The sequence below is a fragment of the Actinocatenispora rupis genome, from assembly GCF_016861975.1.
In the GTDB taxonomy this organism is placed as follows: Bacteria; Actinomycetota; Actinomycetes; order Mycobacteriales; family Micromonosporaceae; genus Actinocatenispora; species Actinocatenispora rupis.
Genome location: NZ_BOMB01000017.1, coordinates 110,997 through 167,771, shown reverse-complemented (window position 1 = coordinate 167,771; position 56,775 = coordinate 110,997). Strand labels below are relative to the sequence as shown.

Genomic DNA, 56,775 nt, shown 5'->3' with positions numbered 1-56,775 from the left:
CACATCGGACACGTCGCCGGACGGCGGGGTCTGGCCGCGGGCCCACTGGCAGATGCCGTGCGGCTCGGTGAGCGACGCGACCAGCAGGTACGGCCGGTCCCGCGGCTCGGCGAGAAACGCCGCACAGTCCGCGACGAGCCCGTCCTCGCTCTCCCCGTGCACCCGCCGGAACCCCACACCCGCCGGTACGGCCAGCTCCGGCACGTGCCACTTCCCCGCGTACCCGCAGTCGTAGCCGGCCGCGGTGAAGACGCGGCCGAGCTGCTGTTCGGCAGGTACGCCGGTGAGGCGGCCGGCGTTCACGGTGACGCCGAGTTCGGTGGGCATCCGGCCGGTCAGCATCGACGCCCGCGACGGCGTACACAGCGGTTGGGTGCAGTGCGCGCGGGTGAAGCGGGTGCCGCGCGCGGCGAGCGCGTCCAGCGCCGGCGTCGCCAGGTACGGGTTGCCGGCGCAGCTCATCGCGGTCGCGGCCTGCTGGTCGGTGAGGACGACCAGCACGTTCGGCGTCACGGTCGGGGCACGCGGGCCAGGCGCAGCTCGTGCGCACCGTCCGCGCGGGTCGCCTCGAAGTACACGAACCACTCGTCGCCGACGACCGCGACGTCCACGTACCGGAGGGAGCCGGTGCCGTGCGGCGAGGTGTACCGCGGGCCGGTCGGGGTGGTCTTGAGCCACCGCGTCAGGTCGGTGGAGACGGCGACGCCGCAGCGCTCCTCGTAGTTCTCGTGGTACGAGGCGGATCCGTCGTACAGGCCGAGGTACCCGTCGCCGGTGGGCACCACGCAGGTGAGCCGCGATTCGTAGGCGTCCCAACCGTTTCCGGTCGGCAGTACCTCGCCGAGCAGGTCGAAGCGGGTACCGTCCTGGCTGATCGCGGCGACGGTCGGCTGCGTGGTGAGCCCGGTGTTGTGGATGTCCGCGGTGGCGTGCGCGAGGTCGCGCTCGGCGGCGGTGAACTCCCGCGACCGCGACACCACCGCGTACATCAGCACCGAGCCGCCCACCACCAGCGTGTACGGATCCTTGATGCCCTCGGTACCGGTCGACGCGGCCGTGAACACCTCGGTACGCCGCGCGATGTCGAACCCGGCGGGGTCGCCAGCGCGCAGCACGTCGATGCGCCACCGGTTGTCCGCCGGATCGACGTAGCTGAGGTAGGCGAGCCAGTCGCCGTCCGGTTCCTGCCGGACGAGGCTCATCCGCTCCATCGACGGCGATGCGAGTTCGTCCTTGTGGACCTCCCACAGATCACGGAACTCCACCCCGTCGGTACTCTCGGCGACCGCGCACCGCCACCCGCGTTCGGGTTCGACGCCACGCGGATGCCGCTCGCGGTACGTCAGCAGGAAGCGGTTCCCGTCGTGACGCACGCTGGGGCAGCCCGCCCAGTAGCCGGGCTCGTCCTTCTCCGGCGCGCGGACCAGGACGCTGTCCGCCATCCGGATCCGCGGCGGGTCGATCAGGCTCTGCACGACTCGTGTCCCCTCCCGCGGGTACGCGTGGCAGGAGCCACGGCACCCTTCATCGTTCATATGACTAAGAAGTCGCCCCAGCCTGTCCTTCCCGGTACTCCCGTGTCAAGAGCGCCGTTTCGTCCCTCAGCCCTGCCCGCATCGACACTGGCGGGCATTGACGCCAGGCGCCGCTCCGGGCGATTATTGTTCTTACTGATAAAGAAGTGGCTGCCCGGCTGGAGGACCGTTGCTGGACACACAACCGCCGACCGACACCGTGCTGGGCGTCGACATCGGCGGCACCAAGGTGCGCGCCGCGCTCGCCACCCCCGACGGCCGCGTACTCGCCGAGGACACCGTCGCCAGCGACCGGGCCGGCGTCGGGCTCATCGACCAGGTGGGCCGGATCGCCGACACGCTCGTCGGCCGGGCCGGCGCGACGCCACGGCACGCCGTCCTCGGCGTACCCGGAACGCCCGATGCGGCGAGCGGTCGGGTGCTGCGCTGCCCCGCGTTCCCCGGACTCGCCGAACTCGACGCGCGCGGCGCCTTCACGTCCCGGCTCGGCTGCCCGGTGACGCTCGACAACGACGTCAACCTCGCCGCGTACGCCGAGGCCACGCGCGGTGGCCACGCCGCCCGCACGCTCGCCGTACTGGCGCTGGGGACCGGGGTCGGGCTCGGCATCACGAGCGGCGGGGCCGTCCTCGCCGGTGACCACCTCGCCGCCGGTGAGGTCGCCGAACTGCCGCTGCCGGACGCCGGCGCCCTGGAGTCCGTCGTCAGCGTCGCCGGCCTGCGCGCCGGGTACGACGCGGCCGGCGGGCGACGCGACGCGGACGTACCGGAGATCGTCGCGGCGGCCCGGCGCGCCGAGCCCGCCGCACTCCGCGCACTCGACCGCTACTGCCGGGCCGTCGCGTACTGCCTCGGCGCGGTGATCACCATCGTCGACCCGGGCGCGATCGTTCTCACCGGCGGAATCGGCGCAGCGGAGCCGATCGCCGCGACCGTCGTCGACCGGCTCCGCGAGCTGGGCGGCTGGACGGTGCCGGTCGTGGTGTCCGCGTTCGGCGAGCGAGCCCCGCTCGTCGGCGCGCTGCACGCCGCCGCGTCGACCGCGGACGGCGTCAGGACTGGGAGGTGAGGTAGACGGGGTGCTCGGACGACTCGACCGCGAGCTGGGCGGCGCCGCGCAGCTCACCGTCCGGCACCTCGGCCGCCACCAGCTTCGGTACCAACGGGATCCGGCCGGCCAGGCGCGCCCGTACGGCCGGGAGAAGCAGGTCGGCCGCGGCGTCACCGACACCGCCCGCGAGGATGATCGCCTCCGGGTTGAGAACCACTGCCAGGTTCGCCACCGCCATCGCCACCTCGTCCACGACCGCCCGGAACACCTCGTTCGCGGTACGGTCGCCGGCGCGTACCCGGGCAAGCACACGCTCGGCGTCCAGGCCGCCCTTCGGCTCGGCGAGGCCGGCGTCCGCGGCGCGGCGGGCGAGCGCCGGGCCACCGATCCGCGACTCCAGATCCCCGAAACCGGGCCAGGGCCGGGCCACCGACGACCGGTCGAGCAGCATGTACCCGATCTCGCCGGCACCGCCCTGCGCCCCGCGGAACAGCTCGCCGCCGATCACCAGCCCGGCGCCGACCCCGGTACCGACGGCGACGACCGCCATGCTCGCCATGCCGCGACCCGCGCCCAGCCGGTGCTCGGCCACCGCCCGCAGGTTGACGTCGTTCTCGACCACGACGGGGACGCCGAGCCGTTCGGTGAGCAGCTCCGCCAGCGGCATGTCCCACCAGCGCAGCGACGGCGCGAACTCGACCATGCCGGTGTCGGTACGCACGGTGCCGGGCACGCCGACCGCCACCGCGCGGGCCGGGCTGCCCTGCTCGACGCCGGTGGCGACCAGCCGCTCGGCCAGTTCCGCCACCCGGTCGAACACGCCCGGACCGCTGGCCGCGTCGCTGTCGGCCCCGGTGTCGACGGTACGGACGGCCAGCGCCGCACCGGACAGGTCGTACAGCACGCCCTTGATGGTGCGGGCGCCGAGATCGACGGCGATCACCGACGAGGCGCGCGCGTTGTACCCGATCAGGCGGGGTGGGCGGCCGCCGGTGGAGACGCCGACACCGACGTCGACGATCAGCCCGTCCCGCCGCATCGCGTCGACGAGCCGGTTGACCGTCGCCGGGCTCAGGCCGGTGGACGACTGGAGGTCCTGCAACGTCATCGGACCGCCCGAGCGCAGCGCCTCCAGCAACGCAGTCCGGTTGACCTGCGACACCGCCCTCGTGGTCGCCGTGCTGGTGCGCCCGGCCATCCCCGCTCCCTTCCCCGTCGGTCTTTCAGCTTACGCCGCAACGAAGTCGACCCGGCGGCGCCGGTCCCGGCCGCCCGGAGGATCACACCAGTCGGTGAATCACACCCAGTCGGTCGATCACATCCAGTCGGTGAATCACACCAGTCAGCCAATCGCACCAGGAGGAGGTAGAGCATGACCGTCGTCGATCTCGGCCCGGCCAACGTCGGGTACCCGCTGATGAGCGGGCTCGTCGTCGGTGACGTCTGCCGCGTCGGCTCGCGCAACCTGTCCCCGGCCCGGATCGCCGGGTACGACCTGCGCACCGGCACCGTGACGTCCACCGTACTGTTGCCGACCGGCAACTTCGTGCAGGCGCTCGCACCGGCACCCGACGGCGGCGTGTACGCCGGGGTCACCAAGGCCGCCGACGCGGTCAACATCTACCACTGCACCGAACGGACCGCCACACCGGTCGCGGCCGTACCGGGGATGTTCGTGCGGACGATCGCGGTGGCGCCCGACGGCACGGTGTACGTCGCCGGCCGGGAACCCCGTCGCGGCCGCGGGACCGCCGTCTACTCCTGCTGTCCCGCAACGGAAACCGTCACCGAGCTGGCCGTACCGGATGCGGCGGCGACGCAGACGCTCGCGCTGCTGGCCACCGACGACGTCGTGTACGCCGGCACCGGCAGCAGCCTGGCCGGCGGCAACGGGGCGGCCCATGCCGGGGTCGCCGCGATCGACCGCCGTACCGGAGCGGTCACCCCGCTCGGCGGTGACGTGCTCGGCGCCGACCCGACCGTACGGGCGTTGGCGCGGCAGGGCGACACGCTGATCGTCGGTACCGAGGGGGATCCGGCGCGGCTGGTGCTGATCGACCTCGCCGATCCGGGGCGTACCACCGTGATCCCCGTGCCGGACACGAAGGCGGTGACGAACCTGCTCGTCGTCGGCGACGACCTGTACCTGGCCTGCGCGCAGCGCAGCGCCCTGCTGCGGTACCGGAACGGCAGCCTGACCGAGCTGGCGGTGCCGGTGCCGGACGGCGAGACGTGGGGGCTGTCGGCGTACCGCGGTGCGCTGGTGGGCGTGTCGTCCGGCGGATACCTGTGGACGTACGCGGACGGGACGGTCGAGGTGCGGCAGCTCGCCGAGCACGGTGCCCCGGCCGGGCCGCAGCTCGGCATGTCGGTCGGCGCGGTCGGCGACGAGGTGCTCGTCGGCGGGAACTTCTCGATGACCCGGCACCGGCCCGCGTCCGGCACGCGCGAGCTGGTGCCGATGCCCGGCGAGGTCAAGGACACCGTCACCGTGGACGACACGCTCTACCTCGCCGCGTACAACTCGCAGGGGCTGTTCCGCTACCGGCCGGGCCGCGACGACGCGCCGCACCGGGTCGCGCGCCTGCCGGTCGAACAGAACCGTCCACACTGCATCCGGTACTCCCCCGACCACGACCTCGTACTCGTCGGCGTGCAGGCCGACACCACCGGCGGTGGCTGCCTCGCCACGTACCGGCCGGCGGACGGATCGCTTGCGGTACATGCCGATCCGCTCGGCACGCAGATGCTCAGGGCGGTGGCGGTCGGCGGCGCCGTCGCGTACCTCGGTGGCGACAGCCCGGACGGCCCCGCCGGCGACCTCGCCGCGATCGACCCGGCCACCGGCGTCGTCTCCTGGCGCCGATCCACCGGTACGGTCGGCATCAGCGGGCTGGCCGTCCTCGGCGACCGGCTGTACGCGCTCACGCTGCGCGGCCGGCTCCTCGTACTGCCCGCGACGCCGGGGCCGGACGCGCCCGACATCCTCGCCGAGGCGGACCTGTCCGCGGTCGCGCCGGACCGGGGCCGGCTGTACCCGGTCGACGGCACCCTTTACTGCGTTGCGGCGCGCGCACTGTCCACCATCGACCCCCGCACCCTCACCGCCACGGTACGCAGCGAGCTGGCCGGCGAATGGTACAGCGGGGCACGGCTCGCGGCCGGACCGAGCGGTCGGCTCTACACGCTGCGCGGTCGCAACCTCGTGCAGATCGGTTGACCCGCAACGGATCCGCGCGGTTCCCGGAGCTGATCCGGTCGGCCGGAATTCGTTGCACCGCGACAACCGCCCCGGATCGGTTCTGCCGGCGGCGCCCTCCGTTCCGGGACGGAGGGCGCATCGCCCGTGCCGCAACGGATCGACGCCGCGGCGGGCGGGTCAGCCGGCGGCGACCCAGGTCGGCGAGCTCCACGCCCACTCGTCGTTCACCTGCCGCACGCGCACGTGGTACCAGTCGCGCCGGTCACCGGGGCGTTCCTCGACCAGCTCGGCCTCCACAGTGGACAGCGAGTCCGGTACGGCCCGGTGGAACTGGTACGCGCCGGAGACGAAGCCGCCGGTGTAGCCGGTACGCGGGCCGGCGAGCAGTTCGGCGAGGGTGTGTTCGGCGGTCACGCCGTTGGCCTCGGCGACGACCCGGGTCGAGCGGTCGCCGCGGATACGCAGCGCGATGCCCTGCGTCGCATCGGTACGCACGGTCGGGTTGCCCCTCGTCAGCGTACGCAGCCGGACCGCGTGGGTGCCCTCGCGGCCCCAGTCGGAGAAGCTGAACCGGTCGGGCTCGGACTCGGCCGGGGCCACGATGTCCTCGCCGCGCAGCCGGGGTTCCACGCCGAGCAACTGTCCACCGTGGACGGTCAGCCGGACGTCCCACTCCACCGGTACGCCGAGCTGCCCCCACCCGACGCTGAACGCGACGGTACCGAGGAAGTCGGCCTCCTCGACCGGACGCGGGCGTACCCGGTGGACGACCTCGCCGTTGCGGACGATCTCCAGGTAGTCGATCTCGTCGCCGCCCGCGGCGCGCGCCCACACCCGGCGTTCGCGTGCGGCGGGCGCGACCTCGCCCATCAGCGCGTCGTTGACCCCGGTCGCCAGCGTGATCCGGTCACCGGTCAGCGCGTACGTCCGGCGGGCGGTGATCGCGTCCCAGATCCCTTGTCGCGTCAGCGAATCCGCCCACACCGCCAGCCGGCCGTACCCGTGGCTGCCGGGGTGCGCGCTGTGGTGGTCGGTCGAGCCGATGAAGCCGAACAGGTGCCCGCGCTCCAACCCGTGGTACGCGGTCGATCCCTCGTCCCGCGGCCCCATCGTGTGCAGGTACGGCCGGGGCGCGCGGTCGGACTCGCCGCAACCGTGCATCGACATCATCTCGACCACCGGCGCGAACTCCGGCGTGTACGTGTCCCAGTTGACGCCGCGCCAACCCTTCTGGTACCCGATGTGGTGCGGCAGCGCGAGCGCGGGCAGCCCGCCGGCGGTCAACCGGCGCAGTTCGTCGCGCAGTTCCGGCAGGCTGCCCGAACGCAGGATCGGCCCGTGGTCGCCGCGGTAGTAGACGCAGTGGTCGCCGTAGGTCATGGAGTGCCACTCGAACGACAGCAGCGACACGAACCGGCCGTCCTCGTGCACGTCCGCGGTCACCTGCTGCACGTGGTCCCAGCAGTCGGCGAGCCGCCGGAACCCCGTCTCGTGGTACTCCCGGACGCGCGCGATGCGGTCGTCGCCCTCGGGCATGTCGTGCCAGTGCGCGTGACCGGTCACGCTGGCGAAGTCGAGTTGCAGCCGCGCGTTGCGGTACGCGTCGGAGATGCTGCCGTGGCCGTAGCTGATGCCGCAGTGGTTGTGGATGTCGCCCACGTACACGGACCGGCCCTGGTACCGCTCGTCGGTGGCGTCGCGCATCGCCCCTCCGGTTCGCTTTTCTATCTCATCGGAATAAAGTCGGAGCCTATCCCCTGACCGCCCTCGCGCCAAGAGGAGTGGAGATGTTGACCCGACGTACCGTGCTGCGCGGAGCCCTCGCCGCCACAGCCGCCGCGGCCGGCGCCACCGCCGGTGCCGCCCACCCCGGACCGTCCGCCACCGCCGCGCCCGTACCGACCAGTGACGTCGGTGACGCCGCGTTCTTCGGCGCCTGGGACGCCGGCGCCTGGACCACCGCACCCGCCCTCGACTACGCCGGTACGCCCGCGCTGGCCGACGTCGAGAGTGCCGCGAAGGCCGGCGACTACCCGGCCGCCGGCGACGCGCTCCTCGCGTACTGCCGGAGCCGGCCGGCGCGCACCACGCCGGACTGGAGCTACAACGGCGTGTACGTACCCGGTCTGGTGCCGCTGTTCCTCGACACGATCTGGACGCTCGGCAAGGGCGAGATCTACCGGTCGACGCTGCACGTGACCGGCACCGACACCGCGGTGACCACCGACGTGACCGACCTCGTCGGCCCGGCGCGTACGGCCGGCGGGCTGGGCTTCATGCTCATGGCGCGAACAAAGTCCGCCCGGACGATCGAGTTCCACAGCGCGCAGGCAGCGCAGGACGGCCCGACGCTCACGCTGCGGATGCCGGACGGTACGACGCGCACGCTGACCCCGAGCCAGGACACGTACATCGCGAACGGGGCGGACGCGACGACGTCCTTCGGCGACAGCGCCGTCCTCCAGGTCCGCGACGAGGGCACCGGACCGTACTCGGCGACCACGCGCAAGGCGTACCTGTGGTTCGACCTGACCGGGCTGGGCGCCGATCCGGCGGCGGCGAGCCTGCGGCTGGTCGGCCGCGACACGTCCGGCGACGGCGCGGACGTCCTGCTGTACCAGGAGAAGGAGGGGTTCGACGCGGCCACGCGGACCTGGTCGAACACCGTGCAGAACACGTTCTCCTGGCAGGGCGACCCGGGCGGGTTCGACTGGAAGAAGCCGGCCGGCGCCGACAACGAGTACGGCTACCAGCTGCCGCGCTTCTACTTCGCCGGCCCGGTCGCCGACGCGTACGCGGACTCGCGCGACGAAAGTGACGCGGCCGGGCTCATCGGGCTGATGCTCGACTTCGTCGCCGACGCCGACTCCTACGGTGGGGCCGCGGGCGCGGGCAGCTTCCCCCGCAACCTCGACGCCGCCGCGCGCTTCCAGAACTGGACCTACGCGTACGAGATCCTGCGCACGAGCCCGTCGCTGACCGCCGCGGCCAACACGGCGATCCTCAAGACCGTCACCAAGGCCGGCCGGTTCTTCACCACGACCACCTCGACCACCCCGAACTGGATGGTCACCATCAAGTCCACGCTGCTGTACCTCGGGGTCTGCTTCGCCGAGTTCAGCGCCGCGGCGGGCTGGCGCGACAACGCGCAGGACTACCTGACCCGCGTCCTCACCGACGCGCTGTACCCGGACGGCGGGTACGTGGAGGCCAGCTCGTCGTACGCGATGGGGGTGGCGCAGGACTTCGTCGGCGACGCCACGGTGTGCCAGGCGAACGGGTTCGCGTTCGAGGCCGCGGGGGCGCTGCGGTCGCTGGCGTGGTTCCTCGCCGACCAGACGTACCCGAACGGGTTCGACCCCGCGTACGGCGACTCCAGCTACGGCGACCAGCGCGGGAAGCTCGGCACGCTCGCCGAACTGCTCGACGACGACGCCCTGCGGTACGTGGCGACCGGCGGGGCGCACGGCACCGCGCCGGACCACACCTCGGTCGGCTACCCGGACACCCGGGTCGCCGTGCAGCGCACCGGATGGCGCGGCGACGACTGGTACCTGCGGCTCAACGCCGACCGCGGCGCGCACTCGCACCCCGACGAGCTGGCCGTCCAGGTGTACGTCGCGGACCGGCCGCTGCTGCCCGCGATGGGCGCCTTCACGTACTCCGACGACCCGAAGTCGGCGTGGCTGCGCGGGCGTACGCAGGCGAACAACACGGTCGAGATCGACGGCAGGGCACAGGATTCCACCGCGCCCGGCGCCCTGACGACCGCGTTCGCGAGCCCGTGGGTCGACCTCGCCGCCGGCTGGACCGACGGTACGCCGGGCGTGCGGCACACCCGCACGGTACTGTTCGTCCACAAGGGACTGTGGCTGGTCACCGACGATCTCGTGCCCACCGACGGCGGCGAGCACGGCTACGAGCAGACGTGGCACCTGCTCCCGGACGCGGATCCGGTGCTGGACAACGGAACCGCGACGACCCGGTTCGCCTCCGGTACCAACCTGCGGATCGTGCCGGCGCGCCCGGACCGGCTCACCGCCACCCTCCCCACCGGCCTGTACTCCCGCGTCACGTACGAGGTCACCGACGCCCGGTACGTCTCGTACGCCACGCGGGCGACCGGTCCGCTCACCCTCGACACCGTGCTCCTCCCGGTACTCCCGGGCCAGCCGCGGAACGCCCGCGTGACCCCGACCGGCGCCGGGCTGCGCGTCGACGTCACCGGCACCGCGCCCGCCACCGGCTACCTGCTGCGACCGGGCACGACGGGCGGGTACCGGCTCACCGGCACCCTCGGGTACGCGGAGGCGAACGGCCCGCGGCACCGCCTGCTCCTCGCCGGAACCGCCCTGTACCAGGACGACACGGCGCTGCTCGCCACCGACCGGCCGCAGACCGTCGCGGTACGACTCGACCCGGCCGCCGGTACGGTCGCTGTCGACGGCGCCAGCGCCGAGCTGCGGATCGCCGCGCCGTGGGCGAGTCGGGTGACGGTCGACGGCGTGGCGACCGCGTTCACCCGGTCCGGCACCACCATCACCGTGCACCCCTGACCGCTACCGGCCGGTCGGGACGCGTCAGGTGCGTCCGCGACCGGCCCGGCCCCACGAGACGAGACGGCCGGTCCCGCTGTGGCATCGGGCCGCGCGCCGGGCTCAGCTCGCCGAGGCCATCCCGGTACGGTCGGCCGCCAGCTCGGTACGGGCGAGGGACGCGGCGCCGAGCGCGACCGCGTCGCTGCCGAGCCGGGCGTGCAGCAGCCGGACGGGACGGCCGCTGACGGGCGGTTCGGCGGTGAGGGCGCGCCGGATCGCGGGTTCCAGCAGCGACCAGGCGCGGCTCACCCCGCCGCCCACGACGACCGTGGTGACGTCGAGGACGCCGGCGGTGACCAGCGCGGCGCGGGCGATGCCGGCGGCGGCCGCGTCGTACACGGCGATCGCGTCCGGGTCGCCGCGTCCCGCCGCGTCGGCCACGTCGCGGGCGGTGGCGTCGCGTCCGGTGCGCTCGGCGTACCGGGTGGCGATGGACCGGCCGGAAGCGAGCGTCTCCAGGTGCCCGCGCCCGCCGCAGGTGCACGGCAGCTCGCCGAACCCGGGTACGTGGCCGATCTCGCCGGCGGCGCCGTTCGGGCCCTCGTAGAGCGCGCCGTCGAGCCAGAGCGCGCCGCCGACGCCGGTACCGAGGGCGATGCCGAGCAGGTCCGGTTCGCCGGCACCCGCCCCGCACGCGACCTCGCCGCGCAGGAACGCGTTGACGTCGTTGTCCAGGTACGCCGGGACGTCCAGCGCGGCCCCGATCGTCGCCGTCACCGGGTATCCGGACCAGTCGTGGAACGAGTCGCTCGCCACGACGATCCGTCCGGTGCCGGTGTCGACCACGCCGGCCGCGCCGACACCCACCCCGAGCAGCCGGCCGTACCCGCGGGTGAGCAGCAGCCGCAACGCGTCCAGCGCGGCGCCCATCATGGCGTGCCCACCGGCGGCGGCCGGCGTCGGCACCTCCGCCCGGTCGAGTACGGACAGGTCCGGTGTGCAGAGCAGGACCTGGGTGGTGGTGCCGCCGATGTCGATCCCGGCGTACACCTCGGCTGCGCTCATGCCGACGGTCCGGCGGACGCGGCGAGGCGGTCGGCGCGGCGCTGCCGCTGGAGTACCGGATCGGGCACGGGGACGGCGGCGAGCAGGCGGCGCGTGTAGTCGGTTTCGGGGCGCCGCAACGTGGACCCGGTACTGCCCTGCTCCTCGATGCGCCCGTTCCGCAGGACCACGACGCGCTGCGCGAACTGCTGCACCACGGCGAGGTCGTGCGAGACGAACAGGCAGGCGAAGCCGAGTTCCCCTTGCAGGTCGGTGATCACGTCGAGGACGGTCTTCTGCACGCTCACGTCCAGCGCGCTGGTCGGCTCGTCGGCGACCAGCAGCCGCGGTTCGAGTACCAGGGCGCGGGCGAGGCTGACGCGCTGCCGTTGCCCGCCGGACAGTTCGCGCGGGGCCCGGTCGGCGAGCGCGCGCGGCAGCCGTACCCGTTCGAGGGCGTCGGCGACGCGGTCGCGGCGTTCGCGGGCGGACAGGCCGCGGCGGTGGATGAGCAGCGGCTCGGCCACGCACTGCGCGACGCTCATCCGGGCGTCCAGCGACGCGACCGGATCCTGGAGTACGACGCCGATTCCGGCGCGGAGGGCGCGGCGCGCGCGGGACCGGGCACGCCGCAGGTCCGTACCGAACAGCGACACGGTGCCGGCGCTCGGCGCCACGAGCCCGAGCGCGACCCGGGCCGCGGTCGACTTGCCGGAGCCGGACTCGCCGACCAGCCCGACCGTCTCCCCCGGGTGTACGGCGATGGACACGTCGTCGAGTGCGCGGACGGCGCGCCGGCCACGGCCGAACACCACGGACACGCCGCGCAGGTCGACCACCGGTTCGGTGCCAACAGCGGCGGATCCGTTGGGGTGAGCCGGATCCGGCTCGTCCACGACCAGTCGCGGGACCGCGCCGAGCAGCCGCCGGGTGTACTCGTGCCCGGGCCGCAGCAGGACCTTCTCCACGTCGCCGGTCTCGACGATCTCGCCGCGCAGCATGACCGCCACCCGGTCGGCGAAGTCGGCCACCACGCCCATGTTGTGCGTGACGAGCAGGACCCCGGTACCGGACTCGGCGGCGAGCCGGCGCAGCAGGTCCAGGATCTCCGCCTGTACGGTCACGTCCAGCGCGGTGGTCGGCTCGTCGGCGATGAGCAGCGCCGGCTCGTTCGCGATCGCCATCGCGATGACGACGCGCTGCCGCTGCCCGCCCGACAGCTGGAACGGGTACGCCGACGCGCGCCGTTCCGGGTCGGGGATGCCGACCCGGCGCAGCAGCTCGACGGCCTCCCGGCGGGCGTCGGCGGCCGACACCCGGCGGTGGTTCCGGATCACCTCGGCGACCTGGGAACCGATGCGGGTCAACGGATCCAGCGCCGTCGCCGGCTCCTGGAACACCATCGACACGGTACGCCCGCGCAGCCCGGCGAGCGTGCCGTCGGACGCGCCGACCACCTCGGTACCGGCGATCGTGGCGCTGCCGCTCGCGCGGGCGTTGCCCGGCAGCAGGCCCATCGCGGCGAGCGCCACGGTCGACTTGCCCGACCCGGACTCGCCGACCAGCGCCAGCGTCTCCCCCGGCCGTACGGCGAGCGACACTCCCCGTACGGCGGCGACGTCACCGGTGTCGGTGCCGAACGTGACGCCGAGATCGGTCACGTCCAGGATCGGTGCGCCCACCTCCGGGCCTCCCTTGGCACTCATGCCCGCCCCCGTACGTCGAACGCGTCGCGCAGCCCGTCACCGATCGCGTTGAACGCGCAGACCACGAGGATGACCGCGACGCCCGGCGGGACGATCAGCCACCAGCGCCCCGAGTACGCGGCGGTCAGGCCGGCGGACAGCATCCCGCCCCAGTCGGTGGCCGGCGGCCTGATCCCCAGCCCCAGGTACGACACGTACGCGACGAGCATGATCGCGTCGGCGATCTGGAACGTCGTCGCCACGACGATCGTGGACACCGAGTTCGGCAGTACGTGCCGGGTGATGGCGCGGGCGTGCGTACCGCCGATCGCGCGCAACGTCAGCACGTAGTCCCGGTTCTTCAGGGTCAGCGTCTCGGCCCGGATGAGCCGGGACGGCACCAGCCACGACACGCAGCCCAGGATCGCGATCATCCCCCAGATGCCGGGGCTGAGGATCGCGGAGACGACCAGCAGGACGAACAGCGCCGGGATCGCGATGCCCGCGTCGACCACGCGCATCATCACCGAGTCGGTCCAGCCGCCCGCGTACCCGGCGACGGCGCCCCACGCCATCCCGATCACCGTGGCCAGCGCGCCCGCGGCGAGACCGACCAGCAGCGACACCTTCCCGCCGTACATCAGGCGACCCAGCTCGTCGTGCCCGACCGCGTCCGTACCGAGCAGGTGCGCGGCGCTCGGCGGCAGGTTCACCGCGTGCAGCGCCGTGTGCGTCTGGTCCGTCGGGTACAGGACCGGGCCGACGAAGCAGAACAGCACGAACAGTACGACCACGCCGAGGCCCACCACGGCCAACCGGTTGCGCCGGAACCGCCGTACCGCCAGGCGAAGCCCGGTGACGCCGGCGGGCTCCCCCACCTCGATCTGGCCCGGTGACAACACCGCGCTCATCGTTGCTCCTTCCGGGGCGTCACGACCGGCCACCCGCCACCCGCGGGTCGATGACCCGCTGCAGGATGTCGGCGAGCAGGGTGCCGACGACGGTCGCCACCGAGATCACCAGGACGCAGCCCAGGAGTACCGGGTAGTCGGAGGACTGCGCGGCACTCCAGAACAGCAGGCCCATGCCGGGGTAGTTGAACAGCTGCTCGACCACCAGCGCGCCGCCGAACAGCACCGGCACGTAGTAGCCGAGCATGGCGGTGACCGGGGTCAGCGAGTTGCGGAACACGTGCCGCCAGAGGATCGCGCGACGCCGGGTACCCCCGGCCCGCGCGGTCCGTACGTAGTCCTCGGACAGGTTCTCCAGCGTCGCCGCCCGCATGTACCGGCTGAACACGGCCACCATCGACGCGGCCCCGGCGATCACCGGCAGGACCAGCCCGGCCGGGTCGGACAGCACCTGGCCGAGCGTGTCGCCCTGCGGCGCCTGCGCCGGGAACCACGGCAGCACCTGGCTGAACAGCAGCACCAGCAACAGACCCAGGAAGTACACCGGGGTCGCGTACGCGACGAAGCTCAGCGTCGTGATCGCGTAGTCGAACGGCTTGTTGCGGCGGACCGCCTGCCACATGCCGAGCGGGATCGCCAGCAGCAGCCCGACGATCGCCGACAGCACGGTCAGCACCAGCGTCTTCGGCAGCCGCTGCACGATCAGCGTCGACACCGGCTCGTTCAGCGTGTACGACGTGCCGAGGTCACCGGAGGCCAGCGTGCGCAGGTAGTACAGGTACTGCGCGGGCAGCGGCTTGTCGAGCCCCTGCTCGTGGTTGAACTGCGCGATCTGCTGTGCCGTGGCCTGCGCGCCGAGGATCCCGCGCGCAGGCCCGCCGGGCAGCGCGTGCAGCAGGCAGAAGACCACCACCGTGACGATGAGGATCACGAGTACCGCCTGCAGCACGCGCCGGGCCAGATACATGAGCGTGCTCATGGACCGTCCGTTCCGTTCCGACTCACTTGCCGGTCCACGCCCACTGGGCGGGGTGGAAGTTCGCCAGCGAGTCCTGCGAGAACCCGCCGAGGCCGTTCTTCACGACCGAGATCTGGTAGTCGGGCTCCGGCAGCCAGATCACCGGCAGGTCCTTGGCCAGCGCGGCGCTGTAGTCCTGCATGGCGGTCTGCGAGTTGGCCGTGGTCGTCGCCGTGATGAGCTTGTCCACGTCCGGGTTGGAGTAGTTGCCGAAGTTCGAGCCGCCCTTGCTCTGGAACAGCGAGTCGCCGGTCGGGAACGCCGGGAAGTACCAGCTGCCCGCGGTGCCGAAGAACGACAGCTGCCACTTGCAGATCGGCTGGTCTGACGTGCACTGCGGGGTCTGCGACAGGACCGAGTTGACCGGCGCGGTCTTGATGGAGAAGCCGATGCCGGACTTCGCCAGCGACGACTGGATCGCGCTCATCATGTTGTCGGTCACCGCCGAGCCGGACTGCGACAGCACCTCCAGCTGGAACTTGGTACCCGCCTTGACACCGGCGCCGCACTGGCTGGCCGACGTACCGGGCCTGGTGCAGACCATGACGCCGTGCTGCTTGGTCCAGCCGTGGCTCTGCAGCAGCGCGGACGCCTTCGCCGTCGAGAACGGGTACGGGTTGTTCTGCTGCGCGTCGGACACGAAGTTCGACTGCTGCGCCTGCGGGACCGGGCCGTACCCGGGGACCGCGGTGCCGTTGAAGATGGCCTTGACGAGGCCGTCCTGGTCGACGGACATCTGCACGGCCTGCCGGGCGTACAGCTGCTTGAAGACCGGGCCCATCGTCGGGTTGTTGAAGTTGTACGGCATGTACGTGATGGCCCAGCCCGTCCACGGCTTCACCGCGTACCCGCGGTTGGTGAACGAGTCCTTCTGGTCCAGGTCCGTCGCGTCGATGTAGCCGTAGTCGACCGAACCGGCACGCAGCGCGTTCTCCTCCGCCGCGGTCGTCGTGAACGGCATCAGGTTGACGGTCTTGATGTGCGCCTTCTCGCCACCGTCGTACGTGCCGTTCGCGCGCAGCACGACCTTGCCGGCCGTCGAGAACGACTTCACCGTGTACGGCCCGCTCACGGTCTTCCACAGCGGGTTCGACGCGTACGAGCCGATGTCCTTGGCGGCGGTGTTGAGGTAGGTCCACACCTTCTGCGCGCCCGCGGTCGTACGGTCCGCGTCCGACACGGCGGCCGACGCGCCCGTCTTGTCCCACACGTGCTGCGGCAGCGGCGTGATCAGGCTCAGCTCGTTCGCGAGCATCCACTGGCTGTTGTACGCCTTGTCGAACGTGATCGTGAGGTGCCGGGCGTCCGTGGCCTTCAGCGAGGTCCAGTTGTCCGGCGCCTTGCCCGGGCTGTAGCCCGCCCACGCCTTCTTGTTGCCGCGGATCAGGTTGTACCAGAACTCGACGTCGCGGGAGGTCAGCGCCTTGCCGTCGCTCCAGTGCCGGTCGCCGAGCGTGATCGTGACGCTCTTGCCGTCACCGGCGAAGTCGGCGGCGGAGGCGATCGACGCCTTCTTGTTCCAGCCGATCGAACCGGTCGACCCGTCGTACGCGACGAGCGGCTCCCACAGCGTCGCGGCGATCGACACGTTGTTGGTGTTCAGGTGCGCGGCCGTACCGATCGGGAGGATCCAGTTCGGCGTGAAGTTCGCCGGCAGCGCGTAGTTGATCGAGTCGGACGAGGCGGACGACGAGCCGCTCGTTCCGGTACATCCGGCGAGCAGCGCGCCCGCCGACACGGCGGCGCCCGCGACGAGCGCCCAGCGGCGCCGCGCGGCCGTACGGACAGGGGACATGACTCTCCTCGGGGGGGCCTGAGCGATCGCGAGCCAGTCAACGACGCCGTCCTCCGAAAAAACAGAGGGGCCACCGTAACAACTCGGTTTCTGCCGATCGGAAAAAAGCCGGAGCCCCCTTCAGCACCCGACCGATGGGCTCTGATGTGCTGTTTTGCACGCGCAAGGAAGTTCGGCGAGGGCGCCGACCGCCTTGTCCCGGCACCGCCGCCCGGCGTACTCTCGCCGTCGCCACCGCGTCTCTGGAGAAGTTAGCGACACGATGCCTGAAAAAAGCACCCGGCCCCGCGCGGGCGCCCCCGCCGCCCCGACGCTCGCCGCCCGCGTGCTCGAACTGGTCGCCTCCGGGCAGGCCACCTCGCGCACCGAACTGGCCGACCTGCTCGGTGCCGCGCCGTCCACCATCTCCACCGCCGTCGGGCAGCTCGTCGAGCGCGGCCTGGTCGCGGAGTACGGGACGCAGTCGTCCACCGGCGGCCGGCCGCGCAAGGTACTCCGGCTCGGCGGTACCGACGAGTTCGCCGTGGCGGCCGACGTCGGTGGCCGGCACGCGCGCATCGGCGTCGTACTCTCCGGCGGCGCGATCGCCGACGTGTCAACGGTTCCGTTCGCCGTCGGCGACGGCCCCGAGGTGGCGCTCCCCCGGCTCGCCGACACGCTGGAGGCGCTCGCCGAACAGCGCGGCCGGGCCCACCTGCGCGGCGTCGGCCTCTCGCTGCCCGGCCCCGTCGACGTCGCCGCCGGTACGGTCACGCTGCCGTCGCGGATGCCCGGCTGGAACGAGTTCCCCGTCGCCGCCTGGCTGGAGGAGCGGTTCGGCCTGCCCGCCGCGGTCGACAACGACGCGAACTGCATGGCCGTCGGCGAGCACGCCGCCCGGCCGGCCGAGCACCGGCAGTCGATCACCGTCAAGATCGGCTCGGCGATCGGCGCCGGCGTCATCGCCGACGGCCGGCTCTACCGCGGCGCGACCGGCGCGGCCGGCGACATCACCCACGTCCGCATCGACGCCGCCGTCGACATCCCCTGCTCCTGCGGCAACACCGGCTGCCTGGAGACCGTCGCGTCCGGTGCCTCGCTCGTCCGCGAACTTGCCGCCACCAACCCCACCGTACGGTCCACCGAGGACGTGGTCCGGCTCGCCACCGAGGCCGACCCGGACGCCACCGGCGCGGTCCGCCGGGCCGGGAAGTACCTGGGGATGGTGTTGTCGGCGAACGTCAACTTCTTCAACCCCGACGCCGTGTACCTCGGCGGCATCCTGTCCACGCTCGAACCGTTCGTCGCCGCCGTCCGCAGCCAGCTGTACGAGGGCTGCCACCCGCTCGTCACCAAGCACCTGGTGATCGAACGTGTCCGGCTCGGCGCCGACGCCGGTCTGGTCGGCGCCGGCCAGTTCGCGCTGCAACGCGCACTGGACCGCGCCCTGGAGGCCGTCACCGGCGGCGGCCGGACCCTGTCGCGCTGACCGCATCCCTTGTCCCGCAACCCGTACGAGGAGCCATGCCGCAAGACCGCACCCCCCTCTCCCGCCCCGTCATCGCGATCGCCGGGCTCGGGATCGAGTCGTCGACGTTCTCCCCGGCCCGTACCGAGGCGCCGGCGTTCCACCCGCAGCGCGGCGAGGAGGTCCTGACCCGGTACCCGTTCCTCGCCGCCGGCGAGCCGTTGCGCGCCGCCGCGGACTGGCGTGGCGCGCTGGTCGGCAAGTCGCTGCCGGGCGGGATGGCCACCGCCGCCGCGTTCGCCGAACTGGCCGACGACCTGGTCGCCCGGCTCGCCGCGATGCCGCACCTCGACGGCCTCTGGTACGACATCCACGGCGCGATGAGCGTCGAGGGCATCGACGACGCCGAGGCGCTGCTGCTGGACCGGATCCGTACCGTGATCGGGCCGGACGTGCTCGTGTCCACCTCGATGGACCTGCACGGCAACGTCTCCCGCCGGCTCGCCCACCAGAGCGACCTGATCACCTGCTACCGGATGGCGCCGCACGAGGACTACCTGGAGACCAAGGAGCGCGCCGCCCGCAACCTGGTGCAGCTACTGGAAAGTGGCGCGCCGCGGCCGGTGAAGGCGTGGGTGCCGGTGCCGGTCCTGCTGGCCGGCGAGCAGACCTCCACCCGCATCGAGCCCGCCAAGAGCGTGTACGCGGCGGTCGAGGAGGTCGAGGCCACCGACGGCGTCATCGACGCCGCCATCTGGGTCGGGTACGCCTGGGCCGACGAGCCGCGCAACCGCGCCACCGTCGTCGTGACCGGCGAGTCTGAGCAGGCTGTCGCCGCCGGTGCGGAACGGCTCGCCCGCGGGTTCTGGGACGCGCGCCGCGACTTCGCGTTCGTCGCGCCGACCGGGACGCTCGACGAGTGCCTCGACGCCGCGCTCGGCTCCACCGCCCGGCCGTACCTGATCAGCGACACCGGCGACAATCCCACCGCGGGTGGCGCCGGCGACGTGACCTGGGGGCTGACGCAGGTCCTCGCCCGGCCCGAGTTCCGCGACCCCGACGGCCCGATCGTCATCTACGCCTCGGTACCGGGGCCCGCCGCCGTCGACGCCGCCGTACGCGCCGGGATCGGTGCGACGGTCACCGTCACCGCGGGCGCCGAGGTGGACGACCGGCACGCCGGGCCGATCACCCTCACCGGCGTCGTGCACGCCGTACGGCACGGCGACCGGGACGCCGAGACCGAGGTCGTCCTGCGCGTCGGCAGCGTGTACGTGATCCTCACCCGGCTGCGCAAGCCGTACCACCACGAGCACGACTTCACCGACCTGTCGCTCGACCCGCGCGGCGCCGACATCGTCCTGGTCAAGATCGGCTACCTGGAACCGGAACTGTTCGACCTGGCCGCCGACTGGAAGATGGCGCTCACCCCCGGCGGCGTCGACCAGGACCTCGTACGCCTCGGGCACCGCCGGATCCGGCGGCCGATGTTCCCGTTCGACCCGGACATGGCCGATCCGGACCTGTCGGCCCGGATCATCCCCGCCTCCACCGCGCCGCTCACCGGCGCCGACGAGTAGCCCCGACACCGCGGCGGGCCACACCCGGCTCCGGCCCGCCGCGGCACGCACGTGTCGGCACGGCCCGCCGCGGCACGTCCGGCACGGCACCGGGCTTCCGGTACGGCACGCCGCGGGGTTCGGGCACGTTCGGGCCGGCGTACGGGGACGGATCGGGCACCCGGGCCGGCACATCGGGTGCCACCGCGGTCTGATCGGTCAGATCGTCGCCGAGCGCCCGGTGCGGCCACCGCCGCCGGAGGTAGCGTGCCGCCGGGTCGCCGATGGCTCGGGGTGGTTGCCGATGGCACGAACGGACACCACAGGCGCGACGGTACGGAGACTGGCGGTCGTCGTGGCCGCCGCCGGTGTCGTCGGCTGCGCCCTGTTCCTGTACGGCCTGTGGCACACCCCGAACTACGCGCAGTCGCTGTTCGGCCGTACCGGGTCGGACTCGTTCGCGCTCAAGTCGCAGCTCGCCACCGCGGTCCTGGTACTCGCCGGCGTCCAGGTGCTGCTGGCGCTGTGGATGTACCGGCGGCTGCCCGGCAGGCCCGCCGTACCCCGGCCGGTACCGGTCACGCACCGCGTCGTCGGCGCGGCCCTGTTCGTCCTGAGCCTCCCGATCGCCGTGCACTGCATCCTGGCGTACGGCGTGCGGCTCGGCGATCCGCGCACCGCCGTGCACTCCGTCGCCGGATGCGTGTTCTACGGCGCGTTCACCGCGAAGGTCCTCGTCGTACGCAGCCGGCGCCTCCCGTCGTGGACGCTGCCGGTCGCCGGCGCCCTGCTCGCCATCACCATCGTCGTCCTCTGGTACACCAGCGCCCTCTGGTACTACAACGGTTTCCGGGTGCCGCTGCTGAGCTGACCGCCGCGGGCGTCAGTGCCGCCAGGTGTGCCGATCGGGCACCGCACGACCCGAGCGCCCGGACGACCGGGACCGGCTGACGGCCGTACGGATGTCCTCGTTCCAGTGCAGGAGGCGCTCGATCCGCCAGCGGCGCAGCGCGGCGGCGATCCGGCCCAGCAGACCGCTCATCCGTGCCTCACACCACGCGGAACGACGGAACACGAGCGCATGGCCGACCCCCGGCTGTACGTGCGGTCCACCGGGCGCGCGGGGTCCGGGCGTGGTCGCCGCGGTGCGAGATCCTGCTGCCGCAAGCGTAGTGCCGCAGCTCGGCGGACCGCGGCACAATGCCGGCGCTTCCCCCGTCCCGTCCCCCGTCCGGAGCGCGGCGGGCGACGTCCCGGACGTTCGGGCCCTGTCCGGCACGACCGGGTACGGGCGGCGAACGGCGGCCGACCGCGCCCCGACGCACCGGTACCACGCGGCCCCCGGATCCGTTGGTACGACGGGGAAAGCGCGGTCAGCCGACGCGGACGCCGGACCGGTAGACGGCCCGTACGGCGTGCAGCGCGGCCGGGTCGGTGAGCGGGTCGCCGGCCACCGCGAGCAGATCCGCGTCGTACCCGGGGGCGAGGCGGCCGGCGCGGTCGGCGAGGCCGCACAGCGCCGCGGGCAGCGCGGTCAGCGCCCGCAGAGTGTCCACAGTGGACCAACCGCACCGGCCGACCGCGACGTCCATCGCGTACGGCAGGACGCCGTGCGGCTTCGCCGGCCCGATACCCGCGTCGCTGCTGCACACCAGCGGTACGCCGGCGTCGCGCAGCCGGCCGACCTGCCGCATCAGCCCGGTCAGCCGCGCCGCGATCCCCGGCGGCACACCGCCCCGGTCGAACCGCGTCGCGATCGTCGCCGACACCGTCGTACCGGCGGCGGCCAGCGCGGCGATCACGTCCGGCCGCTCGGCCACCCCGTCCGCGGCGAGGAACGAGCAGTGCTCCACCACGTCCGCGCCCGCGGCGAGCGCGTTCTCCACCGCCGTACAGGCGTGCGCGTGCACCGCCACCGGCAGCCCGTACCGGTGCGCCTCGTCGACGACCACCCGCAGCTCCGCCACCGAGTACTGCGGCTCGTACGATCGGGTGCCCGGGGTCAGCTCACCGCCACTCGCCATCACCTTCACCACATCGACACCGCGCCCGGCCCGCTCCCGTACCGCGTCGCGCAGCCCGGCGGCACCGTCCGCCACACCACCCAGGTACCAGCAGTGCCCGCCGGCGGTGGTGATCGGCGGCCCGGCGGCCAGGATCCGCGGCCCGGCGGCCGGCCGGTCCGCCAGCTCGTCCCGCAACCGAAGCGCCAGGTACCTGCGGTCGCCCAGGTCGCGCACCGTGGTGACACCGGCGGTCAGCGACACCCGGGCCGCCGCGCGCATACCGTCGAGTACCCGGGAATCGGGCGCGCCGTCGATCGCACCGACCGGATCCGGCCCACCGTCGAACGCCAGGTGCACGTGCGCGTCGACCAGGCCCGGCAGCAGCGTCACGGCACCGAGATCCACCAGCCGCGCATCCGCCGGTACGGCCGGGCCCGGCACGACCGCGACGATCCGCCCGTCCCGTACCAGAACGGTCGGCTCCGGTACGGCGACCCGACGCTCACCGTCGAACAGCCGCGCACCGCGGATCGCCAGCATCCCGGCCTCCGAACCCCCCGGCAACGGGGCCCCGGCCTGCGTCTGCGCGGGGCCCCGCCGGGTGCACGTCCGCCACTGCACCCCACCCGTCGCCCTGGGGTCCGAACCACCAGACGGACACTCGGGGGCGGTGGGTCACCGACACGCTACATCCGGGCCGAAGCGGCGGCCGAGAGCCGAACGGGCAGCAACACCCGACCGTCCGCCCCCGGTACGCGCCCGACAGGCCACCCCCGATGCGCCACTCGTACCGCCGGGCGGCCACCGTCCCGTTCCGGCCCGACCGTGCCGCGCTGGCCGATGCCACCCGCGTACTGCGCCGGCTGAGTGCCGGCTGCCCGTGACGCGGTGTCGCCCTCGACACCGCCCGTACGCTGCTCGTCGCCGGCGCCCGGCCCTGGCCCGCTCTGGCGCGTCGAAGTCGCCACCGCGCTGCCGAATAGGCCGACGGTTCGCGGGTGCGCAGCACGGTCCGCGGGGTGAGTCGGCGCCCACGGCTCGCCAGACAGGTGTGCTGGGACCGTGGGCCGAGCCGACCGGGGAACACGTCGAGTCAGTCCGGTTTCGGGGACTCGGCGAGCGTGCGCAGGGTGTCCAGCGAACGCGACCAGTACGCCTCGTACTTCGCCAGCCAGGGGCCGAGCGCACGCGCGAAGCCGTCCCCGTCGATGCGGTACAGCTGGGTCCGGCCCTCGCGCGTCGCGCGCACCAGTCCCGCCGCCCGCAACGCCATCAGGTGTTTGGAGATCCCCGACGCGACCAGGTCCGGGAACTCGGCGGCCAGCTCGCTCACCGTGCGGACCTCGTGCTCGGCGAGCAGGTCGAGGATGCGCCGCCGGGTCGGATCGGCCAGCACCCGGAACACGTCCTCGCCCGCGTCAGGCACCCGCGGTCACCACCGCGGCGAGCTGGTCGAGCACCTTGTGCTGGTCCGCGCCCCGCTCGTACGCCTCGGCCGTGCCGCGCCAGCCCGCAGTACCGATCCCGGCGAAGCCGTCGTGCGTCAGCGTCACGCGGGTGCCCGGCGCGATCGGCGCCAGCTCGATCACCAGCCGGCCGGGATGCGACCAGCCGGCGTCCTCCTCCAGCCAGGACAACACGAGCCGCCCCTCCGGTACGAGGTCGAGCACGGTCCCGCTGATGCGCGTCTCCCCGTCGGGCCCCGTCGCCCGGTACGCCCCGCCGACGGTCAGGTCGATGTCCAGATCGGGCAGCAACCACCGGCGCAACGCCTCCTGCGAGGTGAACCACCGCCACACCACGCTCGGCGGCGCCGCGATCTCCAGTGCACGAACGACCTCGGGCATCTGCCAACCTCCTCAACGCCTTACCAATCAGTAAACTTTACTCTATAGTAAGTCGTTGTCTCCCGTCAACAGGACGGCGCGGTCCGGCGGCTACGATGCCGTCGTGCGAGCCAAGGGAACGTTCGAGGTCGTGGAGTTCGTGCCGGCGGAAGGCATCGGCGAGTCGCCCGTCCGCACCGGCGTACCGGTCGGCGTGGCGCGGATGACCAAGCAGTACGCGGGCGGCGTCACCGGCCGGTCGGCCACCCTGTTCACCGCCGCGTTCGACCAGGACACCGGCGTCGGCACGTACGTGGCGATGGAGTCGTTCGAGGGGACGCTCGGCGGACGGCAGGGCGCGTTCAACTTCGCCCACTCCGCCACGACCACCGGCAGCACCCGGCAGGCCGAGTTCTGCACCGTCGTGCCGGGCAGCGGCACCGGCGACCTCTCCGGCATCACCGGTGGCGGCGGCCTCGCGATCGACACCGACGGCACGCACCGGATCTGGTTCGACTACGAGCTTCCCGGCTCGTAGCCCCACCGACTTCCCGGCTTGTGGTCCCGCCGGCCGCGCGGCCGTCACAGCGGATCACCCAGCGGACCGAACTCGCCTTCGAGCGCCTCCGCCCAGTACGCCGGGAAATCCGGGCGGGTGCCGTCCGCGTCGGTGAACCCGTACTCCCGGTGCAGCTCGCCGGTGGACAGCGCGCGCCCGGACCGGGCCAGCACGTCCGGGTCCGTCGCCAGCGCCACCACCGCCCGCCCCAGGTACGCCGGGGACTCGGAGTGCGCGAAGTGCGGATCCGTTGCGGTACGCCAGGTCTGCTCGGTGACACCGAAGTGCTCCAGCACCGCCTCCGACCGCAGGAAGCCCGGCGTGAGCGCGACCGCGGCGATCCCGTGCGGACGCAGCTCGGCGGCCTGCGCGACGGCGAGCCGGATGACCGTGGACTTGGCCAGGTCGTAGAAGAAGGAGCCGCGGTAGCGGGCCGTGTTGCCGTCGGTCACCTCGACCACGAGCCCGCGCCCGCGCGCGATCAGCAGCGGCACCGCGAACCGGCTCGTCACCACGTGCGTCTCCACCGCGTTGCGGAACATCCGCAGGCCGGTGTCGAGATCCTGCTCCCACAACGGATGCGCCCAGTCGGTCGACGGGTCGCCGCCCCACACCCCGTTGACCAGCAGGTCGAGACCGCCGTGTTCGGCGTCGATCCGCTCGGTCAGGGCCCGGACCTCGGCGGGCACCGCGTGGTCGACCCGCACCGGGATGCCCAGTCCGCCGGCCGCGGTGACCCGCTCGGCGGTGCCCTCGATGGTCTCCGGCCGGTCGAGCGGCGACCGACCGCCCCGGGTGCTGCGCCCCGTCACGTACACCGTGGCGCCGGCGGCGCCCAGCTCGACGGCGACGCCACGTCCGCCGCCCCGCGTCCCACCGGCGACGAGCGCCACCCGGCCCCGCAACCCGCCCTCCGTACCGCTGGTCCGCCCTGCACTGCTGGTCCGCACTGCGATCCCCCCTCGACGCCGTTAGTAAATCACTGTTCATTTACTTTCGGCTAGGCTGTGTGCGTGAGCCCACGTCCCCTCGCGTTCACCGACGAACAGTTCCTCGCCGCCGCGGCCGCCGCGATCGCCGACGTCGGCCCCGCCCGGCTGACCCTCGCCGAGGTCGCCGGCCGGGTCGGCGCGGCGCCGGCCACCCTGGTCAAACGGTTCGGGTCCAAGCACGGCCTGCTGGTCGCGCTCGCCGCGCACGGCGCCGCCTCCATCGAGGCGTCGATCGGCCGCCCGGCCGACGACCGGCCCGCGCTCGACCAGCTCGTCGAGCGCATCGCCGGGCTCGGCGCCGGCATCCTGCACTCGGAGATGGCCCACCACGTGGCGTTCCTCCAGCTCGACGTCGCCGACGAGGAACTGCGCCGACACGCCGCCGCGTTCGCCCGACAGCTCACCGTCGGCGTGCGGCGCTACCTGACCGCGGCACACCGGCGCGGCGAGCTGTCCTGCCCGGACCTCACGCGGCTGGCGCGCGCCGTGGTCACCACGTACAACGGGGTCATGATCACGTGGGCACTGGACGGCGCCGGCACCCTGCCGCACCGACTCACCGACGAGGTCGACTTCCTGCTCACGCCGTACCGGACGGGTTGAGCGCGCCCCGTCCACGTGGGCCGACGCGATCGCCGTACGCCGTCGACACCGGCCCGGGTCGTGCTCGCCGACGCCGCGCTGTCGTGTCGTCGGCGGGGCCGTCAGTCCGGGCCACCGGTGCCCGCCAGCTCCGTGAGCCGGCGTTCGAGGAAGCGTCGTTTCCGCGCCGTCGTCGGTGAGCCGCCGCGCACACCGGTACCCGGCACGCGCCTCGTCGGTACGCCCGAGTCGCCGCAGGAGTTCGGCCCTCGTCGAGTGCAGGTACCGGACGTCGTGCAGATCGAGGCGATCGACCAGGCGCAGGCCCGCCTCGGCACCGTCGACCACGGCAACGACGATGGCGGCCAGCCAGATCGCCTCGGCCGCCAGCTCGTCGCGCCCGCCGTACCCCTCGTTGAAGATCGGATGGACCGCGGCGAGCACCGCGTCGAGCCGGTCCCGGAGCAGGTGCGCCGGCGGTACGCGGAACGGGATGCCCGCCGCCTTGATCTTGCGTTTCGCAGACCGAACTTCGCCGCGAGGGTACGGTCGCGGCGGAGCCGGTCCATCGCCTGGTTGCGCGCCGTGGTGATCAACCAGGCACGCGGGTTGCTGGGCACGCCGTCGCGCGGCCACCGGTCGGCAGCCGGCGCGAACGCCTCCTGCGCGGCCTCCTCGGCGAGGTCGAAGTCGCCGAGGAGGCCGACCAGTGACGCCGGACGCCTGTCATGGCCGCACGATCGTCGACGTGACGCGACCCGGACACAGGTCACTGGACGGTCCGCCCGCATGGTCGTTCGCTGGCTGCCCCGCTCACCCAGGTACGACGACCATGGACCGTTTGGCCGACTGCACCACGCCGACCGGTCGTGGCCGTGGATCGGGCGGCGTGCTCAGTCCTTCCCGACCCGGTCGATCCAGCTCATGGTCAGTCCGTGCGGATCACATACCTCGATGAACTCGTCGAGCGCGTCCAGCGTCGGCATCGTCCAGGTCGAGACGTCGACCCGGAGCTGGCTGTGCCCGGCGTACTCGACGATCTCGATCCCGGTACGCTCCGGCAGTGCCGCGGCGGCCGCCCGGCAGGACCGGTGGTCGGCGGAGTCCGCGAGCGCCAGTACCGGCAGCTCCTGGTACGGCGTCATGTCGGTGCCCACCTGCACGCTGTCGGGCAGCCCGAACGTCCGGGGCAACGAACCCCTGAGCTCGACCGTTCTGAGCGCGGCCGGCCCGTCGAGCGTGACGTCGAGGGTCCAGATCCGCTGGACCCGGCTCGCCCAGGACTCCGCGAAGGGGTTCCCGCTGTAGTAGGGGCTGACGAACTCTCGGAGCCGCCACCCCCGCACGTCTGCTCGGATCCCGCACGCGGCGGCGCAGAACCGCGCAAGGTCGCCGTCCTGGGGTTCCAGCGGGATCGCGTCACCGCGGGCGACGAGATCCAAGGACACGGTGTGCGCGCTCGCCCGGTTCATGATGCGGGGAGTGAAGACCTCGAACTCGTACCACGGCAGATCCATGCGACGTCCGTTCGCCTCGTCTCGGCCCATCGGGGACACGGTGATCATGGTCGTGCCCGGCAAGTCGCTCAACCGGTACGCCCATGGCGTGCCCGGCTCCGGCGTGTCATCGGCATTGCCCGCCCGCGACGCCGGCCAGTTCTCGGCACCTGCAACGCACCGGATGCGTCCGCCGTGGCAACCAAGGACCGCTGGCCTCCGGTCTGCCGGGCACGCAGCGACATGAGCGGCGCGTACCGATGGAGCCGAACGCCACCACCGGCTCGGGCATGCCGGATCATCCTCGTCGGGCGGACCCATGAACCGGCCATGCTGCTCGCACGGGCGATTCCCATGCGTGCCCCGGCGATGGGGCTGGAGACCCGCGGCAGCGCGTCAAGATCGCGTTGCCGGTCGTGACTGGTGACCCCGTTCGCGTGCCGGCTTGGTGCCGATGACGGCGTCCACTGTGGATGGTCGAAAACCCCCTGTGCCCGCCTGCCGAACTGACGATCGGGCGTTGACCGGTGCTTCTAGCCTCTCCGGTATGTCTCTGACTCGGCGCGGTGTGGTGTTCGGCTCGGCCGCTGTGGCGCTCGGCCTGGCCACGAGTTCGTGCGGCCTGGGTCCGCACAGCGGACAGCGCACCGGCTTCCCCGGTACGGAGGAGGTCACCGACGCCCTGCACGCCCTGGTGAAGAAGGCCGGACGGGACACCTTCCAGGAGGTGGACGTGTCGTCCGACGGGCTGCTGGGGGCCCGGCTGCTGCTGCCCGACGGCAGCGTGCAGACGTACTCCTTCACCGAGGGCTGGTCGAAGGAAGGCAGGGAGGGGAAGTCGGAGTTCACGTCGCCGGTGTCGGTGCGGCTGCGCGATCTGCCGCTGCGTCACCTCGCCAGGTTCGCGCACGTCCTGAAGACGGAGACGATGACCGTACGGATGGACGTCGACTACGTCGGGAAGATCCGCGTGAAGGCGGAGCCGAAGAAGTCGGCCGACGCGGTCGGCCTCAAGCTCGACGGTACGGGCAGGCTCCCCGAAGCCGATCCCGGGACGGTGTCCGGGGTCCGGTCGGCCGTCGCCGAGATCGTCGCCGCCTACGGCAGGAAGGCCGAGCGGATCGGCTCCTTCAACGGGTTCGTACACATCGACGCCAACGTGGCCGGCTGCCGCGCCGGCGTACGCATCGTCCGGGAGCCGCTGCTGGCGGCGCAGGCGAACCTCGCCCAGGAGACGCCGTTCGACCCGAGCCGGCTCTTCGATCCGAGCGGCTTCGACCCGACGATGGCCGTGACCCGCAAGGCGACGATCGCCAAGGAAGCCGGCGTCGACGGGAAGGTCTGGGACTGGGAGTACCGGCGCCCGGCGCAGGGCAGGGCGCCGCAGCTGTCGTACGGGATCGGGGGGAGCGGCCCGGACACCCGGGTGTGGCTGGACGAGAAGGGCACGATCGTGTCCCGCGGCGAGTGCCCGAAGAACACAGCCTGGTGCCCGGCCTGACGACCCGGCCGGTCGTCACCGCGGATCGCGCGCCCCTGGACCGCGACCGGTCCGGCCCGCGGTGAAACCCGCTACCGGCCGGGACGAGGGCGTGCGAGAGTGGCGCGCGTGGACGACGCCGAGACCTGGATCCGCCGGTACGTGGAGCCGGTCGGTCCGATCGAGACGACCCACGTACGTCCATGGTCGACGGTGCGTCGCGTACCGCTCGCGGACGGCGTCGCGTGGTTCAAGGCGTGCGCGCCGGTCCAGGGGTTCGAGCCGCGACTCAGCGCGCACCTGTACCGGCGCTGGCCGGACCGGGTCGCCGAGGTGCTCGCCCACGACGAGGACCGGGCCTGGCTGCTGCTCGCGGACGCCGGCGATCCCGTTGGTACCACAGGGAATCCGCCCGAGGCGTGGCTCGCCGCCCTCCCTCGCTACGCCGAGCTGCAGCGCGGCGAGACCGGGTACGCCGACGAGCACGTGGCGCACGGCGTACCGGCGCTTCCCGTCGCGCAGTTGCCGGACCGCTTCGCCGACCTGGTCGCTCGCGATCTGCCGGTGGACCGCGCGGAGCACGACCGGCTCGCCGCGTTCGCCCCCGGGTACGCGCGGATGTGTGCGGAACTGGCGGCGGACCGGCGGCTCGGCCCGACCGTGCAGCACGACGACCTGCACATGACCAACCTGTACGGGCGGGCGCGGGTGCTCGACTGGGGCGACGCGTCGGTGTCGCATCCGTTCTTCTCGCTGGTGGTGACGTTCCGGTTCCTGGAGGAGCGGACCGGGCTGCCACTCGACGACCCGTGGTACGCGCGGCTGCGCGACGCGTACCTGGAGCCGTGGGGTGGCGACTTCCGCGACACGTTCGAGCTGGCGTTGCGGGTCGGCGCGGTCGCGCACGCGATCGCCTGGACCCGGCAGCGCGACTTCCTGCCGCCGGCCGAGTTGCCCGGCTTCGACGAGGGTTTCGCGCACATCCTCCGCCGCGCGCTCCGGGTCGTACCCGGGCACTGAGCGACGCCCGCCGCCACGGGATCCACCGTTCCGGTCGCTCGCCTTCGCCCGGCGTCCGCGCCGGCGGCGGTGAGGACGGTCATGCCCGTGCGCCCGGACGCTAGGGTGACGAACCAGCCGACACGCCGTGGAGATCACCAGATGACGCATGCCGCGAGAAGCACACGCCCCACGAGAGCGGGAGCCGCCGGCGCGCTCACCGGACACCTGGCGGACGAGTCGTCGGTGGTGACAGCCCTCCGACTGCTCACGCAGGTGGACGGTTCGTGCCGGGTCGTCGTTCGGCAGCCGACGTTCGACCGGCGGACGAAGGCGAGGCAGCCGGCCTTCTTCGTCATCGACGACCTTCGCCCGTACCTCGACTCGCCGAGCGGCGAGCTGGATCCACGGCTCGTCAACGCCAAGAAGGTCACCGCGGTGCTGATGCTCAACGACGGTGGGATCGTCGAGATCGACCTGACCGACCGGAAGTGGACGTGCCCGGCCCCGAGCGACGGGGTGCGCGAGCTGCTCACCGAACTCGACCGGGCACTGCGAGACGGTGCGCGTGCCAGGGCGACGTTCGGTCCGCTGCGCGTCCTCGCGTTCTGGTGGTACCCGCTGCTCGCGTTCGTTCTGGCCGAGGTCGACGCGAGCACGAACCCGCACCTGGCGCACCAGTTCCAGGAACGGAGCGCGCAGCTCGACTACTCGCCGTGGCTGATCCACCTGGCGTGGGGTGCGCTGCCCTGGTGGATCCTCTCCACGGCCGCCGCCCTGGTTCTCACCATCTTCAGGTCCCGTTCCGGCGCGCTGCGCATCTGGCCGGCATCGATCCTGAGCGTGTCCCCGGCCGAGATCGGGTACCGGATCTGGTCGAACGCGAAGCTGTGGGACTTCGTCCGGATGGCGCTCATCGCCATCCTCGGCGCGGTCGCCGGAACCCTGCTCACCCGCTGGAAGTGACGGGAGCGAGGCTCTTTCGGTACGTGCGCGTCGCCGCTCACTCGGCGGTGAGCCGGCCTCGGTTCGGTGCCGCCTCGTTGCCGACGAGCAGGCTGAAGGCGGGGCCGGGCGACGTGGGTGTCCAACCGCCGGCCAGTGCGGTCCGGATCGCTGCCGCAACGTCCGCGGGGAGGACGGGCTTCGCCGGCAGTGCCATCCAGTTCCCGGGGTGCGCGTGCCGCGTTCGCACGACCATTACGGCTCCCGGCGGGTCGGCGAGTTCCACCGCGAACGTCAGCGGGGTTTCGGCCAAGCCCTGACCGTACGAGGGCCGGTTCCGGACCCGTCAGCGGTAGCGCGCGCCGTCGACGGTGATGATGCGCGAGCCCTTCCTCACCAGCGACACGGCGCACCCCTGCCCACGATCGACCACGCGGCACGATCCAGGCCCGCCCGACCCTCGGGTCCGGGCGGGCCTGGATCCGTTTCAGGACAACGGAAGTGGGGCGTCCTGCTCGTCGGGTACCGCGGCGGCGGCCGGCCGGCGGGCGGGCACCGCGAGGGTGACGAGGACGGCGGCGAACGCGAAGCCGGCCGCGACCCGGAGCGACGTCGCGTACCCGTCGCGCAGGGCGGGCAGCGCGGCGGCGCCGCCGGCGAGCCGGCCGTGGGTGGTGGCGGCAGCGAGCCCGGCCAGTACGGCGAGGCCGACGGCGGCGCCGGCCTGCTGCGCGGTGTTGGTCAGGCCGGAGGCGAGCCCGCCGTCCGCCGGCGCGGCGGAGGACATGGCCAGGACCATCGCGGCCGGTACGGCGAGGCCCATGCCGAGACCCATCACGACGAGCGCGGGCAGTACGTCGACGGCGTACGTGCCGTGCACGGGGGCGCGGCCGAGTACGAGGAGGCCGGTGCCGAGGGTGGCCAGGCCGGCGGCGAGGACGGGGCGGGCGCCGTACCGGGTGACGAGGCGGCCGGCGGCGAGCAGGGAGACGCCGCCGAGCGTGACCGGCGCGGGCACGAACGCGAGGCCGGTGTGCAGCGCGTCGAGGCCGAGGATGCGTTGCAGGTACAGGGCGGTGACGAACTGGAATCCGAACCCGGCCGCGAACACCAGGACCACCACCAGGTTCGCCAGCGCGGCGGTACGGTCGCGCAGCAGTCGCGGCGGGAGCAGCGGATCGGCGGCGGTCGCCTGGCGTACGGCGAAGGCGGCGAGCAGGGCGACGGCGGCGGCACCGAGTACGAGGGTCGGGGCGGTGGCCGCGGCGGGGTCGGCGACGCGGACGATGGCGTACACGGCGAGGGACAGGCCGGCGGTGACGAGCACGGCGCCGGGCACGTCGGCGCGCTGGCCGCGGGTGCCGCGGTCGGCCGGGACCAGGCGCAGCGCCAGCAGCAGGGTCGCCACCCCGATCGGTACGTTGACGCCGAACGCGCCGCGCCAGCCGAGCGTCTCGGTGAGTACGCCGCCGGCGACCAGGCCGAGGACGCCGCCGCCGGCCGAGACCACGCTGTACACGCCCATCGCGGTGGCTCGGCCGCGTGGCTCGGGGTAGAGCGCGACGACCATGCCGAGGATGACCGCGGAGGCCAGCGCGCCGCCGACGCCCTGCACGAACCGCCCCGCGACCAGCATCGCCGGGTCGACGGCCGCGCCGCACACGACCGAGGCGGCCGTGAACGCGACCAGCCCGGCCAGGAACACCCGCCGCCGACCGAGCAGGTCGCCGAGCCGGCCGGACAGCAGGAGCAGGCCCGCGAACGCGACCAGGTAGCCGTTCACCACCCACGCCAGGCCGGACGGCGAGAACCCGAGCCGGTCCTGGATCGTCGGCAGCGCGACCGTCACGACCGTGCCGTCCAGGACCACCATCACCTGCATCGCCAGCAGTACGGCCAGGGCCGCCGCCCGCCGTCGCGTTCCCACCATCGTGTCCTCCGTCGTACGCGAGGGCCGGTGACCGGCCCGTTCCGGATCGACGCTAGGCGGACGGTACGAGACGAACCATGTCCCAGGAGATCGATTCGATGTCCCGTCGTCTCATTCGGCTAGGGTGCACGGCGTGGACGTCCTCAGCGACACCATCGCCGCGCTGCGCACCGGGCGGCCCGGCTCCGGCCTGACCGTCCGGCACGCGCCGTGGGGCCGGGAGTACCGGTCGGTGTCCGGCGCCGGCTTCCACCTGGTACTCGACGGCTCGTGCTGGCTCGTACCGCGGCGGTCCGAGCCGGTGCCGCTCGCGGTGGGCGACGTCGTCCTGCTGTACCGGGACGTCGGGCACGGTCTCGCCGACCGTCCCGACACGCCGCTGTCCGAGGTGGCCGCGCCCGGCGAGCCGACCGTCGTGGCGGGCCCCGGCGCGCGCACCGCCCTGCTCTGCGGCGTGTACGAGTTCGCCCACGACTGGACGCATCCGCTGCTCGACGGGCTGCCCGACGTGGTGCACGTACCAGCCGGCACGGATCCGCAGGTCACGGCCACCGTTGGGCTGCTCACCGCCGAACTCGCCGCGGACGCCGACCGCCGGCCCGGTGCCGACGCGCTCACCCCGGCGCTGCTCGACGCGCTGCTCGTGTACGTGCTGCGCGCCTGGCTGGCCGCGCACGCCGACCACGGCTGGGGCACCGCGCTGCACGACCCGGCCATGGCCCGCGCGCTCGACACCATGCACGCCGAGCCCGCACACCCGTGGACCGTCGGGGAACTCGGCGCCGCCGCCGGCATGTCCCGCGCCACGTTCGCCCGGCGTTTCACCGGGAGCGTGGGCGAGCCGCCGCTGGCGTACCTGACGCGGTGGCGCATGATCACGGCGGCGCGGGCGCTGCGCGACACCGACGCGCCGCTCGCCGCGATCGCCCGCACCGTCGGCTACTCCTCCGAGTACGCGTTCGCGAAGGCGTTCAAGCGCGCGCACGGCACCGCGCCGGGCCAGTACCGCCGGCGGGGGTGAGGTCCGTTCCGCACCGACACTGCGACTGCTGCGCGCGGCGACCAGATCCGCTGCCTGGTCGGAGCGAACGCGGCGCTCGACGCGATGGCCCGCGGCCGCCGGAACCAGGTCGGTCATCGCCGTCCGCAGACGGTGGGCGTCAGGCGGGACCGGGGTCGTCGGTCGGTTCCTCGCCCGCCTCGACGGTACGGCGATCGGGAGTGACCCGGTCCGCGCCGCCCAGCTGCTGCACCAGCCAGTCGTCGACCTGGGTGCAGGCGTGCGTCCAGTTGACCGTGGCCACCCGGAAGTGGTCCCGGCCCACGCCGACGCCGATCGACATCTGCGCCTCGCCGATGAGCCGGACGACACCGTCGTCGGTGGTGAAGCTGTAGAGCTTCGGCCACAGGGTCCGCCGGTTCCAGTCGTCGGCGACCTCCAGCAGCCGCGGCTTCATCTCGATCGGGTACGCGCGGTCGTAGAACGCGCGCACGGAGAACGTCCGATCCGTGTCCTCCCCGCGGAACATGAAGTACGTGCGGAAGTGCTCGAACGGCGCGGCGAGATCGCCGTCCTCGTCCACGACGTACGAGAGTTCCATCTCGTCGAGCAGGTGCTCGACGAACCGCCGGTCCGGTACGACGATCTCGTCGCCGGGGGCCGGGGTCGAGGACGGGTCCGTGGTCACCTGATCGTTCCCTTCGTACGGTTGGTCCCATCCTCCGGCATCACGGGTACGCCGACCGGCCGGGGTGCGGCGTACCCGGTGCCGCGGGGACGGCGTTACCGTTCGGCGCGGCGGGCGGCGCGGGCCACGGCGTCCGCGTGCGCGGCGCGCAGCAGGTCCGGGATCAGGTCGGCGGTGCGCGGGCCGGGGTTGACCACCGCGACCCACCCCATCCGCCCGTACACCGGGTGCGGCAGTACGACGTCGGTGGCGGCAAAGTCCACATCGGGCTCGTCGCGCGCCGGGGCACCGGTGAGCCGCTCGTACGCGGTGCGGCCGACGTGGATGTTGAGGCGCCAGCGGCCGGGACCGTCGAGGGCGGACCGCTCGTCGTCGGGATAGTTCTTCGTCACGACCGTCGCGTACGGCTGGGTGTTGGTGGGGATCCGGCCGTCCGGCGCGTAGTAGCAGAAGTGGTCGCCCCAGGCGAGTTCGGGGAAGCCGTCGCCCTCGGCCGGGGAGACGACGAGGGCGCCGTCGAGGGACCGGACCGTGCCGACGATCTGTTCGATGTTCATACTTCAACTGTATGGTTCAAGTGCTTATGGAGGGTTCGTGAGCGACGGGACGCCGCACCTCCGGACGGCCGGGCTCGCGGCCGCGTCCGGCTACTCCGTGCAGCAGGTCCGCGACCTCGAACGGCTCGGCGTCATCCCGCCCGCCGACCGCGCGGCGAACAACTACCGGCGGTTCACCGAGCGGCACCTGCTGGCGCTGCGGGCGTACCGGGGGCTGGCGGTGGCGGTGGGGCCCGTCGTCGCGCGCCGCGTCCTGCGCGACGCCTGGACGCTGCCGCTCGCCGAGGCCGCCGCGGCGGTCAGCGCGCTGCACGTGACCCTGGCGAAGGAACGCGACGACGCGCTCGCCGCGCTGTCCGCGCTGCGCGCCATCCAGGCCGAGGCCGGCGGCCAGCCCGGGACCGACGACGACGCCATGTCCATCACGCAGCTCGCCGACGCGCTCGGCGTACGGGCGTCGACGCTGCGGTACTGGGAACAGGAGGGGCTGGTCGCGCCGGACCGCGTCACGTCGTACGCGGCGCGGCACTATCCGCCGGGCGCCATCCGGGAAGCGCGCATCACCGCCGCCCTGCGCGCCGCCGGCTACCGGATCCCCGACGTACGCCGGACCATCGACGCGGTACGCCGGCTCGACGACCTCGCCGACCCGGTGGACGCGCTCCGCGGCCGGCTGGACGCCATCGCCCGGCGTACGGTCGCGTTGCTCGACGCGGGGGCGGACCTCACCCGGCTGCTGACCGGCGGGCGGTGACCGCGGCGGAAATCGGTTCGACGGCACGGGACCGCGCTGGCACAGTGGCGCACCATGACCGACTCCGAACCGTTGACCGCCGCCGACATCCCGCTCCTGCAGGACCTGGCGCAGCGCGTCACGGCGGTGCGGCCGGACCACGTCAGCGCCGGCGCCTCGTACGGTGAGCTGGCCTGGACGTGGGGCAAGGGGTGCGCGACAGACGCTCCGACCTGGCGACGCCACCTCTGGTACTCGGCCGGCACGCTCGTCGCGTGGGGTTGGGTGTTCCTGCCGCGGCGGGTGCGGCGCAACGACGGCTCGGTCACCGACGTCACCGGCGCGTCGCTGAGCTACCAGATCCATCCCGACCACACCGGCCTCGCCGACGACGTCATCGACTGGTACGACGCCGTCGCGGCCGGACTCGAACGCACCGCGTACCCGACGGACGCGGAGGAGTACGCGCTGGCGCGGTGGGCGGCGCACGGCTACCGGCCCGACGCCGCGGCGCTCGCCGACGACGGCGACTGGACCCAGCTCAACCAGCGGGATCTCGCCGAGATCGAGCCGCCGACGCTGCCCGCCGGATACCGGTTCCGTACCGCGGACGAGGCCGGGCCGGAGGCCGCCGTACGGGCACACCTCGACGCCTGGCCACGCTCGACGTACACCGCGCAGGGCTACACGGACGTGCGCGCGACCGCCGCGTACCGGGGGGATCTGCACCTCCTGGTGGAGGCGCCGGACGGCACCATGGCGGCGTCCACCATCATGTGGTACGACCCGGCGAACCGGACCGTCGAGTTCGAGCCGGTCGGCACGCATCCGGGGCACCGGCGGCTCGGGCTGGCGCGTTCGATGATGCTGTACGGCATGCACCTGGCGCGCAACGCCGGTGCCACGCACGCGACCGTCGTCTGCGTCGGCGCGCCCGCGCATCCCGCCGCGCGCACCCTCTACCACGGCCTCGGGTTCCGCGAACTCTCCCGCGACGTGCCGGTCGTCAAACCCGCGCCCTGACCCGCTTCCCTTGTCCCCCAACCGATCCCGGGCGGTACGCCATCCGGAGCGGTACCTGGCGACGAGGCTCGGCGCGCCGGGCCCGACGACGAGCGCACCGGTCCCGTCCCAACCGAACCACCCGTAGCACCGTCGGGCGCGTGGCCGGCGAGCGGCACGGCACCGTCGCGCGGACCCGCCGGTACCCGGTGAGGTCGACGCTCGGCGAGCACGTCACCGACCGCGACGGCACCGGTGACCGCGCCTTCGCCGTACATCGACAGCACCGCCGCGGTCGGCAGCACCCCGCACCCGCGGACGTGGGGACCGCTCCTCACCCGCTCCGCCACGCAGCGGCCGGAGGGCCGACTCGACGTCCACTTCCCTGACGGCGCAAGGCTTTCCGCCGCCGCGCCCGACCTCCACGACCGGCCCTGGCGAGCTGCCCGGCCACCCCGTCACCCGGTCCGACAAGCCCCCGAACACGGCGTACTCGAACGCGCGGTGCCCCGGGGGTACGTTGCCGCCGGTCGTGTCGGCGGCGTACGAGGCGGTCGACAGCGCCAGGGCGAAGCCGGCGGCGACGGCAACGCGACGGTGCGCCGGCGGCGGCGCGGACCGCATCCCCGGTCCTGACATCGGCCCGCTCCCCTACGCGTCCCCGCACCCGGCCCGGTACGCCTCGCCGACCCCGTCCACGTGGCATGACCCGGCGGCCCGGAATCCCTTGCACACCACCGTTCCGGGCTACCCCGCGGATACGATCCGGCCGACGGCCCGGCGTACCTCGGCCGCGCTGCCACACCGGACGACCGTGTCGGCGGCGGGCCGGAGGAAGGCCGCCAGCGTCCGGCTGCCGTTCGCGGAGTCCCGCGCGCGCAGTTCGTCGGCGGTACCGACCGGACGGCTCCGGTAGCTCCGCGCGCCCCGGGCGACGCGCCACACCGAGCGCAGATCCCAGTCCCGACCACCCCGACAGCGGTGTGCGACCGCGCGGCGCAGTACCCGGCACAGCGCGACGCGAGCGGGCGGATCGAGCCAGACGATCAGGTCGGCGGCGTCGCGCAGCGGCCCGGTCCAGCCGGCGTAGAGACCGTCCGCCACCCACCCCTCCGTCGCGGCGATGTCCGCAGCCGACGCCCGGCGTACGTCGTCGCCGACCCGTACCCGGTCGTGGAACGGCGCGTCGGGCGCACCGGCGCGGTAGGCCACCCGGTCGAGATCGTGATGCGGTACGCCGAGCGCCGTCGCGAGCGTGCGCGCCAGCGTGGTCTTCCCGCTTCCCGGGCCACCGACGACGAGCACCCTCCGCACCAGCGCAGCCTACCGACGGCGGTCCGGCCAGTGCCCGGACCGGGCTGATCGCGGTCGCTGCCACCCGGTTCGCCGATCTCGCCCGCGCCGACGACCGGGACATCCTGCTGCCGCCGCGAACGGTGCGGGCGGTGATCCGCGTCCGGTCCGTGCCGATCGGCGGGATCGCGTACCTGCTGGTCGGCCGGCGTCGCCGCCGAGCGCGCCGTCAGGGCGTGCGGCTGGTGGCGCGGGCCAACTCGACGGCGGCGAGCGCCTGGCTCAGCTCGTACGCGGCGTTGGTGGTGTCCTCGCCCCGGCGGGCGAGCAGGTCGAACCGGGCCCGCGCATGCTCCAGACGCCGCAGCGCAGGCGACGACGAAGTGCTGTCGGTCGGTGTCATGCACCTGACAGTACGTGTCCCGACCCCCGGACGCCTCGGACGTTCGGGCATGATCCACGACACTCCTCCTGCCCGCCCACCCGCAGGGTGACGGCCGGCGACACCGACTCCGCAGGTCAACGGAACACCGCGGCCGTACGACCGGGTGGCTGCCTGCCGGCCGGCGCCCAGACTGCGCCAGAATCACCGGCGAGTCCCGGCCCGGGCTGTCAGTCGGGCGGACCGGGGTCGGCGAGGTGCAGGTCGACGAACGGCACCGTGTCGCCGTCGAGCAGGTAGCGGTCGTGCTCGACGAACCCGTGCGCCGCAGCGAACGCCAGCCCGTCGGTGTTCGAGGCGAGTACGACGGTCTCGATGCGGCCGGCGCCCGTCGCGCGGGCCGCGGCCAGCTCGGACCGCAGGTACCGGGTGCCGTGGCCGCGGCGCCGGTACGCGGGGAGGATCCGGACGATCACGGTCGCCACCGCACCGGGCCCGGACGGCGGGCGCACCGTGGCGTTCCCGACGAGTTCGCCGAACGCGTACGCGAGGGTCAGGCGGTTCCGGCCGGAGCGCTCGGCGACCTCGCCGGCGGACAGCGGTGCGGTCGGCACGATCTCGTTGTGGATCGCCCGCCAGTCGGTGAGCAGCGGTCCGGTCGCCGGCACGATGTCCCACCGCACGTCGCCGCGCACGGCTCAGCCCCGCCCTTCGTTCGCGGGGCTGAGCAGCGGCGACAGCCGGGTGATCATCTCGTCCAGCAGGTCGCCGAGTTCCGGCTCGCCGTCGTGGTCCGTCCAGTACCGGAGGGTCTCGGTGACGGCGGCCCCGAACGCGGCGACCGCGAGCCGCACCGGGTACGAGTCCGGTTCGGCGTGCAGCCACCGCCCGAGCAGTACGGCCGCCTCGCCACGACCCTCGTGCTGGTGCCGCTGGAACGCCGCCCACAGCTCCGGTACGGAGAAGATCAGCGTGTACCGGGCGAGCATCCCGGTACGGTCGGCCGCCATGGCGGCCACGGACCGGCGTACCACCGACCGCAGCGCCGCGGTGACGTCGGTCGCGGCGGTGAGTTCGGCGAGGAGGTCCTCGGCGCCGTCGAGCGGTTCGCCGCCACCGGCGAGGACGACGTCCTCCTTCGACGAGTAGTACCGGTAGAAGGTCGTGGTGGAGATCTCGGCGGCGGCGGCGATCTGTTCGACCGTCGTCGCCGCGTACCCGTGCTCGTCGAACAGCCGGAACGCCTCCCGCTGCACCGACTGCCGCAGTTTGTTCTTCTTCCGTTCGCGCAGGCCGCCCACGCCGTCCATGGTCTCAGCCCGAGCGGACCGCACCGTCGGCCGCATAGCCCGGGAGTACGAGGGCGGACTTGACGCGGGTGACCCGGCCGCCGAGACCGCCCAGCCGGGCGAGCAGCGGCGCGGCACGCATCGTCTGGTGGCGCAGCCACACGCCGCGCCGGGTCGCGGGCGCGACGGCCACCCCGCCGCCGTCCGCGAGCGCCTGGTTCGCCTCGGCGAACGGCCGCATCCGCTGCTCGTACGCGGCGAACGCGGCGCGGTGGTCGCTCGTCGCCGCCAGCTCGCCGGCGAGCAGGTACGCCCCGACCAGCGCGATGCTCGACCCCTGCCCGGACAGGAACGACGGCGCGTACGCCGCGTCGCCGACCAGCGCGACCCGCCCCCGCGACCAGGCCGGCATCCGGATCTGGCTCACCACGTCGAAGAACAGGTCGTCCGCGGTACGCATCGCGGCGATCATCCGCGGCACCTCCCAGCCGCCGCCCGCGAACACCGACGCGACCAGCTCGCGCTGTGCCGCCGGATCGGCGAACGCTCCGTACGGCGGCTCGGCGCGCCCGAAACTCAGGAACGCGTGCACCCGGTCGGGATTCCCCGCCGCGTAGAGCACCGCCGTACGCCCCGGCGCCGTGCTGATCACACCCTCGCGGTCCAGCCCGAGACGGTTCGGCATCTCGAACCCGGCGAAGCAGTGCCCGAGGTACCGGTGGAACCGTTCCTCCGGGCCGAACACCAGCCGCCGGGTGGTCGAGTGCAGCCCGTCCGCCGCCAGCACCACGTCGTACTCGGCCGCGTCGCCGCTCGCGAACCGTACGCCGACGCCGCCCGCGCGGTCGTCCAGTTCGGCGATCGAGTCACCGAACCGGAGGTCGACGTCGTCCCGGACCGCCTCGTACAGCAGCTCGGTGAGCGCGCCGCGGGGCAGTTCGGTGTCGCCGCCGCCGGCGCCGCCGAGCCGGTCCAGCCGTACCGAGGTGACGCGCCGGCCGTCGTCGCGCAGGAACGTCATCCGACCCATGTGCAGGTGCGCCGCGCGCAGCTGCTCGTACCGGCCCATCCGGCGGATCACCTCGACCGCGGTGCCGCGCACGTCGATCGGGTACCCGCCGCCGCGGACCGCAGGCGCCTTCTCCACCACCGTGACCGCGAAGCCGTACCGGTTCAGCCAGTACGCCAGCGCGGGCCCGGCGATGCTCGCCCCGGACACCAGTGCCGTCCTCGTCATCGCCCTCTCCCCTCGCCCGACCCAAATTCGGGTCGTCAGCCCTTTCGGGTCACTGTACCACTTTGGCTAGTGACCCGTTTTAGCCTCGGTTCGTGCACCACCGGGAAACGTGCGGTGGCCTGCAATCACGGGGAACCGCCCAGCGCGGGCGCGACAGCACAGGGGGCACGACGTGACCGACGAGACCGGGCCACCCGCCGCGGAACCGAACCCGACCATCGGCGCGGCGCTCGACCGCGCCGCCGCCTGCATCGAACGCCTCGCGGCCAGCCCGGACGAGCCCTGGCCCGGGGTTCGGCCCGTCGCCGGCACGGGCGACCGACGACGACCGGCTCGCCGAGATCCTGATCATGTACGCGCGCAACACCGGCGATCGACCGGTCGCGGCTCTGTGCCGCCACGGGTGGCGGTCGGCACGTCGCGCCCCGGTACGGGAGGAGGCGGACGTTCCGGGCAGAGCGTGCCGAACGCCGCGGGACGGTACCCGGGGCCGCCGGACGGGCAGGGCCGGGCGTTCGTTCGGCGATCCCCCGGGCGGCCCCGGCAGGCGTAGCGTCGGAGAGTGCATCCGTTGCGCCGAACGGGATCTACCACTCTCCCCCGGCCGCGGAGTGCCGACCGTCCGCAGCGGTCGGCGGCGCGACGAAGGGGGTCGCCCGTGGCTTATACCGTACGGACCGGGTGCCCTTCCGGTGCGAACGCCGAGGCACGCCGCGGGTCGACGGATCCGGCTCCACTGAGCCATCCGCGCGCACCGGCGTCGCCCCACGACGAGCCCCGCGGACACCGCGGGTCGACGGATCCGGCTCCACTGAGCCATCCGCGCGCACCGGCGTCGCCCCACGACAAGCCCATCGGACGCCGCGCGGCGGGGCGGTGGTCGCGGTGACGCGCCAGGCCGAGCACGGGTCACCGGGCGGCGAACCCGCGCAGTCGTGGGCGGGCCGGCAGATCACCGGCGCGTCGCAGGGCCGCACCGCCGACGGCGTGTACGGCGTGATCGTCAGTTCGGCCGTGATGGCGACCTCGCACGGCGCGTCCGTGATCACCGTGATCGTCACGGTCCTCGTCACCCTCGTCGTGTACTGGGCGGCCGAACGCTACGCGCGTCTCGTCGCCGAACGGATCCACACCGGCCGGCGACTCGGCTGGCCGGACATCCGGCGCGAGCTGACCGCACGGTGGGAGATCGTCACGGCGTCCGCCATCCCCCTCGCGGTACTCGCGGTCCTCGGCCTGCTCGGCGTGTACGTGACCGTCGCGGTACTCGCGGCGCTGGGCGTCAGTACGTTGCTGTTGTGCGTGGCGGGTTGGGAGATCGGCCGCGGTGGGCGGCTCAGCCGGCTCGAACGCCTCGGTTCGGCGGCCGTCACGGGAGCGTTCGGCGCGGCGATGATCCTCCTCAAGGCCCTGCTCCACTGAGCGCGCTCTGCTCACCCGTCGGCGGCGGGCAGGGTGATCACGAAGGTCGCGCCGGAACCGTTGCGGCCACCCGGATCGGCGAGGGTGAGGTCACCGTCGGCGGCGCGGGCCAGCCGGCGCGCGAGGGCGAGTCCGAGGCCGGCGCCGGGGTGCCCGTCCGCCGGATCGGCGCGGCGGCCCGGCTCGAACACCGCCGCGCCGACCGTACCGGGAATGCCGGGTCCGTCGTCGGTGACGGTCAGCGTGCAGCGGCCGGAGTCGTACGCGCAGGCGACGGTGACGCGTGAGCGGGCGTACCGGGTGGCGTTGTCGAGGAGCGGGGCGAGGATGCGGCGCAGCAGTTCCGTTGGTACGCCGGCGTTCGCGGCACCGGTGACGGTGGTCGGCGGCAGGGCGGGGCGGAGTTCGGCGGCGAGTTCGCGTGCCACGGCGGCGGTGTCGCACCGGTCCCGGCCACGTACGGTGCGGGCGCGCGCGTCGGTGAGCAGGGTGTCGCAGATGCGCCACATGGCGGCGGCGCTGTCGCCGATCGCGGTGTGCGCCGCCGCCTGTTCGGTGCCGGTACGGGGTCGCGCGGTGAGCCAGTCCGTCTCGGCGATGATCCGCGCGAGCGGCGTACGCAGTTCGTGCGACAGTTCGGCGGTGAGCCGCTGCTCGTGACGCAGCGCCGCGGCGAGGGCGTCGAGCAGCTGGTCGAGGTTGCCGGCCAGGTCGGTCAGCTCGGCCGGTCGGCGGGCGGTACCGAACCGGCGCGGCGCCGCGTCGGTGCTCCACCGCGCCGCCTGCGCGCTCATCCGGTGCACGGGGCGCAGCGCGCGACCCACCGCGGCTCGCGTCATCAGGTACGCGCCGGTGAGGGCGAACAGCGCCAGTCCGACGGAGCCGACCAGCGCGGCGTGCGCCGTGCCCGCGTACGGTGCCAGCGCGACGAACGCGACGACGGTGCCGACCTGCCGGCCACCGGCCGACACGGGCAGCGCGTACAGCCGGGCGGGGTGCTCGCCCGTGGTGTCGGCGTACCCGCCGTGGTGGCCGGCGAGCCGGTCCGCGGCGCGGCGCGTACCGTCGCTGGCCGGTGGTCGTTCGATCGCCGCGGATCCCTGGTATATCCAGATTCCGACGTCCAGCGCCGCGTCGTCCGCCGGTTCGCGTACGGTGAGGCGCCCGTCCGCGCCGGCCTGTACGGTCGCGGCGACGGCCGTGGCCCGGGTCCGCAGCAGCTCGTCGGCCTGGCCGCGCAGCCGGGCCGCCAGCGCCACGTTGAACGCCACGGCGAGCACCGTCAACCACACCGCCGTGGCCCCGAGTACGACGAGGGCGAGCCGGCCGCGCAGCGTCGTCGCCCTCACCGGAACCGGTACCCGACGCCGCGTACCGTGTCGATCCGCGCGCCGAGGTCGTTCACCTTGCGCCGCAACCGAAGCAGGTACTGGTCGAGCGTGTTCGCGCTGACCTGCGCGCCGGCCGGCCAGCCCGCGGCGACGAGCGCGTGCCGGCGTACCGCGGCGCCGGGTTCGGCCATCAGACAGGCCAGCAACCGGAACTCGGTGGGCGTCAGCGGCACCGCGACCCCACCGGTACGGACCTCGTGCCGGACCGGGTCGAGGCGCAGCCCGTCGACCGCGATCCCCGCCGTACGGCCGGACCGTCGCAGCGCGGCCCGGATCCGCGCCGCCAGTTCCGCGACGTGGAACGGCTTGGGCAGGTAGTCGTCGCCGCCGGCGGAGAAGCCGGACAGCCGGTCGGGCAGCGTGTCGCGGGCGGTCAGGAACACCACGGGCAGGTCCAGCCCGTCGGCGCGCATCGCCGCGCACACGTCGCGGCCGTCGGCGTCGGGCAGCCCGATGTCGAGGACGGCGGCGTCGACCCGACCGTCCACCGTACGCAGCGCGCCGGCCCCGTCCGCGGCGGTGACGACGTCGAACCGTTCGTCGCGCAGCCCGCGGGCGAGGACGTCGCGCAGCCCGTGGTCGTCCTCGACGACCAGTACCCGATGGCCCGTCATCCGGCCAGTATCACCGGGCCACGCGGTCAGGTTGCGTTCAGGCCGGCCGTGCCAGCGTGCCCCGCATGACTGTGACCTCCGAACGACACGGCGCCGGCACCGCGCGCGCCGCCCTGAGCAAGGTCCCGCAGGTGACCCTGTACTTCTGGATCATCAAGGTGCTGTGCACCACCGTCGGCGAGACCGCGGCCGACCTGCTCAACGACAACGTGGGACTGGGCCTGACCGCCACGACGCTGCTGATGACCGCACTGTTCGTCGTCGTCCTGGTCGTCCAGTTCCTGGTCCGCCGGTACGTTCCGGTCGTGTACTGGCTGACCGTCGTGCTCATCAGCGTCGTCGGCACCCTGATCACCGACAACCTCACCGACAACCTCGGCGTCTCCCTCGTCCTCACCACGGCGGTGTTCGCCGTCGCGCTCGCCGCCACCTTCGCCGTCTGGTACGCGGTGGAGCGGACCCTGTCGATCCACAGCATCCGCACCGTACGGCGGGAGGCGTTCTACTGGCTGGCGATCCTGTTCACCTTCGCCCTCGGCACCGCCGCCGGTGACCTCACCGCCGAACGCCTCGACCTCGGGTACTGGGTGTCCGCGGTGCTGTTCGCCGGACTCATCGCCGTCGTCGCGGTCGCCCGGTACGGTGCCCGCGCCAACGCGGTCGTCACGTTCTGGATCGCGTACGTGCTGACCCGGCCGCTCGGTGCGTCGCTCGGCGACTTCCTGTCCCAGCCGCGGCACGGCGGCGGGCTCGGGCTCGGCACCGTCGCCACCAGCGGCGTGTTCCTCGGCGCGATCCTGCTCCTCGTCGCGTACCTGACGCTCAGCCGCCGGGACCAGGACCGTACGACCTGATCAGGCGGTGATGTGCGCGCTGTCCCCCGCCGTGACGGCGAACGACGCGCCGCTCACCATGCGCGCCTGGTCCGACGCCAGGAACGCCACGACCGGTGCGATGTCGGCCGGATCGATCCACGGCACCCCGAGCGGGCTGCCCGCGGCGAGCAACGTCTCCGCGGTCCGCTCGTCGGTGCCGCGATCCCCGCTCGGCTCCCGAGATCGCCTGCCTCGTACCGGTCCTGGTGGCGGGATCGTGTCGATCAGCCCCGGGACGCGTCAGGGCGTGCCGGCGCGCGTGACCCAGTCGTCGACCAGGTCCGCCATGGTGTCCAGCGGCACCGACCCCTCGGCGAGCAGGACGTGGTGGAAGTCGCGGATGTCGAACGCGTAGCCGAGCCGCCGCTGCGCCCGCTCCCGCAGCTCGTCGATCCGGACCCGCCCGATCATGTACGCCAGCGCCTGGCCCGGCGCCGCGACGTACCGGTCGATCTCGTTGTCGATCTCGATCAGCGGCAGCGCCGTGTTGTCCCGCATGAACTCGACGGCCCGGTCGCGCGACCAGCCGTGGTGGTGCAGCCCGGTGTCGACGACGAGCCGGGCCGCCCGCCACGCGGCGCTGGACAGCATCCCGAGCCGGTCCACGTCGGTGCTGTACAGGCCCATCTCGTCGGCGAGATGTTCGACGTACAGCCCCCAGCCCTCGGAGTGCGCGGCGCACCGCCGGTACCGGCGGAAGTCGGGCAGCGCGAGGCCACGGCTCACCGCCGCCTGCAGGTGGTGCCCCGGCACCCCCTCGTGGAACGTCAGCACCTCGTACGCGGTGCGGCTGCGCTCGCGCGGCCGGTCGGTGTTGACCCACAGCGATCCCGGCCGCTGTCCGTCCACAGACGGCCACATGTAGTACGCCGCGATGCCGCCGCGGGCCTGGATCGGCTCCATCTCGTCGATCGTGCACGTCGGCACCGGGTACGCCCGGAACCGGTCCGGCAGCGCCGCGAGCGCCCGCTCGTACGCGGCGGCGGTGCGCCCGGTGATCTGTGCGGCGCTGTCGCAGCGCAGCGCGGGATCCTCGCGGAGCCGCCGGAACGTGCCGGCGAGGTCGGTCGTGCCCAGCGCCCGCGCGCCGGCGGCGGTGATCTCGTCGCGCAGTGTGGCCAGCAGGTCGAGCCCGGCCCGGTGGATGCCGTCCGCGGACATGCCCGTCGTCGTGTAGAGCCGGACCATCGCGTCGTACCCCGCGGCGCCGCCCGGTACGTGGCAGACGCCGACGTGCCGATCGTCGCGCGCGCCCGGCAGCAGCTCCTCGACCAGGGTCGTACGCAACCGGCGCAGGGCGGGCCGGATCGCCGTCGTGGCAACGTCTTCCGCCCGGGAGCGCCACCGTTCGGCGTCGAGCCCGCCGGTCGGTGTGGGACGCAGCAGCGGGTCGTCGGCGGGCCCGCCGGCCAGGTAGTCGTCGAGCTGCCGGACGGCCTGCCGGATCCCCGTGGCCGTCGGGTACCGGCCGTCCCGCGCGGCTGCCACGTGCCGCTCGCGGACCGCGTCGAAGTAGCCGCCCAGCCCACCCAGCCGCCGCAGGTACGCCTCGGCCCGGTCCGCGTCGCCCAGCGCGACGCGCGGCACGGTCGACAGGATCATCGACAGCGTGCCGGCCACGCTCGCGGACACGCTGACCTCGGACAGCCCGGCGGTCTCGGCGGCGCGCTCGTCGGCCAACCGCCGGACCAGCACCGCGTACGTGGTGCGGTCGGTGCCGGTGAGCGCCGCGCGGTCCACGGTGGCGAGCCGGTCCGCGAGCCCGCGCAGCGCCGCGACGTGCCGGGCGGACGCGGCACGGGACGGGTCGGTCACGTCGCCGAGATGGTCGACCATGCCGAGCGTCGTGGCGCTGATCGGGTCGTGCGCCAGGTACTCCGCGAAGTAGGCGGTGGCGATCCTGTCCAGCTCGGCACTGGCCTCGGACATCGGCATCTCTCCCTCGTCACACGGCCCGCACACGCGCCGGGCGCCGCGAGCGTACGCGGGCGGTACGACGGTTCCGTGGTCCCGCGGGTGCCGGTGTCCGGTCTCACTTGGCGACCGACCGGTGCCCGAAAAGTAGACGGCACGACCGCTCTGAGCGATCCTGGTGGTATGTCTGACGCAGTTCCGTACCGGCGGTGACGATGGTCGCTGCCGACGAGTCGGTCGGACGGCTCATATCCCGGCGTCGGCAGGAGCTCGGTCTCTCGCAGGCCGCACTCGCCCGCCGACTCGCCGCCGATTCCGGTCGTTCACTCAGTCGTAAACGGGTGAGCGACTGGGAACACGAGCGTGTCATAGTCGGGCCTTCCTGGTTACCTTTTCTGGCCGCCGTACTCGACGTTTCCGTGAGCACGCTGGCCGCCGCCGCGGCGGTTGCGCGATACCGCGACCGATTCGGTGACTGACGTCATACCCGGCTGGGGGGCCTCAATTTTTGAGGTCTTCCGGGAATCACCGCGACGGGGGACGATCGAGCCACCATTGGTGTCCGTGTGCGATCTGCGGAGCCCGGCGGTGGTGTCGTGGCAAATCGGGGGTGTCAACGGCAGTGACAAGAACGGAGGCTCCACCACCGTGGCGTACCAACGGGCGGCCGTGAAGGTCCGGCACCGCCCACCGAGCTGCGACCATGCCCCAGACCCCGGCTGCCAGGTCGCCGCTTAAGACCTATTCTTCCCCGCCGTACCAGTAATGCCCGGTTGCGTACCGCTCGCGGACGAAATCGCGCGTTTGCCGCCATTGGCGCACTGTCGTTCCGGGCGGACAACGCGTCGCGCGCCGGTCCGCAGCACGCCGTGGGTTGTCCATTCTGAGGGACGGGGGAAATAGTGTCCGAGGAGCCCGGTCAGTACGAATCCGAGACGGTCGCGGACGTGATTCGGGCCGTTCGCCGGAGCCGCGGCCTCAGCCAGGCAAAGTTGGCCGAGCAGCTCGCCGTCGTATCCAGTCGGCACACCGTGACACGGGGACTCGTGGCCCGGTGGGAACGGGGTCAGATACCGCGCGCCGAATACCGGCAATGGCTCTCCCTGGCGCTCGGTCTACCACCGGACCGGCTGAACCGCGCCGCCGACGTACGGCATCAGGAATCGCACCGGAACCATCGCGTACGCGGGGCCGGTGGTACCGAACGGCAGGGTCCGCCGGCGTTGTTGCCGATTCTGCGTTCGCGGGTGCAGGCGGCGATCCTGGCGACCGCGCTGCTCAACCCGGACGAGTGGTTCAGCCTGTCCCAGCTGGCGCGGCGGGTGCGGTGCAGCGTCACGGCCGTACACAAGGAGATCCGGCCGCTGCTGGAGATGCACGTGCTCGTCGACCGCGCGGACGGCGCCATGCGGCTGTTCCAGGCCGCGACCGCCTCGCCGCTGGTCGCGCCGCTGACCGAGCTGATGCTCCAGACGTACGGCGTGCCCGAGGTCGTGCGCGCCGAACTGTCCCGGGTACGCGGCGTGCACCGGGCGGTCGTCGGCGGCCCGTGGCGGCAGCGCCGCTCCGGTACGCCCGGCGAGTTCCCGGACGTCGTGCAGGTGACGCTGACCAGTACGGGGGCGGTCGACCGCGACGCGCTCGACCGCGCGGTGCGGCGGATCGAGTACCGGCTGAGACGGCCGGTGTCGCTGCGCGGCGTCGCGGACCCGGCGCCGGTCGGGCGGGACCTGTCACGGCAGGTCCCGCCCGGCCCCGCCGTGCCCCGGCAGCGGCGCCGCGCGGTGGCCGCCCCGGAACCGGCGGCTCCGACGGCGGCGTTCCGGCCGGCGCAGGCGCTCATCGCCGACCTGCTCGCCTCCGGCCGGCTCGAACTCGCGCCGACCACCGCGGTGGACAGCCGTACCCTGTTCGCGTTCGCGGACCGGCACCTGCAGGCGGCCGAGACGACCGAGGCGGCGTTCCCGGACGCCGCGTTCTGGCTGATCGCGGAGGCGGTGGCGCTGGTGGGGCGGGCGCTGCTGCGGGTGCAGGGGCTGGCGCCGGGCCCGACGGCGGACGACGCGCGCACCTGCGCCCAGGTACTCACCGCCCAGTTCGGCGACCGCTTCGTGCATGTCGAACGGTTGCGGCGGCGGGCGCGCACCCTGCACCACGCCGGGAACCACGTCACGACGGCGGAGGCCGCGGCGGCCCTGCGTACGGCGCGGGCGTTGCTGGCGAGCGCGGTGGACGACGCCACGCGCGCCACGCCGTACGTGGGTGCGCCGGAGACGCCGTCATGACCACGACCGACGACCGGCCGGTACGGGTCGGCGACACCGAGGTGCACCCGATGCGCGTGACGGACGCGTACGTGTTCACGCCGACGGCGTACCCGGACGACCGGGGGAGCTTCCACGCGCCGTACCAGGCGGCGGTGGTGGCCGCGGCGGTCGGGCATCCGCTGACGCTGGCGCAGGTCAACCAGAGCGTGTCGCGGCGCGGCACGATCCGCGGCGTGCACTTCGCGGACACGCCGCCGGGGCAGGCGAAGTTCGTGTTCTGCAGCCGGGGTTCGGTGCTCGACGTCGTCGTGGACCTGCGGGTCGGCTCGCCGTCGTTCGGTACGCACGACGCGGTCGAACTCACCGCCGGCAACCGGCGCGCGCTGTACGTGGCGGAGGGTCTCGGGCACGCGTTCCTGTCCCTGGCGGACGGCACGGTGCTCACCTACCTGTGCTCCACCGGGTACGACCCGGCGCACGAGCACGGCGTCGACCCGCTGGACCCGGCGCTCGGCCTGCCGTGGCCGCAGGTGGCGCCGCTGCTGTCGGCGAAGGACGCGGCGGCGCCGACCCTGGACGAGGCGCTCCGGTCCGGCCTGCTGCCGCGGATGGCCGACTGCCGGCGCCGCTACGAGGCGCTGCGCGAGGCGTGAACCGGCCGCGGTGACCCGAGCCGGCAGCCCAGCTCGGTACGGCCGGGCGCCAGGTCGGCGGCGGTGCCGTCCGGCAGCCGCACCGTGCACGAGGTACCGGGTGGCACCGTCACCGCGAGGTCGAACCGGTCGCCGTCGGCACGCCACGCCGACTCGATCCGCCCGTACGGGCAGTCGAGGACGCCGCGCGCGGAGGTGAGCCCGCCGCCGGGGCACGGCTCCACCCGGAACCTGCGGTACGCCGGCGCACCGTCCACCGGGCGGATGCCGGCCACGTACCGGTGCAGGAAGGTGGCCACGGCGCCCTTGCTGTAGTGGTTGAGGGAGCCGTGCGCGACGCCGTGGTCGTCGACGCCGTCCCAGTGTTCCCACATGGTCGTCGCGCCCCGGTCGAGCATCGCCAGCCACGACGGCGGTGTCTCGGCCAGCAGCAGCTCGTACGCGAGGTCGAGGGCACCGTGGTCGGCGAGCACCGGCAGCAGGTACGGCGTGGCGAGGAAGCCGGTGCCGAGGTGCGTGCCGGCCCGGCGTACGGCGCGGACCAGGTGCCGGGTGGCGTCCGCCCGCAGCGCCTCCGGCACCAGCCCGAACGCCAGCGCCCGCACGTACGTGGCCTGCCGGTCCGGGGTGACGGTGCCGTCGGGCCGCAGGAACTCCTGCTGCCAGGCGTACCGGGTGGCGTCGGCGAGCCCGGCGTACCGGGCGGGGTCGCGGCCGAGTACGGCGGCGGCGCGGGCCAGCAGCGACGCCGACCGGTGCAGGTACGCGGTGGCGAGGCTGCCGTGGTCGGCGGTGGCGAGCGCGGCGACGAACGCACGCTCGCCCGCGGGGTCGGACGGGGAGTCGGGCTCGCGCCACTCGCCCCAGTGGAAGCCCGTGTCCCACAGGAACTCCTCGTACGGGGCGGGCTCCGGGCGGCGGGCGGCGCGGTCCGGGTGCCGGCGGTGCCGCGCCACCGCCGCGGCGTACTCCACCCACGAGGTCATCGACTCCCACTGCTCGGCGAGCAGCTCCCGGTCGCCGTACGCCCGGTACAGCTCCCAGGGCACGATGACGGCGGCGTCGGCGAACCCGGCGCAGCCCGGCGGGATGTTCGCCGCCACGTGCATGCCCAGCGGCAGGAACTCCGGCGCGCAGTGCCGCACCAGCCCGTCCGGGCGCTGGTCGGCCGCCAGGTCCCGCAACCACTTGGTACCGAACCCGGCGACGTCGTACAGGTAGGCGGCGGTGGGCAGGATGACCTGCCAGTCGCCGGTCCAGCCGGCGCGTTCCCTGGTGGGACAGTCGGTCGGGACGTCGCACACGTTGCCGCGCAGGCTCCACACGACCGCCTCGTGCAGCCGGTCGAGCCGCGGGTCGCTGCACTCGAACCAGCCGGTACGCCGCAGGTCGGTGTGCACGACCACGGCTTCCACGTCGTCGGCGGCGACCTCGGCGCAGCGCCCCTCGATCCGCACGTACCGGAAGCCGTGCGTGGCGTGGCGCGGTTCGTACCGGTCGCCGGGGTGGCCGGCGGAGACCACCACGTCGCGCTGGAACGGTCCGCGTTCGTGCGCGGCGGCGCCCCACAGGTGGTCGACGGTCACGTCACCGGCGGCGTCCAGCGCCTCCCCGTGCAGCAGCGTCGTCCGGGTACCGGCGGGGCCGAGGTCGGCGAGCCGTACCCAGCCGTTGAGGTTCTGGCCGAAGTCGACGACCTGCCGGTCCGGGCGCGGACGCCACGTCGCCACCGGGCGCAGCACCTCGACCCGGCGTACCGGTGGGGCCGGGGATGCGCTCAACCGCACCGGATCGACGTCGCGTACGGCGACCGCGCGCCACGGCCCGGTGTCCCGGCGCAGGTCGGTCACCTGGCCCTGGCGCAGCTCCGCGGACCGGACCGGCCCGGTGGCCACCCGCCAGTCCGCCCCGGTACGCGCCAGCGTGGTGCTGCCGTCCGGGCCGGTCGCGTCGAGCTGCGCGAGCAGGCCGAGCGGAAGCCCCGCGTACAGCGGCGCCCAGCCGACCCAGCCGCCGGACAGTACGGCGCCGAGCCGGTTGCGCCCCGGCCGCAGCAACGCCGTCACGTCGTACGTCTGGACCTGGAGGCGCGTGCCGTAACTGGTGAAGCCGGGCGTCAGTTCCGCGTCGCCGACCCTGGCCCCGTTCACGAAGAACTCGTAGACGCCGTACGCGGTCACGTACAACCGGGCCCGGTCGGGTACGGCGGCCAGGTCGCACCCGCCGGCCAGGTACCACACCGGATGCGGCTCGGGGCCGGGGTCCGGCGGCCCGATCCAGCGGGCGGTCCACGCGTCCGGGTCGAGCAGCCCCGTCTCCCACCAGCCCGGCGGTGCCCAGCCGCTCACGCCGGCGTCCGTCCACACCCGTACGGTCCAGTCGACGCGCTGGCCCGACCGCAGCGCCGGCCCCGCGTACGGCACCAGCAGCGACTGCGGCGAGGTGACCCGCCCGGAATCCCAGTCCCCGGCGACGATCCGGTAGCCGAGCTGCCGTCGCGTACCCGGGGGCAGCTGCCAGGACAGCCGCGGCGCCGGCGTGGTCAGGCCGAGCGGTTCGTCCAGGTGTTCCACCCGCAACCCGCTCGGCGCCGTGACGTACGCCGCGCCGGGACGCATCAGCCGCTCCCCCACGCGGCGTCCGCGACCGTACCCGGGGCCGGCGGCGGCAGCGTCGTCCGTACCGTCTCCGGGTTGGCGACGGTCGGGTCGCCGGGGTCCACGACCGGCAGCACGGCCCCGAGCAGCGACCGCGTGTACGGGTGCCGCGGCGTACGCGTGACGGTGGCGGCGCGGCCCTGCTCGACCAGCCGGCCGCCGAGGAGTACCGCGATCCGGTGGGACATGTGCCGGACGACGTCGATGTCGTGCGAGATGAACAGGTAGCTCATGCCGTGCTCGCGTTGCAGGTCCAGCAGCAGGTTGAGGATCTGCGCCTGGACGGACAGGTCGAGCGCGCTGGTCGGCTCGTCGCACACCACCAGCCGCGGTTCGAGGACGAACGCGCGGGCGATCGCGATGCGCTGGCGCTGGCCGCCGGAGAACTCCGCCGGGTAGCGCCCGACCGCGTCGGCGGGCAGGCCCACCTGCCGCAGCATGTCGCGTACCCGGGCGTCCGCGACGCGCCGCGGGAGCCGGTGCGCGTGCCGGAGCGGTTCGCCGAGCGTCTGCCCGATGGTCCGGGACGGGTTCAGCGAGCTGTACGGGTCCTGGAACACGACCTGGATGACCCGCCCGAGTTCCCGGCGGCGCCCCGGCGGGAGCCGCGAGATGTTCTCGCCGCGGAACCAGACGCTGCCGGAGGTGGGCCGCACCAGCCCGAGTACGGCGTTGCCGATGGTCGACTTGCCGGATCCGGACTCCCCCACCAGGCCCAGCGTCTCGCCCTCGTCCACGGACAGGCTGACCCCGTCGACGGCGGTGACGACCGTACGCCGGCCCCGCACCCGGCCAGGGAACCGGACACGCAGGTCGCGGATGTCGAGCAGCGGGCCGGTCATGCGCGCCCCCCGGAGAGTTCGTCGAAGTGCAGGCACCGGGTACGCCGCGGCGGACGCAACCGCGCGACCGGTACCGGCGCGGCGCGGCACTCGTCGGTCGCCAGCAGGCAGCGCGCCGCAAAGTGGCAGCCGACCGGCCACGACCCCGGCGGCGGGACCGTACCGGGGATCGCGGTGAGGTGTTCGCCCGGCGTGGCCCGGCGCGGCGCCGACCGCAGCAACCCGTCCGTGTACGGGTGCGCCGGGTTGCGGAACATCCCGGCCACGTCACCGGACTCCACCACGTGCCCGGCGTACATGACGTACGCGCGGTCGCACATCGTGGCGATGATCCGCAGGTCGTGGCTGATCAGCAGGATCGCCATGTCGTTGTCGCGCTGGAGATCCCGCAGCAGGCCGAGGATGCCGGCCTGCACGGTGACGTCGAGCGCGGTGGTCGGCTCGTCGGCGATCAGCAGCCGGGGCTCGCCGGCCAGCGCCATCGCGATCGCGACCCGCTGAGCCATCCCGCCGGACAGCTGGTGCGGGTACCGGCCGGCGACCTGCTCCGGCTCGGGGAAGCCGACCGACCGCAGCAGCTCCATCGTGCGCGCGCGTACCCGGGCGCGGGATCCGCCGTGGTGCCGGCGGACGAGTTCGGCGACGTGCCGGCCCGCCGTCACGACCGGATCCAGGCTGGTACCGGGATCCTGGAACACCATGGCGATCCGCGTACCGCGCAGCCCGGTGAGAGTCGCGCGCGACGCCGTCGCCAGGTCGACGCCGTCGAAGCGGATGCTGCCGGCCGTGACGGCCGCGCCGGGCGGTAGCAGGCCGAGTACGGACCGGGCGGTGATCGTCTTGCCGCACCCGGTTTCGCCGACCAGCCCGACGCACTCCCCCGGCCCGATGTCGAGGTCGAGGCCCTCCACCACGCGTACCGGCGCATCCGGCCCGGGTACGGAGATGGTGACGTTGCGGGCGGACAGCAGCGCGGTCGTCGGCTCGACCACCTTCCGCCCGGTGACGGGTACTGGTCGCGCCGGCGCCAGCCGGCGTGTCGTACGCTCCGCGCTGGTGTCCCGCAGCACGTCGCCGAGCAACCCGAACGCCAGGATCGCCAACCCCAGCACCACACCCGGCGGTACGAGCAGCCACGGTTGCCGGTCGATCACGCCGGCCGCCTCGGAGATCATGTTGCCCCAGGTGGGTGCCGGCGGGCGGGCGCCGAGCCCCAGGTAGCTCAGGCCGGCGTCCATCAGCAGCGCCCCGCCGGCCAGCAGCGACGCCTGCACGAGTACGGGACCGGCGACGCGCGGCAGCACGTGCCGTACGACGATGTGCCGGTGCGGGAGGCCGCTGACCCGGGCCGCCGAGATGTACAGCTCGTTGCGTACCGCGAGGGTGGCGCCGCGGACGACGCGGGCGATGCCGGGCGCGACGAGAACGCCGAGCGCGATCATCGCCGCGCTCATCGAGTTGCCGATGACGGCGAGGACCGCGAGCAGCGTGACGATCACCGGGATCGCGAGCATGACGTCGACCAGCCAGGTGAACCCGCGGTCCAGCCAGCCGCCGAAGTAGCCGGCGAGCAGCCCGGCGGCCAGCGCCACGGCCATCCCGACGCCGACCGCGAGCGCCGCGTCCACCAGGCTGGTACGCCCGCCGTACAGCAGGCGGCTCAGCACGTCGCGGCCGAGCGCGTCGGTACCGAGCGGGTGGGCTCCGCTGGGCAGCGACAGGATGTGGTCCAGGTCGGTCGCGGTCGGCCGGTACGGCGCGAGCACCGGCGCCAGCGCCGAGCACACCACCAGCAGCGCCAGGTACGCGACGGCCACCCGGCCGAGCGGCCGCGCCAGCGCCGTACGCCAGGCGCCGTGCGGGTGCGCAGCCCGGCCGGGGCGTGCGGTACGCGCGGCACCGGCGGCCGACTCCTCCAGCGCGGTCACGACACACGCACCTTCGGGTTCAGCCACCCGTACGCCAGGTCGACGGCCAGGTTGACCAGTACCACGATGACGGTGAACACGACGACGACGCCCTGGATGGTGGGCAGGTCGTGACTGGTCGTCGCCTGGACGGCCAGCCCGCCGAGCCCGGGCATCGCGAACACGCTCTCGATGAACACGGTGCCGCTGAACAGCCCGATGAACGTCAGCCCGGCGACGGTGACGGTCGGGATCGCCGCGTTGCGCAGCGCGTGCCGGAACACGATGGACCGCTCGGGGATGCCGTTGGCCCGCAGCATCGTCACGAAGTCGCGGGACAGTACGTCGCGCATCGAGTCGCGGGTGTGCCGGGCGAACACCGCGACCCCCTGCAACACCAGCGTCGTCACCGGCAGGATCAGGTACGCGAGCCACCTGCCCGGACCGCTCGACAGCGGGACGTACCCGGTGGCGGGCAGCAGCGGGATCGTCACGGCGAACACGGTCACCAGGACCAGGGCGAGCCAGAAGTTCGGCAGCGCGTACCCGCCGAGGGAGAGCACGTCGACGAGCCGGGCGGTGCCGCGACCCCGCACCGCACCGAGTACGCCGAGGCCGACGCCGACCAGCGCGGTGACCGCGGTGGCGAGTACCACCAGCGACAGGGTGACCGGCAGCCGCTTGAGGATCTCCGAGGCGACCGACACCCCGCTGATGGGCGAGGTGCCGAGGTCACCGTGCAGCGCGTTGCCGAGCCAGTGCACGTACTGCACGAGGACCGGCTGGTCCAGGCCCAGCCGCGCCCGCAGCTCGTGGTACGCCTCGGGCGTGTAGTTGTACCCGAGGATCATCCGCGCGGTGTCGCCCGGCGTCACCGCCTGCAACAGGAACGTCAGGAACGACACGACGAACACCAGCAGCGCGGAGACGAGCAGACGCCGGCCGATGAACCGCCACATGCTTCCACCTCCCGTCGCCCCACGCGGCGCGCGTCCGGTCGCACCGCGCGGGGCGCTCGCCGTGCCGGGGCGCCGGCCGCGTCAGCCGGAGTGCTGCCACGCGTACACCGAGGGCAGCGGTTCGCCCTTCTCGGCACCGGTGTGCACGCTGGTACGGGTGAACAGGAACTGCGGGCTCAGCACCACCGGTACGAACCAGGCCAGGTCCACCAGCCGCCGTACGATCTGCCGGTCCAGGCTCGCCTGCGCCTCCCCGTGCGCCGCGGTCGCCTGCCGGTCGAGCCGTTCGACGGTGGGATCGGTGCTGTGGAAGGGATTCATGCCCACCGCGTCGCGCAGCCACAGGTTGCGGCCCATGAAGTAGATCGGCGCGACACCCCACCCCATGATCGACGCCGGGTACTTGTCCAGGCTGGGGAAGAACTGCGCCTGCACCTTCGTCTGGATCGACAGCTTCACCCCGACCTTGGCGAACTGCTCGCCCATGGCCTGC

General features: G+C 73.5%; 53 protein-coding genes (2 of these 53 running past the window's edge). 19 read left to right on the top strand and 34 right to left on the bottom strand.

Translation table 11 applies throughout. From position 1 onward, the window contains the following. Both Aru02nite_RS15595 and Aru02nite_RS15590 read right to left on the bottom strand, forming a co-directional pair. Positions 1-513 carry the 5' portion of a sulfatase family protein gene (locus Aru02nite_RS15595; RefSeq protein WP_203658239.1) on the bottom strand. 768 nt of this gene lie to the left of the window's left edge, so 513 of the gene's 1,281 nt are visible here — the first part of the coding sequence; the start codon lies at positions 511-513; its stop codon lies beyond the left edge, outside the window. After that, a complete protein-coding gene (locus Aru02nite_RS15590; protein ID WP_203658238.1) occupies positions 510-1,475 on the bottom strand; it encodes a glycoside hydrolase family protein in 966 nt (321 codons plus the stop codon). The genes Aru02nite_RS15595 and Aru02nite_RS15590 overlap by 4 nt, the downstream gene beginning before the upstream one ends. 229 nt (positions 1,476-1,704) lie before the next feature. On the opposite strand from Aru02nite_RS15590, the gene Aru02nite_RS15585 reads away from it, so the two are divergent. Beyond that, positions 1,705-2,604, top strand: a complete 900-nt coding sequence (locus Aru02nite_RS15585) for an ROK family protein (protein ID WP_203658237.1) — start codon at positions 1,705-1,707, stop codon at positions 2,602-2,604. Here the strand turns inward: Aru02nite_RS15585 and Aru02nite_RS15580 are convergent. Beyond that, on the bottom strand, positions 2,588-3,784 hold the full coding sequence (locus tag Aru02nite_RS15580; RefSeq protein WP_203658236.1) for an ROK family transcriptional regulator: 1,197 nt from the start codon (positions 3,782-3,784) through the stop codon (positions 2,588-2,590). The two genes, Aru02nite_RS15585 and Aru02nite_RS15580, sit on opposite strands and share 17 nt — an antisense overlap. A gap of 174 nt (positions 3,785-3,958) precedes the next feature. Here Aru02nite_RS15580 and Aru02nite_RS15575 point away from each other — a divergent pair, with 174 nt between their 5' ends. Continuing rightward, positions 3,959-5,806 (top strand): PQQ-binding-like beta-propeller repeat protein, encoded by a 1,848-nt coding sequence (locus Aru02nite_RS15575; protein WP_203658235.1) that lies wholly within the window; start codon positions 3,959-3,961, stop codon positions 5,804-5,806. 159 nt (positions 5,807-5,965) lie between these two features. Here the strand turns inward: Aru02nite_RS15575 and Aru02nite_RS15570 are convergent, their stop codons facing one another. Then, complete coding sequence (locus Aru02nite_RS15570) at positions 5,966-7,492, bottom strand: DUF3604 domain-containing protein (RefSeq protein ID WP_203658234.1); 1,527 nt, start codon at positions 7,490-7,492, stop codon at positions 5,966-5,968. 83 nt (positions 7,493-7,575) lie between these two features. On the opposite strand from Aru02nite_RS15570, the gene Aru02nite_RS15565 reads away from it, so the two are divergent. Then, complete coding sequence (locus tag Aru02nite_RS15565) at positions 7,576-10,344, top strand: heparinase II/III family protein (protein WP_203658233.1); 2,769 nt, start codon at positions 7,576-7,578, stop codon at positions 10,342-10,344. A gap of 102 nt (positions 10,345-10,446) precedes the next feature. On the opposite strand, the gene Aru02nite_RS15560 is transcribed toward Aru02nite_RS15565, so the two are convergent. From Aru02nite_RS15560 to Aru02nite_RS15540, 5 genes are read right to left on the bottom strand one after another with little or no spacing between them, the layout of a single operon-like run. After that, positions 10,447-11,391, bottom strand: a complete 945-nt coding sequence (locus tag Aru02nite_RS15560) for an ROK family protein (protein ID WP_203658232.1) — start codon at positions 11,389-11,391, stop codon at positions 10,447-10,449. Then, positions 11,388-13,076: a dipeptide ABC transporter ATP-binding protein gene (locus Aru02nite_RS15555; RefSeq protein WP_203658231.1), complete on the bottom strand. Its 1,689-nt coding sequence runs from the start codon at positions 13,074-13,076 to the stop codon at positions 11,388-11,390. The genes Aru02nite_RS15560 and Aru02nite_RS15555 overlap by 4 nt, the downstream gene beginning before the upstream one ends. Further along, complete coding sequence (locus Aru02nite_RS15550) at positions 13,073-13,966, bottom strand: ABC transporter permease (protein WP_203658230.1); 894 nt, start codon at positions 13,964-13,966, stop codon at positions 13,073-13,075. Before Aru02nite_RS15550 ends, Aru02nite_RS15555 begins: the two co-directional genes overlap by 4 nt. 19 nt (positions 13,967-13,985) lie before the next feature. Beyond that, positions 13,986-14,945 (bottom strand): ABC transporter permease, encoded by a 960-nt coding sequence (locus Aru02nite_RS15545; protein WP_239076709.1) that lies wholly within the window; start codon positions 14,943-14,945, stop codon positions 13,986-13,988. Between the two features lie 22 nt (positions 14,946-14,967). Then, entirely contained in the window at positions 14,968-16,779 is a 1,812-nt protein-coding gene (locus Aru02nite_RS15540) for a peptide ABC transporter substrate-binding protein (protein WP_203658229.1), read from the bottom strand. 262 nt (positions 16,780-17,041) lie between these two features. Here Aru02nite_RS15540 and Aru02nite_RS15535 point away from each other — a divergent pair, with 262 nt between their 5' ends. The 3 genes from Aru02nite_RS15535 to Aru02nite_RS15525 all read left to right on the top strand — a co-directional run bounded on the left by Aru02nite_RS15535 (position 17,042) and on the right by Aru02nite_RS15525 (position 20,656). Further along, positions 17,042-18,247, top strand: coding sequence for an ROK family transcriptional regulator (locus Aru02nite_RS15535; RefSeq protein ID WP_203658228.1), 1,206 nt, complete (start codon positions 17,042-17,044; stop codon positions 18,245-18,247). 35 nt (positions 18,248-18,282) lie between these two features. Further along, positions 18,283-19,806, top strand: coding sequence for a M81 family metallopeptidase (locus Aru02nite_RS15530; RefSeq protein ID WP_203658227.1), 1,524 nt, complete (start codon positions 18,283-18,285; stop codon positions 19,804-19,806). 283 nt (positions 19,807-20,089) lie between these two features. Beyond that, entirely contained in the window at positions 20,090-20,656 is a 567-nt protein-coding gene (locus Aru02nite_RS15525) for a DUF6529 family protein (RefSeq protein ID WP_203658226.1), read from the top strand. Between the two features lie 12 nt (positions 20,657-20,668). Here Aru02nite_RS15525 and Aru02nite_RS15520 read toward each other — a convergent pair whose 3' ends face one another. The 4 genes from Aru02nite_RS15520 to Aru02nite_RS15505 all read right to left on the bottom strand — a co-directional run bounded on the left by Aru02nite_RS15520 (position 20,669) and on the right by Aru02nite_RS15505 (position 23,638). Next, positions 20,669-20,827: a hypothetical protein gene (locus Aru02nite_RS15520; protein WP_203658225.1), complete on the bottom strand. Its 159-nt coding sequence runs from the start codon at positions 20,825-20,827 to the stop codon at positions 20,669-20,671. A gap of 331 nt (positions 20,828-21,158) precedes the next feature. Further along, positions 21,159-22,331, bottom strand: coding sequence for an amidohydrolase family protein (locus tag Aru02nite_RS15515; protein WP_203658224.1), 1,173 nt, complete (start codon positions 22,329-22,331; stop codon positions 21,159-21,161). 553 nt (positions 22,332-22,884) lie between these two features. Then, complete coding sequence (locus Aru02nite_RS15510) at positions 22,885-23,217, bottom strand: ArsR/SmtB family transcription factor (RefSeq protein ID WP_203658223.1); 333 nt, start codon at positions 23,215-23,217, stop codon at positions 22,885-22,887. After that, entirely contained in the window at positions 23,210-23,638 is a 429-nt protein-coding gene (locus tag Aru02nite_RS15505) for an SRPBCC family protein (RefSeq protein ID WP_203658222.1), read from the bottom strand. Before Aru02nite_RS15505 ends, Aru02nite_RS15510 begins: the two co-directional genes overlap by 8 nt. A 103-nt stretch (positions 23,639-23,741) precedes the next feature. On the opposite strand from Aru02nite_RS15505, the gene Aru02nite_RS15500 reads away from it, so the two are divergent. Continuing rightward, positions 23,742-24,155, top strand: coding sequence for a DUF3224 domain-containing protein (locus Aru02nite_RS15500; protein WP_203658221.1), 414 nt, complete (start codon positions 23,742-23,744; stop codon positions 24,153-24,155). A 44-nt stretch (positions 24,156-24,199) separates the two neighbouring features. Here Aru02nite_RS15500 and Aru02nite_RS15495 read toward each other — a convergent pair whose 3' ends face one another. Further along, complete coding sequence (locus Aru02nite_RS15495) at positions 24,200-25,126, bottom strand: SDR family oxidoreductase (protein WP_373324869.1); 927 nt, start codon at positions 25,124-25,126, stop codon at positions 24,200-24,202. 63 nt (positions 25,127-25,189) lie between these two features. Between Aru02nite_RS15495 and Aru02nite_RS15490 the strand changes: the two genes are divergently transcribed. Beyond that, positions 25,190-25,771: a TetR/AcrR family transcriptional regulator gene (locus Aru02nite_RS15490; protein ID WP_203658220.1), complete on the top strand. Its 582-nt coding sequence runs from the start codon at positions 25,190-25,192 to the stop codon at positions 25,769-25,771. Between the two features lie 101 nt (positions 25,772-25,872). Here Aru02nite_RS15490 and Aru02nite_RS15485 read toward each other — a convergent pair whose 3' ends face one another. Continuing rightward, complete coding sequence (locus tag Aru02nite_RS15485) at positions 25,873-26,541, bottom strand: sigma factor (protein WP_239076708.1); 669 nt, start codon at positions 26,539-26,541, stop codon at positions 25,873-25,875. A 102-nt stretch (positions 26,542-26,643) separates the two neighbouring features. Then, entirely contained in the window at positions 26,644-27,267 is a 624-nt protein-coding gene (locus tag Aru02nite_RS15480; RefSeq protein WP_203658219.1) for a hypothetical protein, read from the bottom strand. Positions 27,268-27,793: 526 nt separating this feature from the next. Between Aru02nite_RS15480 and Aru02nite_RS15475 the strand changes: the two genes are divergently transcribed. The 3 genes from Aru02nite_RS15475 (at position 27,794) to Aru02nite_RS15465 (ending at position 30,691) form a co-directional block, all read left to right on the top strand. Continuing rightward, complete coding sequence (locus Aru02nite_RS15475) at positions 27,794-28,747, top strand: hypothetical protein (RefSeq protein WP_203658218.1); 954 nt, start codon at positions 27,794-27,796, stop codon at positions 28,745-28,747. 108 nt (positions 28,748-28,855) lie between these two features. Further along, positions 28,856-29,746, top strand: a complete 891-nt coding sequence (locus Aru02nite_RS15470) for an aminoglycoside phosphotransferase family protein (RefSeq protein WP_203658217.1) — start codon at positions 28,856-28,858, stop codon at positions 29,744-29,746. A gap of 225 nt (positions 29,747-29,971) precedes the next feature. Then, on the top strand, positions 29,972-30,691 hold the full coding sequence (locus Aru02nite_RS15465; protein WP_203658216.1) for a hypothetical protein: 720 nt from the start codon (positions 29,972-29,974) through the stop codon (positions 30,689-30,691). Positions 30,692-30,728: 37 nt separating this feature from the next. Here Aru02nite_RS15465 and Aru02nite_RS15460 read toward each other — a convergent pair whose 3' ends face one another. Both Aru02nite_RS15460 and Aru02nite_RS15455 read right to left on the bottom strand, forming a co-directional pair. After that, the gene (locus Aru02nite_RS15460) at positions 30,729-30,983 is read right to left on the bottom strand and encodes a hypothetical protein (protein WP_239076707.1); all 255 of its coding nucleotides are present in this window, start codon (positions 30,981-30,983) and stop codon (positions 30,729-30,731) included. Between the two features lie 174 nt (positions 30,984-31,157). Beyond that, a complete protein-coding gene (locus tag Aru02nite_RS15455; RefSeq protein ID WP_203658215.1) occupies positions 31,158-32,600 on the bottom strand; it encodes an MFS transporter in 1,443 nt (480 codons plus the stop codon). A 133-nt stretch (positions 32,601-32,733) separates the two neighbouring features. Here Aru02nite_RS15455 and Aru02nite_RS15450 point away from each other — a divergent pair, with 133 nt between their 5' ends. After that, positions 32,734-33,621 carry an AraC family transcriptional regulator gene (locus Aru02nite_RS15450; RefSeq protein WP_203658214.1) on the top strand — a complete coding sequence of 296 codons (888 nt, stop codon included), beginning with the start codon at positions 32,734-32,736 and terminating at the stop codon, positions 33,619-33,621. Positions 33,622-33,760: 139 nt separating this feature from the next. Here the strand turns inward: Aru02nite_RS15450 and Aru02nite_RS15445 are convergent, their stop codons facing one another. After that, positions 33,761-34,288, bottom strand: a complete 528-nt coding sequence (locus Aru02nite_RS15445; protein ID WP_203658213.1) for a type III secretion system chaperone family protein — start codon at positions 34,286-34,288, stop codon at positions 33,761-33,763. A gap of 95 nt (positions 34,289-34,383) precedes the next feature. Beyond that, positions 34,384-34,845 (bottom strand): DUF6194 family protein, encoded by a 462-nt coding sequence (locus Aru02nite_RS15440; protein WP_203658212.1) that lies wholly within the window; start codon positions 34,843-34,845, stop codon positions 34,384-34,386. Between the two features lie 37 nt (positions 34,846-34,882). On the opposite strand from Aru02nite_RS15440, the gene Aru02nite_RS15435 reads away from it, so the two are divergent. Beyond that, complete coding sequence (locus Aru02nite_RS15435) at positions 34,883-35,599, top strand: MerR family transcriptional regulator (protein WP_203658211.1); 717 nt, start codon at positions 34,883-34,885, stop codon at positions 35,597-35,599. A gap of 54 nt (positions 35,600-35,653) precedes the next feature. Next, complete coding sequence (locus tag Aru02nite_RS15430) at positions 35,654-36,601, top strand: GNAT family N-acetyltransferase (protein ID WP_203658210.1); 948 nt, start codon at positions 35,654-35,656, stop codon at positions 36,599-36,601. A gap of 726 nt (positions 36,602-37,327) precedes the next feature. Here Aru02nite_RS15430 and Aru02nite_RS15425 read toward each other — a convergent pair. The 5 genes from Aru02nite_RS15425 to Aru02nite_RS15405 all read right to left on the bottom strand — a co-directional run bounded on the left by Aru02nite_RS15425 (position 37,328) and on the right by Aru02nite_RS15405 (position 40,781). Next, a complete protein-coding gene (locus Aru02nite_RS15425) occupies positions 37,328-37,894 on the bottom strand; it encodes an AAA family ATPase (protein WP_203658209.1) in 567 nt (188 codons plus the stop codon). 208 nt (positions 37,895-38,102) lie between these two features. After that, on the bottom strand, positions 38,103-38,276 hold the full coding sequence (locus tag Aru02nite_RS15420) for a hypothetical protein (RefSeq protein WP_203658208.1): 174 nt from the start codon (positions 38,274-38,276) through the stop codon (positions 38,103-38,105). Between the two features lie 209 nt (positions 38,277-38,485). After that, positions 38,486-38,950: a GNAT family N-acetyltransferase gene (locus Aru02nite_RS15415; RefSeq protein WP_203658207.1), complete on the bottom strand. Its 465-nt coding sequence runs from the start codon at positions 38,948-38,950 to the stop codon at positions 38,486-38,488. 3 nt (positions 38,951-38,953) lie between these two features. Beyond that, positions 38,954-39,565, bottom strand: a complete 612-nt coding sequence (locus Aru02nite_RS15410; RefSeq protein WP_203658206.1) for a TetR/AcrR family transcriptional regulator — start codon at positions 39,563-39,565, stop codon at positions 38,954-38,956. A gap of 4 nt (positions 39,566-39,569) precedes the next feature. Further along, positions 39,570-40,781, bottom strand: coding sequence for an FAD-dependent monooxygenase (locus tag Aru02nite_RS15405; protein WP_203658205.1), 1,212 nt, complete (start codon positions 40,779-40,781; stop codon positions 39,570-39,572). A gap of 885 nt (positions 40,782-41,666) precedes the next feature. Here Aru02nite_RS15405 and Aru02nite_RS15400 point away from each other — a divergent pair. Then, positions 41,667-42,203 (top strand): hypothetical protein, encoded by a 537-nt coding sequence (locus tag Aru02nite_RS15400; RefSeq protein ID WP_239076706.1) that lies wholly within the window; start codon positions 41,667-41,669, stop codon positions 42,201-42,203. Positions 42,204-42,214: 11 nt separating this feature from the next. On the opposite strand, the gene Aru02nite_RS15395 is transcribed toward Aru02nite_RS15400, so the two are convergent. Together Aru02nite_RS15395 and Aru02nite_RS15390 are read right to left on the bottom strand one after the other, a co-directional pair. After that, entirely contained in the window at positions 42,215-43,552 is a 1,338-nt protein-coding gene (locus Aru02nite_RS15395; RefSeq protein WP_203658204.1) for an ATP-binding protein, read from the bottom strand. Then, the gene (locus tag Aru02nite_RS15390; protein WP_203658203.1) at positions 43,549-44,208 is read right to left on the bottom strand and encodes a response regulator transcription factor; all 660 of its coding nucleotides are present in this window, start codon (positions 44,206-44,208) and stop codon (positions 43,549-43,551) included. The genes Aru02nite_RS15395 and Aru02nite_RS15390 overlap by 4 nt, the downstream gene beginning before the upstream one ends. A 65-nt stretch (positions 44,209-44,273) precedes the next feature. Here Aru02nite_RS15390 and Aru02nite_RS15385 point away from each other — a divergent pair, with 65 nt between their 5' ends. Further along, positions 44,274-45,062, top strand: coding sequence for a COG4705 family protein (locus Aru02nite_RS15385; RefSeq protein ID WP_203658202.1), 789 nt, complete (start codon positions 44,274-44,276; stop codon positions 45,060-45,062). Here the strand turns inward: Aru02nite_RS15385 and Aru02nite_RS37225 are convergent, their stop codons facing one another. Next, the gene (locus tag Aru02nite_RS37225) at positions 45,063-45,299 is read right to left on the bottom strand and encodes an SDR family oxidoreductase (RefSeq protein WP_275408648.1); all 237 of its coding nucleotides are present in this window, start codon (positions 45,297-45,299) and stop codon (positions 45,063-45,065) included. A 24-nt stretch (positions 45,300-45,323) separates the two neighbouring features. Further along, positions 45,324-47,012 carry a DUF885 domain-containing protein gene (locus Aru02nite_RS15375; RefSeq protein ID WP_203658201.1) on the bottom strand — a complete coding sequence of 563 codons (1,689 nt, stop codon included), beginning with the start codon at positions 47,010-47,012 and terminating at the stop codon, positions 45,324-45,326. 194 nt (positions 47,013-47,206) lie between these two features. Between Aru02nite_RS15375 and Aru02nite_RS15370 the strand changes: the two genes are divergently transcribed. From Aru02nite_RS15370 to Aru02nite_RS15360, 3 genes are all read left to right on the top strand, one after another. Beyond that, on the top strand, positions 47,207-47,476 hold the full coding sequence (locus Aru02nite_RS15370; protein ID WP_203658200.1) for a helix-turn-helix domain-containing protein: 270 nt from the start codon (positions 47,207-47,209) through the stop codon (positions 47,474-47,476). A gap of 744 nt (positions 47,477-48,220) precedes the next feature. Then, entirely contained in the window at positions 48,221-49,282 is a 1,062-nt protein-coding gene (locus Aru02nite_RS15365; RefSeq protein WP_203658199.1) for a hypothetical protein, read from the top strand. Continuing rightward, on the top strand, positions 49,279-49,917 hold the full coding sequence (locus tag Aru02nite_RS15360) for a dTDP-4-dehydrorhamnose 3,5-epimerase family protein (RefSeq protein ID WP_275408644.1): 639 nt from the start codon (positions 49,279-49,281) through the stop codon (positions 49,915-49,917). Before Aru02nite_RS15365 ends, Aru02nite_RS15360 begins: the two co-directional genes overlap by 4 nt. Here Aru02nite_RS15360 and Aru02nite_RS15355 read toward each other — a convergent pair. The 5 genes from Aru02nite_RS15355 to Aru02nite_RS15335 form a co-directional block, all read right to left on the bottom strand. Then, positions 49,893-52,535, bottom strand: coding sequence for a family 78 glycoside hydrolase catalytic domain (locus Aru02nite_RS15355; RefSeq protein WP_203658198.1), 2,643 nt, complete (start codon positions 52,533-52,535; stop codon positions 49,893-49,895). The two genes, Aru02nite_RS15360 and Aru02nite_RS15355, sit on opposite strands and share 25 nt — an antisense overlap. Beyond that, complete coding sequence (locus Aru02nite_RS15350) at positions 52,535-53,416, bottom strand: ATP-binding cassette domain-containing protein (protein WP_203658197.1); 882 nt, start codon at positions 53,414-53,416, stop codon at positions 52,535-52,537. Before Aru02nite_RS15350 ends, Aru02nite_RS15355 begins: the two co-directional genes overlap by 1 nt. After that, a complete protein-coding gene (locus Aru02nite_RS15345; protein WP_203658196.1) occupies positions 53,413-55,344 on the bottom strand; it encodes a dipeptide/oligopeptide/nickel ABC transporter permease/ATP-binding protein in 1,932 nt (643 codons plus the stop codon). Before Aru02nite_RS15345 ends, Aru02nite_RS15350 begins: the two co-directional genes overlap by 4 nt. Further along, complete coding sequence (locus tag Aru02nite_RS15340) at positions 55,341-56,282, bottom strand: ABC transporter permease (RefSeq protein ID WP_203658195.1); 942 nt, start codon at positions 56,280-56,282, stop codon at positions 55,341-55,343. The genes Aru02nite_RS15345 and Aru02nite_RS15340 overlap by 4 nt, the downstream gene beginning before the upstream one ends. 81 nt (positions 56,283-56,363) lie before the next feature. After that, positions 56,364-56,775 carry the final stretch of an ABC transporter substrate-binding protein gene (locus Aru02nite_RS15335; RefSeq protein WP_203658194.1) on the bottom strand. It continues 1,178 nt past the right edge of the window, so the window shows 412 of its 1,590 coding nt (coding positions 1,179-1,590); its start codon lies beyond the right edge, outside the window; it ends in the stop codon at positions 56,364-56,366.

Bases quoted from the DNA above. Each gene is read 5' to 3' on its own strand.
- Aru02nite_RS15375 (WP_203658201.1), bottom strand. From the start codon at position 47,012: ATGTCCGAGGCCAGTGCCGAGCTGGACAGGATCGCCACCGCCTACTTC.
- Aru02nite_RS15405 (WP_203658205.1), bottom strand. From the start codon at position 40,781: ATGACGAGGACGGCACTGGTGTCCGGGGCGAGCATCGCCGGGCCCGCG.
- Aru02nite_RS15430 (WP_203658210.1), top strand. From the start codon at position 35,654: ATGACCGACTCCGAACCGTTGACCGCCGCCGACATCCCGCTCCTGCAG.
- Aru02nite_RS15485 (WP_239076708.1), bottom strand. From the start codon at position 26,541: ATGCGGGCGGACCGTCCAGTGACCTGTGTCCGGGTCGCGTCACGTCGA.
- Aru02nite_RS15580 (WP_203658236.1), bottom strand. From the start codon at position 3,784: ATGGCCGGGCGCACCAGCACGGCGACCACGAGGGCGGTGTCGCAGGTC.
- Aru02nite_RS15515 (WP_203658224.1), bottom strand. From the start codon at position 22,331: ATGCTGGCGATCCGCGGTGCGCGGCTGTTCGACGGTGAGCGTCGGGTC.
- Aru02nite_RS15350 (WP_203658197.1), bottom strand. From the start codon at position 53,416: ATGACCGGCCCGCTGCTCGACATCCGCGACCTGCGTGTCCGGTTCCCT.
- Aru02nite_RS15575 (WP_203658235.1), top strand. From the start codon at position 3,959: ATGACCGTCGTCGATCTCGGCCCGGCCAACGTCGGGTACCCGCTGATG.
- Aru02nite_RS15505 (WP_203658222.1), bottom strand. From the start codon at position 23,638: ATGCCCGAGGTCGTTCGTGCACTGGAGATCGCGGCGCCGCCGAGCGTG.
- Aru02nite_RS15525 (WP_203658226.1), top strand. From the start codon at position 20,090: ATGGCACGAACGGACACCACAGGCGCGACGGTACGGAGACTGGCGGTC.
- Aru02nite_RS15570 (WP_203658234.1), bottom strand. From the start codon at position 7,492: ATGCGCGACGCCACCGACGAGCGGTACCAGGGCCGGTCCGTGTACGTG.
- Aru02nite_RS15390 (WP_203658203.1), bottom strand. From the start codon at position 44,208: ATGACGGGCCATCGGGTACTGGTCGTCGAGGACGACCACGGGCTGCGC.
- Aru02nite_RS15420 (WP_203658208.1), bottom strand. From the start codon at position 38,276: ATGACACCGACCGACAGCACTTCGTCGTCGCCTGCGCTGCGGCGTCTG.
- Aru02nite_RS15385 (WP_203658202.1), top strand. From the start codon at position 44,274: ATGACTGTGACCTCCGAACGACACGGCGCCGGCACCGCGCGCGCCGCC.
- Aru02nite_RS15410 (WP_203658206.1), bottom strand. From the start codon at position 39,565: ATGGACGGCGTGGGCGGCCTGCGCGAACGGAAGAAGAACAAACTGCGG.
- Aru02nite_RS15475 (WP_203658218.1), top strand. From the start codon at position 27,794: ATGTCTCTGACTCGGCGCGGTGTGGTGTTCGGCTCGGCCGCTGTGGCG.
- Aru02nite_RS15545 (WP_239076709.1), bottom strand. From the start codon at position 14,945: ATGAGCACGCTCATGTATCTGGCCCGGCGCGTGCTGCAGGCGGTACTC.
- Aru02nite_RS15565 (WP_203658233.1), top strand. From the start codon at position 7,576: ATGTTGACCCGACGTACCGTGCTGCGCGGAGCCCTCGCCGCCACAGCC.
- Aru02nite_RS15360 (WP_275408644.1), top strand. From the start codon at position 49,279: ATGACCACGACCGACGACCGGCCGGTACGGGTCGGCGACACCGAGGTG.
- Aru02nite_RS15540 (WP_203658229.1), bottom strand. From the start codon at position 16,779: ATGTCCCCTGTCCGTACGGCCGCGCGGCGCCGCTGGGCGCTCGTCGCG.
- Aru02nite_RS15455 (WP_203658215.1), bottom strand. From the start codon at position 32,600: ATGGTGGGAACGCGACGGCGGGCGGCGGCCCTGGCCGTACTGCTGGCG.
- Aru02nite_RS15530 (WP_203658227.1), top strand. From the start codon at position 18,283: ATGCCGCAAGACCGCACCCCCCTCTCCCGCCCCGTCATCGCGATCGCC.
- Aru02nite_RS15560 (WP_203658232.1), bottom strand. From the start codon at position 11,391: ATGAGCGCAGCCGAGGTGTACGCCGGGATCGACATCGGCGGCACCACC.
- Aru02nite_RS15555 (WP_203658231.1), bottom strand. From the start codon at position 13,076: ATGAGTGCCAAGGGAGGCCCGGAGGTGGGCGCACCGATCCTGGACGTG.
- Aru02nite_RS15550 (WP_203658230.1), bottom strand. From the start codon at position 13,966: ATGAGCGCGGTGTTGTCACCGGGCCAGATCGAGGTGGGGGAGCCCGCC.
- Aru02nite_RS15535 (WP_203658228.1), top strand. From the start codon at position 17,042: ATGCCTGAAAAAAGCACCCGGCCCCGCGCGGGCGCCCCCGCCGCCCCG.
- Aru02nite_RS15440 (WP_203658212.1), bottom strand. From the start codon at position 34,845: ATGAACATCGAACAGATCGTCGGCACGGTCCGGTCCCTCGACGGCGCC.
- Aru02nite_RS15480 (WP_203658219.1), bottom strand. From the start codon at position 27,267: ATGGATCTGCCGTGGTACGAGTTCGAGGTCTTCACTCCCCGCATCATG.
- Aru02nite_RS15340 (WP_203658195.1), bottom strand. From the start codon at position 56,282: ATGTGGCGGTTCATCGGCCGGCGTCTGCTCGTCTCCGCGCTGCTGGTG.
- Aru02nite_RS15355 (WP_203658198.1), bottom strand. From the start codon at position 52,535: ATGCGTCCCGGCGCGGCGTACGTCACGGCGCCGAGCGGGTTGCGGGTG.
- Aru02nite_RS15520 (WP_203658225.1), bottom strand. From the start codon at position 20,827: ATGAGCGGTCTGCTGGGCCGGATCGCCGCCGCGCTGCGCCGCTGGCGG.